The sequence below is a fragment of the Thioclava sp. F36-6 genome, from assembly GCF_002020305.1.
GTDB lineage: Bacteria > Pseudomonadota > Alphaproteobacteria > Rhodobacterales > Rhodobacteraceae > Thioclava > Thioclava sediminum.
The window spans coordinates 1,308,367-1,364,406 of record NZ_MPZX01000001.1; the positions used below are offsets into that span (position 1 = coordinate 1,308,367).

General features: G+C 66.1%; 53 protein-coding genes (2 of these 53 cut by a window edge). 27 read left to right on the forward strand and 26 right to left on the reverse strand.

Translation table 11 applies throughout. The annotated features are described in order from the left end of the window. The 3 genes in view from BMI88_RS06030 to BMI88_RS06040 are tightly spaced (at most 8 nt apart) and all read left to right on the forward strand, a layout consistent with a single transcriptional unit that may run on beyond the window. Positions 1 to 739, forward strand: the final stretch of a protein-coding gene (locus BMI88_RS06030) for a cbb3-type cytochrome c oxidase subunit I (protein ID WP_078539403.1). It extends 1,325 nt beyond the left edge of the window; 739 of the gene's 2,064 nt are visible here — the last part of the coding sequence; its start codon lies off the left edge, out of view; its stop codon occupies positions 737 to 739. A gap of 8 nt (positions 740 to 747) precedes the next feature. Then, a complete protein-coding gene (locus BMI88_RS06035; protein WP_165756923.1) occupies positions 748 to 1,362 on the forward strand; it encodes a cytochrome c oxidase subunit 3 in 615 nt (204 codons plus the stop codon). Further along, positions 1,362 to 1,715: a cytochrome C oxidase subunit IV family protein gene (locus BMI88_RS06040; protein ID WP_078546839.1), complete on the forward strand. Its 354-nt coding sequence runs from the start codon at positions 1,362 to 1,364 to the stop codon at positions 1,713 to 1,715. The genes BMI88_RS06035 and BMI88_RS06040 overlap by 1 nt, the downstream gene beginning before the upstream one ends. 100 nt (positions 1,716 to 1,815) lie before the next feature. Here BMI88_RS06040 and BMI88_RS06045 read toward each other — a convergent pair whose 3' ends face one another. Continuing rightward, positions 1,816 to 2,391, reverse strand: a complete 576-nt coding sequence (locus tag BMI88_RS06045) for a DsrE family protein (RefSeq protein WP_078546841.1) — start codon at positions 2,389 to 2,391, stop codon at positions 1,816 to 1,818. 262 nt (positions 2,392 to 2,653) lie between these two features. On the opposite strand from BMI88_RS06045, the gene BMI88_RS06050 reads away from it, so the two are divergent. Further along, entirely contained in the window at positions 2,654 to 4,375 is a 1,722-nt protein-coding gene (locus BMI88_RS06050) for a tetrathionate reductase family octaheme c-type cytochrome (protein ID WP_210401998.1), read from the forward strand. After that, positions 4,368 to 5,018, forward strand: a complete 651-nt coding sequence (locus BMI88_RS06055; protein WP_078546843.1) for a cytochrome b/b6 domain-containing protein — start codon at positions 4,368 to 4,370, stop codon at positions 5,016 to 5,018. The genes BMI88_RS06050 and BMI88_RS06055 overlap by 8 nt, the downstream gene beginning before the upstream one ends. A gap of 143 nt (positions 5,019 to 5,161) precedes the next feature. On the opposite strand, the gene BMI88_RS06060 is transcribed toward BMI88_RS06055, so the two are convergent. After that, positions 5,162 to 5,716, reverse strand: a complete 555-nt coding sequence (locus BMI88_RS06060) for a DUF882 domain-containing protein (protein WP_078546845.1) — start codon at positions 5,714 to 5,716, stop codon at positions 5,162 to 5,164. A 367-nt stretch (positions 5,717 to 6,083) separates the two neighbouring features. Here BMI88_RS06060 and BMI88_RS06065 point away from each other — a divergent pair, with 367 nt between their 5' ends. From BMI88_RS06065 to BMI88_RS06080, 4 genes are read left to right on the forward strand one after another with little or no spacing between them, the layout of a single operon-like run. Continuing rightward, a complete protein-coding gene (locus tag BMI88_RS06065) occupies positions 6,084 to 7,724 on the forward strand; it encodes a L,D-transpeptidase family protein (protein ID WP_078546847.1) in 1,641 nt (546 codons plus the stop codon). A 57-nt stretch (positions 7,725 to 7,781) separates the two neighbouring features. Beyond that, positions 7,782 to 8,882, forward strand: a complete 1,101-nt coding sequence (locus BMI88_RS06070) for a UDP-3-O-(3-hydroxymyristoyl)glucosamine N-acyltransferase (RefSeq protein WP_078546849.1) — start codon at positions 7,782 to 7,784, stop codon at positions 8,880 to 8,882. Between the two features lie 8 nt (positions 8,883 to 8,890). Further along, complete coding sequence (locus BMI88_RS06075) at positions 8,891 to 9,172, forward strand: acyl carrier protein (RefSeq protein ID WP_078546851.1); 282 nt, start codon at positions 8,891 to 8,893, stop codon at positions 9,170 to 9,172. Continuing rightward, positions 9,172 to 10,377 (forward strand): beta-ketoacyl-[acyl-carrier-protein] synthase family protein, encoded by a 1,206-nt coding sequence (locus BMI88_RS06080; RefSeq protein WP_078546853.1) that lies wholly within the window; start codon positions 9,172 to 9,174, stop codon positions 10,375 to 10,377. Before BMI88_RS06075 ends, BMI88_RS06080 begins: the two co-directional genes overlap by 1 nt. 72 nt (positions 10,378 to 10,449) lie before the next feature. Here BMI88_RS06080 and BMI88_RS06085 read toward each other — a convergent pair whose 3' ends face one another. Beyond that, entirely contained in the window at positions 10,450 to 11,193 is a 744-nt protein-coding gene (locus BMI88_RS06085) for an invasion associated locus B family protein (protein WP_146673482.1), read from the reverse strand. Positions 11,194 to 11,754: 561 nt separating this feature from the next. Here BMI88_RS06085 and BMI88_RS06090 point away from each other — a divergent pair. Continuing rightward, positions 11,755 to 13,338, forward strand: a complete 1,584-nt coding sequence (locus tag BMI88_RS06090) for a helicase HerA-like domain-containing protein (protein ID WP_078546855.1) — start codon at positions 11,755 to 11,757, stop codon at positions 13,336 to 13,338. Here BMI88_RS06090 and BMI88_RS06095 read toward each other — a convergent pair. Further along, positions 13,325 to 13,741, reverse strand: coding sequence for a DUF6477 family protein (locus BMI88_RS06095; protein ID WP_246831826.1), 417 nt, complete (start codon positions 13,739 to 13,741; stop codon positions 13,325 to 13,327). The two genes, BMI88_RS06090 and BMI88_RS06095, sit on opposite strands and share 14 nt — an antisense overlap. Before the next feature lie 215 nt (positions 13,742 to 13,956). On the opposite strand from BMI88_RS06095, the gene BMI88_RS06100 reads away from it, so the two are divergent. Next, entirely contained in the window at positions 13,957 to 15,081 is a 1,125-nt protein-coding gene (locus BMI88_RS06100; protein ID WP_078546856.1) for a DUF6456 domain-containing protein, read from the forward strand. 292 nt (positions 15,082 to 15,373) lie between these two features. After that, positions 15,374 to 16,267, forward strand: a complete 894-nt coding sequence (locus BMI88_RS06105; protein ID WP_078546858.1) for a hydrogen peroxide-inducible genes activator — start codon at positions 15,374 to 15,376, stop codon at positions 16,265 to 16,267. Positions 16,268 to 16,321: 54 nt separating this feature from the next. On the opposite strand, the gene BMI88_RS06110 is transcribed toward BMI88_RS06105, so the two are convergent. Continuing rightward, positions 16,322 to 16,870 carry a peroxiredoxin gene (locus tag BMI88_RS06110; protein ID WP_078546859.1) on the reverse strand — a complete coding sequence of 183 codons (549 nt, stop codon included), beginning with the start codon at positions 16,868 to 16,870 and terminating at the stop codon, positions 16,322 to 16,324. A gap of 264 nt (positions 16,871 to 17,134) precedes the next feature. Between BMI88_RS06110 and lipA the strand changes: the two genes are divergently transcribed. Beyond that, a complete protein-coding gene (gene lipA / locus BMI88_RS06115; RefSeq protein WP_078546861.1) occupies positions 17,135 to 18,085 on the forward strand; it encodes a lipoyl synthase in 951 nt (316 codons plus the stop codon). A 49-nt stretch (positions 18,086 to 18,134) separates the two neighbouring features. Here the strand turns inward: lipA and BMI88_RS06120 are convergent, their stop codons facing one another. From BMI88_RS06120 to BMI88_RS06165, 11 genes are all read right to left on the reverse strand, one after another. Further along, positions 18,135 to 20,108: an acyltransferase family protein gene (locus tag BMI88_RS06120; protein ID WP_078546863.1), complete on the reverse strand. Its 1,974-nt coding sequence runs from the start codon at positions 20,106 to 20,108 to the stop codon at positions 18,135 to 18,137. Next, positions 20,105 to 22,120 carry an HAD-IIIC family phosphatase gene (locus tag BMI88_RS06125; RefSeq protein WP_078546865.1) on the reverse strand — a complete coding sequence of 672 codons (2,016 nt, stop codon included), beginning with the start codon at positions 22,118 to 22,120 and terminating at the stop codon, positions 20,105 to 20,107. Before BMI88_RS06125 ends, BMI88_RS06120 begins: the two co-directional genes overlap by 4 nt. Next, positions 22,117 to 23,124, reverse strand: coding sequence for a glycosyltransferase family A protein (locus BMI88_RS06130; protein ID WP_168173950.1), 1,008 nt, complete (start codon positions 23,122 to 23,124; stop codon positions 22,117 to 22,119). Before BMI88_RS06130 ends, BMI88_RS06125 begins: the two co-directional genes overlap by 4 nt. Next, entirely contained in the window at positions 23,121 to 24,011 is an 891-nt protein-coding gene (locus tag BMI88_RS19480; protein WP_146673483.1) for a polysaccharide pyruvyl transferase family protein, read from the reverse strand. The genes BMI88_RS06130 and BMI88_RS19480 overlap by 4 nt, the downstream gene beginning before the upstream one ends. Beyond that, on the reverse strand, positions 24,008 to 25,225 hold the full coding sequence (locus BMI88_RS06135; protein WP_078546869.1) for a glycosyltransferase: 1,218 nt from the start codon (positions 25,223 to 25,225) through the stop codon (positions 24,008 to 24,010). Before BMI88_RS06135 ends, BMI88_RS19480 begins: the two co-directional genes overlap by 4 nt. Next, positions 25,206 to 26,360: a glycosyltransferase gene (locus BMI88_RS06140; protein WP_078546871.1), complete on the reverse strand. Its 1,155-nt coding sequence runs from the start codon at positions 26,358 to 26,360 to the stop codon at positions 25,206 to 25,208. The genes BMI88_RS06135 and BMI88_RS06140 overlap by 20 nt, the downstream gene beginning before the upstream one ends. Continuing rightward, positions 26,357 to 27,853, reverse strand: a complete 1,497-nt coding sequence (locus tag BMI88_RS06145; RefSeq protein ID WP_078546873.1) for a hypothetical protein — start codon at positions 27,851 to 27,853, stop codon at positions 26,357 to 26,359. Before BMI88_RS06145 ends, BMI88_RS06140 begins: the two co-directional genes overlap by 4 nt. A 65-nt stretch (positions 27,854 to 27,918) precedes the next feature. After that, complete coding sequence (locus tag BMI88_RS06150) at positions 27,919 to 28,536, reverse strand: colanic acid biosynthesis acetyltransferase WcaF (RefSeq protein WP_146673484.1); 618 nt, start codon at positions 28,534 to 28,536, stop codon at positions 27,919 to 27,921. After that, positions 28,529 to 29,845 carry an O-antigen ligase family protein gene (locus BMI88_RS06155; RefSeq protein ID WP_078546877.1) on the reverse strand — a complete coding sequence of 439 codons (1,317 nt, stop codon included), beginning with the start codon at positions 29,843 to 29,845 and terminating at the stop codon, positions 28,529 to 28,531. Before BMI88_RS06155 ends, BMI88_RS06150 begins: the two co-directional genes overlap by 8 nt. After that, a complete protein-coding gene (locus BMI88_RS06160) occupies positions 29,842 to 31,023 on the reverse strand; it encodes a glycosyltransferase (RefSeq protein WP_168173951.1) in 1,182 nt (393 codons plus the stop codon). The genes BMI88_RS06155 and BMI88_RS06160 overlap by 4 nt, the downstream gene beginning before the upstream one ends. After that, the gene (locus tag BMI88_RS06165; protein ID WP_078546881.1) at positions 31,013 to 32,254 is read right to left on the reverse strand and encodes a glycosyltransferase; all 1,242 of its coding nucleotides are present in this window, start codon (positions 32,252 to 32,254) and stop codon (positions 31,013 to 31,015) included. Before BMI88_RS06165 ends, BMI88_RS06160 begins: the two co-directional genes overlap by 11 nt. Before the next feature lie 303 nt (positions 32,255 to 32,557). On the opposite strand from BMI88_RS06165, the gene BMI88_RS06170 reads away from it, so the two are divergent. The 5 genes from BMI88_RS06170 to BMI88_RS06190 all read left to right on the forward strand — a co-directional run bounded on the left by BMI88_RS06170 (position 32,558) and on the right by BMI88_RS06190 (position 37,772). Further along, positions 32,558 to 33,235: a hypothetical protein gene (locus tag BMI88_RS06170; protein ID WP_078546883.1), complete on the forward strand. Its 678-nt coding sequence runs from the start codon at positions 32,558 to 32,560 to the stop codon at positions 33,233 to 33,235. Further along, positions 33,232 to 35,805, forward strand: coding sequence for an HWE histidine kinase domain-containing protein (locus BMI88_RS06175; protein WP_078546885.1), 2,574 nt, complete (start codon positions 33,232 to 33,234; stop codon positions 35,803 to 35,805). Before BMI88_RS06170 ends, BMI88_RS06175 begins: the two co-directional genes overlap by 4 nt. Positions 35,806 to 35,920: 115 nt before the next feature. Next, positions 35,921 to 36,175 carry a hypothetical protein gene (locus BMI88_RS06180; RefSeq protein ID WP_078519256.1) on the forward strand — a complete coding sequence of 85 codons (255 nt, stop codon included), beginning with the start codon at positions 35,921 to 35,923 and terminating at the stop codon, positions 36,173 to 36,175. A gap of 91 nt (positions 36,176 to 36,266) precedes the next feature. Beyond that, positions 36,267 to 36,914 carry a DUF3047 domain-containing protein gene (locus BMI88_RS06185; RefSeq protein ID WP_078546887.1) on the forward strand — a complete coding sequence of 216 codons (648 nt, stop codon included), beginning with the start codon at positions 36,267 to 36,269 and terminating at the stop codon, positions 36,912 to 36,914. Positions 36,915 to 37,010: 96 nt separating this feature from the next. Then, on the forward strand, positions 37,011 to 37,772 hold the full coding sequence (locus BMI88_RS06190) for a DeoR/GlpR family DNA-binding transcription regulator (RefSeq protein ID WP_078539379.1): 762 nt from the start codon (positions 37,011 to 37,013) through the stop codon (positions 37,770 to 37,772). A gap of 3 nt (positions 37,773 to 37,775) precedes the next feature. On the opposite strand, the gene BMI88_RS06195 is transcribed toward BMI88_RS06190, so the two are convergent. Further along, positions 37,776 to 38,537 (reverse strand): IclR family transcriptional regulator, encoded by a 762-nt coding sequence (locus BMI88_RS06195; protein WP_078546889.1) that lies wholly within the window; start codon positions 38,535 to 38,537, stop codon positions 37,776 to 37,778. A gap of 104 nt (positions 38,538 to 38,641) precedes the next feature. On the opposite strand from BMI88_RS06195, the gene BMI88_RS06200 reads away from it, so the two are divergent. Genes BMI88_RS06200 through pcaF form a run of 3 tightly spaced genes read left to right on the forward strand, consistent with a single transcriptional unit; the run spans position 38,642 to position 41,242 of the window. Continuing rightward, the gene (locus tag BMI88_RS06200) at positions 38,642 to 39,364 is read left to right on the forward strand and encodes a 3-oxoacid CoA-transferase subunit A (RefSeq protein ID WP_078546891.1); all 723 of its coding nucleotides are present in this window, start codon (positions 38,642 to 38,644) and stop codon (positions 39,362 to 39,364) included. After that, positions 39,361 to 40,044, forward strand: coding sequence for a CoA transferase subunit B (locus BMI88_RS06205; protein ID WP_078546893.1), 684 nt, complete (start codon positions 39,361 to 39,363; stop codon positions 40,042 to 40,044). Before BMI88_RS06200 ends, BMI88_RS06205 begins: the two co-directional genes overlap by 4 nt. After that, the gene (pcaF, locus tag BMI88_RS06210) at positions 40,037 to 41,242 is read left to right on the forward strand and encodes a 3-oxoadipyl-CoA thiolase (protein WP_078546895.1); all 1,206 of its coding nucleotides are present in this window, start codon (positions 40,037 to 40,039) and stop codon (positions 41,240 to 41,242) included. Before BMI88_RS06205 ends, pcaF begins: the two co-directional genes overlap by 8 nt. Before the next feature lie 176 nt (positions 41,243 to 41,418). On the opposite strand, the gene pcaD is transcribed toward pcaF, so the two are convergent. The 5 genes from pcaD to BMI88_RS06235 form a co-directional block, all read right to left on the reverse strand. Continuing rightward, positions 41,419 to 42,201, reverse strand: coding sequence for a 3-oxoadipate enol-lactonase (pcaD, locus tag BMI88_RS06215; RefSeq protein ID WP_078546897.1), 783 nt, complete (start codon positions 42,199 to 42,201; stop codon positions 41,419 to 41,421). Positions 42,202 to 42,540: 339 nt separating this feature from the next. Continuing rightward, positions 42,541 to 43,554, reverse strand: a complete 1,014-nt coding sequence (locus BMI88_RS06220) for a VOC family protein (protein ID WP_078546899.1) — start codon at positions 43,552 to 43,554, stop codon at positions 42,541 to 42,543. Between the two features lie 35 nt (positions 43,555 to 43,589). Continuing rightward, positions 43,590 to 43,949, reverse strand: a complete 360-nt coding sequence (locus BMI88_RS06225; RefSeq protein WP_256376228.1) for a 2-hydroxymuconate tautomerase — start codon at positions 43,947 to 43,949, stop codon at positions 43,590 to 43,592. Positions 43,950 to 44,081: 132 nt separating this feature from the next. Then, positions 44,082 to 44,969 (reverse strand): LysR family transcriptional regulator, encoded by an 888-nt coding sequence (locus tag BMI88_RS06230; protein WP_078546901.1) that lies wholly within the window; start codon positions 44,967 to 44,969, stop codon positions 44,082 to 44,084. Positions 44,970 to 45,058: 89 nt separating this feature from the next. Next, positions 45,059 to 46,525 (reverse strand): 2-hydroxymuconic semialdehyde dehydrogenase, encoded by a 1,467-nt coding sequence (locus BMI88_RS06235; protein WP_078546903.1) that lies wholly within the window; start codon positions 46,523 to 46,525, stop codon positions 45,059 to 45,061. A 249-nt stretch (positions 46,526 to 46,774) separates the two neighbouring features. On the opposite strand from BMI88_RS06235, the gene BMI88_RS06240 reads away from it, so the two are divergent. From BMI88_RS06240 to BMI88_RS06265, 6 genes are all read left to right on the forward strand, one after another. Next, on the forward strand, positions 46,775 to 47,575 hold the full coding sequence (locus BMI88_RS06240) for a fumarylacetoacetate hydrolase family protein (protein WP_281480153.1): 801 nt from the start codon (positions 46,775 to 46,777) through the stop codon (positions 47,573 to 47,575). Continuing rightward, a complete protein-coding gene (gene dmpH / locus BMI88_RS06245; protein WP_078546905.1) occupies positions 47,572 to 48,378 on the forward strand; it encodes a 2-oxo-3-hexenedioate decarboxylase in 807 nt (268 codons plus the stop codon). Before BMI88_RS06240 ends, dmpH begins: the two co-directional genes overlap by 4 nt. 22 nt (positions 48,379 to 48,400) lie before the next feature. Further along, complete coding sequence (locus BMI88_RS06250) at positions 48,401 to 49,318, forward strand: acetaldehyde dehydrogenase (acetylating) (protein ID WP_078546907.1); 918 nt, start codon at positions 48,401 to 48,403, stop codon at positions 49,316 to 49,318. Next, on the forward strand, positions 49,315 to 50,391 hold the full coding sequence (dmpG, locus tag BMI88_RS06255; protein WP_078546909.1) for a 4-hydroxy-2-oxovalerate aldolase: 1,077 nt from the start codon (positions 49,315 to 49,317) through the stop codon (positions 50,389 to 50,391). The genes BMI88_RS06250 and dmpG overlap by 4 nt, the downstream gene beginning before the upstream one ends. A gap of 115 nt (positions 50,392 to 50,506) precedes the next feature. Next, entirely contained in the window at positions 50,507 to 51,376 is an 870-nt protein-coding gene (locus tag BMI88_RS06260) for a transporter (protein WP_078546911.1), read from the forward strand. A 115-nt stretch (positions 51,377 to 51,491) separates the two neighbouring features. Continuing rightward, a complete protein-coding gene (locus BMI88_RS06265; protein WP_078519240.1) occupies positions 51,492 to 52,379 on the forward strand; it encodes a LysR family transcriptional regulator in 888 nt (295 codons plus the stop codon). Between the two features lie 27 nt (positions 52,380 to 52,406). On the opposite strand, the gene BMI88_RS06270 is transcribed toward BMI88_RS06265, so the two are convergent. From BMI88_RS06270 to BMI88_RS19485, 4 genes are all read right to left on the reverse strand, one after another. Further along, positions 52,407 to 53,042, reverse strand: a complete 636-nt coding sequence (locus BMI88_RS06270; protein WP_078546913.1) for a glutathione S-transferase family protein — start codon at positions 53,040 to 53,042, stop codon at positions 52,407 to 52,409. 4 nt (positions 53,043 to 53,046) lie between these two features. After that, positions 53,047 to 54,228: a muconate/chloromuconate family cycloisomerase gene (locus BMI88_RS06275; RefSeq protein ID WP_078546915.1), complete on the reverse strand. Its 1,182-nt coding sequence runs from the start codon at positions 54,226 to 54,228 to the stop codon at positions 53,047 to 53,049. A gap of 88 nt (positions 54,229 to 54,316) precedes the next feature. Further along, positions 54,317 to 55,186: a dioxygenase gene (locus tag BMI88_RS06280; RefSeq protein WP_078546917.1), complete on the reverse strand. Its 870-nt coding sequence runs from the start codon at positions 55,184 to 55,186 to the stop codon at positions 54,317 to 54,319. A 128-nt stretch (positions 55,187 to 55,314) separates the two neighbouring features. After that, a protein-coding gene (locus tag BMI88_RS19485) for an IclR family transcriptional regulator C-terminal domain-containing protein (RefSeq protein WP_168173952.1) crosses the window boundary here: on the reverse strand, positions 55,315 to 56,040 show its 3' portion. The gene runs 21 nt beyond the window's last position; only the last 726 of its 747 coding nucleotides appear in the window; its start codon lies beyond the right edge, outside the window — the gene reads right to left on this strand; its stop codon occupies positions 55,315 to 55,317.

The following is a 56,040-nucleotide window of genomic DNA, read 5'->3' on the forward strand; positions in this document are numbered from 1 at the left end:
GGCCGTGAACTACTGGTTCCCGCTTTGCTTCGGCTTCCGCCTGGACGAGAAATGGGGCCGTCGCAGCTTCTGGCTGTGGATGATCGGCTTCTACGGGGCCTTCATGCCGCTCTATGCGATCGGTCTGATGGGCGCACCGCGCCGCATGGCCTTCTTCACCGAGCCGGCCTACTTCCCGTGGCTGGTAATCGCGATGCTCGGCGCGCTGTGCGTGCTGGCGGGTCTGACCGCGCAGATCATTCAGGTCTGGGTCTCGGTCAAGAACCGTGAGAGCCTGATGGTGCCGGCGGGCGATCCCTGGGACGGTCGTGGTATCGAATGGTCGCTGGGCTGCCCGGTGCCGGAATACGACTTCTCCACCATCCCGGCGATGACCTCGCGCGAGCCGTGGGTCGATGCGAAGGAAGCGGGCAAGCGGGTCATGGATCCGACCGAGTTCGTCGACATCCACCTGCCGAAACCGACCGGCATGCCGTTCCTGGTGGGCCTCGTCGCGACCCTCTTCGCTTTCGCCATGATCTTCCAGATGTGGCTGATCGCTGCGGTGGGCTTCGTGGCCATGTGGGTGCTGGTGCTGATCCGCTCCTACGACACCGACTGGGAAGAAACCGTCACCGCGGAAGAACTGCGTGAGGGCTATGAAGCCCACAAGCGCCTCGTCGAAACCACGCCGCAAATCCGGCTCGACGATGAGTTCACCACCAAGAACCGCGGCCTGATCATGGAGACGCAGGTATGAGTGCAACTATGAGCAACACGGGGGCAGCGCACGCTGCCTCCCACGATCACGGCCATCACGACAAGACGGGCACGGTGATCTTCGGCTTCTGGATCTTCCTGATGTCGGACCTCATCGCCTTCTCGCTGATGATCGCCAACTACGCCGATGCCGAATGGCACGGCATCGCGAACGGGCCGAGCCCGCATGAGCTGTTCAGCCTCGGCCTGCCGACCATCGAGACGATGGCGCTGCTGATCTCCACCTTCACCTTCGGTATCTGCACGCTGGGAATGAAATACGGCGCGTCGATGAAGCGCACGGTGGGCTGGCTCGTCGTGACGCTGGCGCTTGGCGCGATCTTCCTCGGGATCGAACTCTACGAATTCCACGAGTTCTGGACCGAGGGCAACACGCCGCAAGTGTCGGGCTTCCTGACCGCCTATTACTCGCTGGTGGGTCTGCACGGTCTGCACGTCACCTCGGGTATCATCTGGGGCATCCTGCTGATGGTTCAGATGAAGACCTTCGGGATGAACGACCTGATCAAGTCGCGTCTCGTGCGTCTGGGCCTGTTCTGGCACATGCTGGACATCGTCTGGATCGCGCTCTTCACGAAAGTCTACCTGATGGGGGTGCTGTGATGGATTATATCAACTCCGACGTCGGCATGGACTCGGCTGAGTACAAGCACGACATGGCGCGCTATGTCTGGGGCTTCGCGCTCTCGGTGGTCTTGACGCTCGCAGGCGTCGTGATCGTCGCGGGTAGCGTGTTCTCGACGGGCCTCGCATGGTCGATCGTGGGCATCCTCGGCATCGCGCAGCTGATCATCCAGTTCTGGGCCTTCATGCACCTCGATTTCTCGAAAGAGGCGCGTCCGGACCTGTATCTGGTGCTCTTCACCTTCCTGCTCATCATCCTGATGGCTGCGGGCACCGTCTGGGTGCTGGCCGATCTGGCAAGCCGGATGGGTATGGGCGCCGGTAGCATGTAAGCCGAGGGGCAGGGGCCTTAGGGCCTCGCTCCGCCAAGCAAAAAGAAACGCGGGCAGCGCAAGCTGCCCGCGTTTTTTCTTGTCCACCTGAGAGGCGCGATTACATCGGGAAGAGCTGATAGCCTTGGCTCTCCAGCACCGGGACCGCCGCCAGTGCCGACAGCGCTACATCGACATTCGGCCCGACCTGATCTTCGGTGAAGCCGTGATCGGCCAGTGCCTGCCCGCAGACGTAAAGCGTGACGCCCGCATCCGCGAGTTCCTGCTTCAGCTTGGTGTCGGGATCGTCCTTGCCGAACTTATCCTTATACGCCTCGGGCGAAAGAGCGAGCGGGGTCGCCGAGCCATGCAGCACCACCGCGAATTTGCGATGCGCTTTGTCGACGCCCGCATTGCCGTAGATGTTGACCGCGCGCGCGACATGCCAGAGCGCTGCGTTCACGCCGCCGTCCATCGTCTTGTCGCCGCCCACGTCGAAGACGATCTTCCAGTCCTTGTTCGGATCGGGGCTGAGCGCGCCATCGGGCACGGGGTGCATCTTGCCGTAATCCTTCACGACCGGATTGATCCATTCGGTTTTCGAGCCGTCGTTGCTCGAGGAGGCGGCGAATGCCGCGCCCGAGCCGAGGGCAAGGGCGAGGGCGGCGGGAAGAACGAAGCGGGTTGCGCGCTGCATGAAACTCTCCTGTGAAATCGATTTGAGGGCCGGGACCGGGGATGTCCGCGCCCGGTGAGGCTCAGCGCGGGGCGGCAGCGCTTCGTTCCTCGCCGCGCCGCTCACGGCAGATCAGGGCTGCGTGATGCGTGCCGCGCCTCCGCGCGTGCCAAAACCGATGCGACAGTAAGTCACGCAAAACTCACGAAATGTCGCATCCCCGTGATCAACGCGATCGCGCTAAGCAATGTGAGTAACCAGTAGTGAGCCAGTCGGAGCATCGATGACACAGAGTGCATTGCGGATCACGGCGCTCGTCTCAGCCGTGATTTTGGGCCAGCTTCCCGCCTACGCGCAGGAGGCCGCCGGGGAGGAGACGCCCGCAATCGGCGCGCAATCGACACCCGTCGCACAAGGCGCGTCGAAGGCCGCCCATATGAGCGATCCGGTGAAAGAGCTCACCGCCGACCACTCGAAATTCGATCAGCTCAAAGGGCCGTTCGCGTCGGGCTCCGAGGTGACGGAAGCCTGCCTGTCGTGCCACACTGAAGCCTCCAATCAGGTGATGCATTCGGTTCACTGGACTTGGGAATACCAGAACGAGGCCACGGGCCAGACGCTCGGCAAAGCGCATGAGATGAATGCGTTTTGCGGCAATGTCGCCTCGAACGAGGTGCGCTGCACATCGTGCCACACGGGTTATGGCTGGACGGACGTGCGCGAGCCGATGCCCGACGATCCGACCAAGGTCGACTGCCTCGTCTGTCACGACAAATCCGGCCAATATACCAAACAGGATAACCTCGCGGGCGAGCCGCCGCTGGAACCGGTGGCCGCGGGCGCGAAGACGATCACCGGCGCGGCCGCCTGGCCCGTCGATCTGGCCGAGGCCGCGCAATCGGTGGGCGCACCGCCCGGTCGCGACAATTGCGGCAACTGCCACTTCTACGGCGGTGGCGGCGACAACGTGAAGCATGGCGATCTCAGCTCGGCACTGTTCAACCCGCCGCGCGACGTCGATGTCCATATGTCGCCCGACGGTCAGAACTTCACCTGCGAGACCTGCCACGTCTCGGACAAGCACGTCTTCGAGGGCTCGCGCTACGAGACCGACGTGATCGACCCGCATCCCGATCGCATGGCGGGCACCGCCCATGATGCGGCCGCCTGCCAGTCGTGCCACACCGACAGCCCGCATGAAGGGCCGAACCCGCTGATCGCGGCGAAGCTCAACGATCACACCGACACGGTGGCCTGCCAGACCTGCCACATCCCCAGCTTCGCGCGGGGCGGGGTGGCGACCAAGACCGTCTGGGACTGGTCCACGGCGGGCAAGCTCGACGAGAACGGCAAGCCGATCACCGAAGAGGGCTTCACCCAATCCGACGGCAAGCACCTGCACACCTACATGTCGAAGAAGGGCAATTTCGAATGGGGCGAGAACGTCACGCCCTATTACGCATGGTCCAACGGCGAGATGACCTTCACCCTGCCGGAGGAAGAGATCGACCCGACGCAGGTGGTCGAGATCAACAAGATCGGTGGCAATCCCGGTCAGCCCGACAGCCGCATCTTCCCCTTCAAGCGGATGGTCGGCACGCAGGCCTATGACACGCAGCGCAATGTGCTGGCCTATAACAACGTATATGGCCCCGGTAACGGCACGGCGCTCTGGTCCTATTACGACTGGGAGAAATCCCTCAAGGCGGGCATGGACTATGCCGGCGTGGAGTATTCGGGCGAGTTCGATTTCGTCCATACCTACATGTACTGGCCGATCACCCATATGGTCGCGCCCGCCGACGATGCGCTGCAATGCGAAAGCTGCCACACGCAGGGTGGTAGGATGGCCGATCTGGCGGGGATCTACGTTCCCGGCTCGGAAATCAATTTCGGCGGCAAGCTGGGGCTCGCGATGTTCCTGATGGCGCTTCTGGGGGCCTTGGGTCATGGCGCGCTGCGCCTGATTAACCGCGGCAAGAAGAATGGAGGCCACCATGGCTGAGCATTGCGTAAAGGTCTATTCGCGCTTCAACCGGCTCTGGCACTGGAGCCAGGTTGGCTCGATACTGCTGCTGTTCTTCACCGGCGCACGGCTTCTGGGGCTGCATCCGATCCTGCCCTTCGGGGCGGCGGTGCTGATCCATACGGTCGTCGCGCTGGCGCTCCTGCTGCTCTGGGCCTTCGCGACCTTCTGGCTGTTCACCACGGGCGGCTACAAGCAGTTCATCCCGCGCATGCAGGGCATGTGGGAGGTCGGCCGCTTCTACGCCTACGGTGTCTTCAAGGGCGAGAAACATCCCTATGTGAAAAGCTACGAGCGGCGGCACAACCCGCTGCAGGCGGCCGCCTATTTCGCGCTCAAGATGATGCTCTTCCCGGCGATCTGGATCTCGGGGCTGGCCTATCTCAGCTACGGGTTCTGGGATCACCTCGACGGCGGCTCGTTCTGGCTGGAGATCATCGCGAATTTCCACGTCCTCGCGGCATTCGCCATCGCGAGCTTCGTGGTGGTCCATGTCTACCTTCTCACCATCGGCCACGGCTTCCGCCAGCATGTGCGCCCCATGGTCTCGGGCTATGAGAAGGTCGATCTGACCCCCGAGGCAGAGGCCTATTTCCGCCAGCAGGGCCGGGTGCTCGACTGAGCGTCTCTACGCACGACTGATCGAGGCCCCCCATGCGGGGCCTTTTTCTGTCTGCGGTTTGGGGCAACCCCCGGCAGGGCAGGCAAAGAAAAACGCCGCTCGGGAAAGCGGCGTTCGGGTCGGTCAGACGAGGAGCGCGAGGCTCAGGAGCCCCAGTGCCGCACCGGGCCGCAATCCATGTGCACGAAGTTCGAGCGCGAGTATTTGCCAACGCCGCCGGCGTGGCAGGCGGCCGCCGCCTTGTACATCTGGCTGACCGAGCGCGACTTCAGCCGCAGGTCCATCGCCAGACCCTGCATGTGCAGCGAGTTCTTCGCGACGCCTTTCGAGCGGGAGCGCAGCATGGCGTTGGTCTTGGGCGAGCGGTAGCCCGACAGCAGCATGTAGGGTTCGCGCGAGTCCATCAGGTTGTGCGCTGCCGCCGCGATATCCACGGTGCGCGCGTCGATGTTTTTCAGCTGGTTGGTGCGCCAGTCGCGGGCGAAGTAGGTGATTTCCTTCAGCGCGTCGGGGATATACTCGCCTTCGATCCAGTAAACGGTGTCGAGCGTCTCGCCGGTACGACCGTTATACATCTTGATCCGTCGGATGTCCCCTGCGCCCTTGAGTAGACCGAAAGCGTTACTCATGGTGGGGGCTGCCGTCACCATGGTCGCAGCAAATGCGCCCAGAAGGCCGCGCCGGGAAATCGTCGTCATAGCAAGTTCCTGTGTTCGCCTGTCTCTCGATTTTCCCGCCCTGTTTCGGGCGGTTGAGGGATGGTAGACCCAAACTTCTTACTCCTTATGGCATAGACAGATTAATCGATAAAGAACGGAACTGATGCATCTTTGCCATGTTGGGGTATGTCGGCAAAATTTCGCCTGCCGGTAGTAAAAATACGCTCACGTCCTTGTGGGAGCGGTGTGCGTGCGGGGTGGGAGGCGGCGGAAAGGCGCTGTTGCGCCCCTGCATCGTTCCGGGCGGGTCCGCTCAGTTCGTTGCGCGCAGGCAACGCTTCGCTGGACAGATGCAGGTAAGTTTGGAACATCTGGAACGATGGGTCCGGGCAGGGGTTTAGACGCTATGACGTGCAATTTCCGTAAGATAGGGCTGGCCTTCGCGCTAGCTACGCTCGCCGCCGGCGCTCAGGCGCAAGGCACTGCCCAGATTGCTGCCCAAGGGGCCATGTCGCCGCTGGCTGGCGTCGAGCTTTCGGGCTTCACCCAGGCCGTGGCCGAGGCTGCCGCTGACAATCCCGCTCTGGCGGCCTTCTATGCCGCCCGCGATTACCGGCCGATCTGGACCGCCGCCGAGGATGCGGGCCGCCGCGCGGCTTTCATGCGCGCGCTCGATCTGTCGGCAATGCAGGGGCTGCCCACCGCGCATTACGACCCCGAGGGGCTGCGTGTCGCCTTCGCCGCCGTCCAGTCCGAGCGTCAGCGCGGTCTGCTCGAAGTGAAGATGAGCCAGATTTTCCTCGATTACGCCCATGACCTGTCGCATGGCGTGCTCGACCCGCATAGCGTCATCTCCGATATCAAGCGCGAACCCAAACGCGCCGATCCCGAAGCCCGGATGACGGCCTTCGCCGCCGCGACCAACCCGGCGCTGTTCCTGCGCGAGCTGGCGCCCCAGATGCCGCAATATGCGCAGCTGGTGAAGGCGCGCCTCGATCTGGAGCATCAGATCGAAGCGGGCGGCTGGGGGCCGACGGTGCCCGGCACCAAGCTCGAGCCCGGCGACAGCGGGCCGGACGTCGTGGCGCTGCGCGACCGGTTGCAGCGGATGGGCTATTTGGGCCGCTCTGCCAGCGCGACCTATGACGCCGAGATGCAGAAGGCCGTGCAGGCCTATCAGACCGATCAGGGGCTCGCGACCGATGGCGTGGCCGGGCCCAGCACGCTGGGCGAGATCAACAAGAGCCCCGAGGCGCGGATGAAAGCCATCCTCGTCGCGATGGAGCGTCTGCGCTGGATGAACGGCATCGATTTCTCGGGCCGTTACGTCTGGGTCAATATCACCGATTTCTCGGTCCGCGTCATCGACAATGGCAAGACCACGTTCCGCTCTGTGACGGTGGTCGGGCAGAACAGCTCGGACCGCCGCACGCCGGAGTTTTCCGACGAGATGGAGCGGATGGTGATCAACCCGGCCTGGCATGTGCCGCGCTCGATCGTGACCAAGGAATACCTGCCGCAGATGCAGCGCAATCCGAACGCGGCGAGCCAGTTGCAACTGATCGACAGCCGTGGCCGCGTCGTGCCGCGCTCTGCGGTGAATTTCGCCGCTTATAATGCGAGCAACTTCCCCTTCGCGATGAAGCAGCCGCCGTCGAACCGCAACGCGCTGGGGCTGGTGAAATTCCTGTTCCCGAACCGCTGGAACATCTACCTGCACGACACGCCCTCGAAATCGCTCTTCAAGAAAGAGACGCGGGCCTTCAGCCATGGCTGCGTGCGTGTCGGCGACCCCTTCGATCTGGCCTACACGCTTCTGGGCGCGCAAAGCGACAATCCCGAGGCTGAGTTCAAGCGCATCCTCAATTCGGGGCGCGAAACCGTCGTGCCGCTGGAAAAGCACGTCCCGGTCCATCTGACTTACTTCACCGCCTGGCCGACCGCGTCGGGGCAAGTCGAGTATCGCCGCGACGTATATGGGCGTGACGCGATCCTCTTCAACGCCTTGCAAAAGGCCGGGGTGGAATTGGGCACGCAGGATAGCTAAATCTCTGGCAAAGGGGGCGGTTAAGCGCGCCCCCAAACGACCATGAGAGGATCGGCCATGTCCCAGACAATCGAGCATATCGCGCAGGCGCTTAACGCCCGCGCCGAAGGCGACCTGTCGATCGAGGTGACCGGCGCGTCCGAGCCTGCGACGGCGGGTCCCGACCAGATCGCCCTCGCGATGAGCGAGAAATACGCCGAAGGGCTGCGCGAGGGTAAGGCCCGCGCGGCGCTTCTGTGGGAAGGCGCGGACTGGCGCGCGCTCGGGCTGGAGGCGGCGGTCTTCGTGACCCGCCCGCGTCTCGCCATGGCGGGGCTGTCGAAAGCCTTCGATCCCGGCCCCAATGTCGAGCCCGGCATCCACCCGACCTGTGTGATCGACCCGACCGCCATCATTGGCAAGGATGCGGCCATCGGCCCCTTCACCGTGATCGGCAAGGAGGTGAAGATCGGCCCGAACGCGCGGATCGTGGGGCAGGTGACCATCGCGGAGGGCGCGCAGATCGGCTCTGATGCGCTGATCTATCCCGGCGCACGGATCGGGGCGCGGGTGCTGATCGGCGACCGGCTAGTCTGTCAGCCCGGCGCGGTGATCGGCTCGGACGGGTTCTCCTTCGTGACGCCCGATCCTTCGGGGGTCGAGGAAATCCGCCACACGCTGGAGCAGCGCGAAGAGATCACCGAGCAGAAATGGTTCCGCATCCATTCGCTCGGCACGGTCGAGATCGGCGACGATGTCGAGATCGGCGCCAACGCCTGTATCGACCGCGGCACGGTGCGCGCAACCGCCATCGGCTCGGGCAGCAAGCTCGATAACATGGTCCATATCGGTCACAACGTGCAGGTGGGCGAGGATTGCCTGCTCTGCGGTCAGGTCGGTATCGCGGGCTCGACTCGGATCGGGCACCGCGTGGTGCTGGCAGGGCAATGCGGCGTCTCGGACAACATCACCGTGGGCGACGACGTCATCGCGGCGGGCGGCACCAATATCTATACCAACGTCCCCAAAGGCCGTACCATCTGGGGGAGCCCGGCGGTGAAGATGGAAACGCAACTCGAGATCAACAAATCTGTCCGCAGATTGCCGAGATTGTTTGCGCAAATGGCCGAGCTTCGAGAAACTGTTACGAAACTCACGCAAAAAGGCGGCACGGAGTAACCCCAGATATGAGGCCAGACGTGCAAGACCAGGTTTTCTCGATCATCGCCCGCGAAGCCCTTCGTGAGCCCTCCGAACTTTCGCCCGAGATGACGCTCGACGAATTGGGGCTCGATAGCCTCGGCCTCGTCGAAGTGATCTTCGCCATCGAAGAAGCCTTCGATGTTTCGGTGCCCTTCAATGCCAACGAACCCGCCGCCTCGCAATTCGACATGTCTTCGGTCGGCGCGATCGTCGGCGCGGTGGAGCGTCTCGTCTCGGGCGGCAAGCCTTCGACCGCCGTCGCCTGATGCGGCGCGTCGTCATCACGGGCGCAGGCACGATCAACGCGCTCGGCGAGGGCGTTGCGGCAACCAAGGCGGCCATGGCGGAGGGGCGCATCGGCATCGGCCCGCTCAGCTTCCAGGATGTAGAGCGGCTGAGCATCTGCATCGGCGGTCAGATCCGCGACTATGACGCATCTGCCCGCTTCACCTCGGCGCAGCTCGCGCAATACGACCCCTTCACCCAATACGCGCTGATCTCCGGCGCGGAGGCGATGGCGCAGGCGGGGCTGGAGACAGCCCCCGATCCCGCCCGCTGGGGCTGTATCATCGGGTCTGCAGGCGGTGGGCACACGACCGCGAATAACGCCTATCGCGCTGTTTTTGCAGATCAAAAGAACCGGGTGCATCCGCTCACGGTGCCCAAGCTGATGGCCAATGCCGCGCCCTCGCACCTCTCGATCCGCTACGGGCTGCAGGGGCCGAGCTTTGCCGTCGCCACTGCCTGCGCCAGCTCCAACCACGCCATCGGCCTCGCGTTCCAGATGGTGCGTTCGGGCATGGCCGAGGGGATGCTCGCGGGCGGCTCGGAAGCGATGCTCAATTTCGGCGGGCTGAAAGCATGGGAAGGGCTGCGAGTGATGTCGCCCGATGGCTGTCGGCCGTTCTCGGCAGATCGGAACGGCATGGTGCAGGGCGAGGGCGCGGGCGTCTTCGTGATCGAGACGCTGGAAAGCGCCGAGGCGCGTGGCGCGCAGCCCTTGGCCGAGATTGCGGGCTTCGCGATGAATTCCGATGCGAGCGACATCGTGATGCCGTCGCTTGAAGGTGCGAGCGCGGCGATCACCGGCGCGTTGAGCGACGCAGGTATGGCGCCTGAAGAGGTCGGCTACATCAACGCCCACGGCACCGGGACGGCGGCCAACGACCGGATCGAGACCGCTGCGATCCGCGCGGCGCTCGGCCCGGTGGCCGATCACGTCGCGGTCTCTTCGACCAAGGCGCTACACGGCCATTGCATCGGCGGCACGGGGGCGGTGGAGCTGATCGCCTGCCTCATGGCGCTTGGCGACGGGGTAATCGCGCCGACGGCGAACTACGCCACCTCCGATCCCGACTGCGATCTGGATTATGTGCCCAACACGGCCCGCAAGGCGCAGGTCGGCGCTGCGCTGACGAACGCCTTCGCTTTCGGCGGGCTCAACGCGGTTCTGGCCTTGCGTACGATATGAAAACGCCGCGCCCGGTTGGGGCGCGGCGTCTTTAATTTCAAACGGTTGCGAGCCGAAGCTCATCTATTCAGCTTACTGCTGAACGCCGTTTTCCTTGTTGGTTTTCACGGTTTCGTCGAAGGCTTTGGTGAAGCCCTTGAGCGAGATATCCGCTTTCACCTTCTGCTGCGGGTTGGCCAGCGGCGTGATCGTGATCGTCGCCTTGCTGCCCTTCTTGAGCGACTCGAGTTCGGCCTTGCCGACGCCGAAGCGCGCGAAGCAGCCCATCATGCGCGGGTCGCAGAAGGAATAGGGGTAGACCATTGCCTTGCCGCCATCGACCTGCATCACGAGGTTCTGCGACAGCAGGGTCTGCATCGGCACCATCACGGTCAGACCGGCTGCGGCCTGGCTGCCATCGGGCAGGCCGATCACCGAGATGTCGGCCACGTTGCCGCCATTCTGGTCCTTGATCACCTGATACATCTGGCAGGGATCCTTACCGTCGGGCGACTTGGCGCATTGCAGCTGCCAGTCTTCGTAGGTGGCCTTGATGTAGGTCTGCGGCTCCTGCGGCTTCTGGGCCTGCTGATCGGCGCCGGGCATCGTCGGCGTGGCGTCAGCACCGTTCGCGGTGGCGTCGGGCGCCTGATCGGTGCTGGTCGCGTCTGCGCCCGCATCCGCCGCCGGGGTCGCCGCGCCATCGGTGGTCGCGCCCGCGGTCGCATCCGCCGAAGGGGTCGTGGTCGTGTCGCTCGAGGTGGTATCTTGCGCCCACGCCCCGCTTGCAAGGCCGAGGGCCAGAGCGAGGGCGAGCGGTTTCGTCAGTTGAGACATATTACTCTTCTCCTGAAACGTATTGGGCGAAGGCTTAACACGGGGCTGCGCCCCTGTCAGTCGCGAATTCCGCAGCGGCGCTCACGGATCGGCGGCAAACTGCCACAGTTTCGTGAGCGGTTCGACGGCCTGCATAAGAGCCGGGCCAGGCGGGGGATTTCGCGGAAAGAGCGGGGGCGATTCAGTCGCGTCTCGCGCAGGCTGGATCGGGTGTTCCGGGGGCGCGAAAGCTGGGCTTTCCAAGCGAAAGGGGCCCGTTCAGGACCCCTTCCTTTTCCCCCTGTCGGACTGGCCGACTTCGTCATTGCCGGTACGCTAGGCCGTAATTTTTCACAGGTCAACAGGCAAAGTTGAGGAAGTGTGACAGGCGGTGAGGCGATGAACTCCGGAACGCAATCCCTTGGCACAGAAGAAAAAGACCGCGCCAAGCGTGGCGCGGCCAGTTCAACAGGGAGGAAGCGCCCCCATCCGCGCAAAAGCGCACTCCGGGGGCAGGATCACACTGGCGCAAAAGGGTTAAGGTAGTATTGTCGGAGCCGAAATTTGTTTGGCGAGGGCAAGATGACCGGTGTTCTGACCGAAGAGGGTGTGTTCGTTGGGGGCGGTGGGGAAGGCTACGCAAGCCCGCAGGAGTTGAAGCTTCAATACGGCAACCGTCACGGGCTGGTTGCGGGCGCGACCGGTACCGGCAAGACGGTGACGCTGCAGATCCTCGCGGAGGGCTTTTCGCAGGCGGGCGTGCCGGTCTTCATGGCCGATGTGAAGGGCGATCTGTCGGGCATCGCGGCGACTGGCTCGGCTGAGGCCAAGCTGCACAACGCCTTCATGGAGCGCTCGCAGACCATCGGTTTCGATCTGCAATACCGCGCCTATCCGACGGTCTTCTGGGACATGTTCGGCGAGAAGGGCCATCCGGTGCGCACGACCGTCTCCGAGATGGGGCCGCTGTTGCTGAGCCGTCTTCTGGGGCTGACCGAGGCGCAGGAAGGCGCGCTCAACATCGCCTTCCACATCGCCGACAGGGAGGGGCTGGCGCTGCTCGACCTCGACGACCTGCGCGCGATGCTGCGCCATATCGGCGAGCGCGCGGACGAGATCGCGCTCGAATACGGCAATGTCGGCACCTCGACGATCGGCGCGATCCAGCGCGACCTGCTGGTGCTGGAAAATCAGGGCGGGGCGCAATTCTTCGGTGAACCCGCGCTGGACCTCGCCGACCTGATCCAGATCGACGAAAACGGCATGGGCCAGATCAACATCCTCGCCGCCGACAAGCTGATGGGCAGCCCGCAGCTTTACGCGACCTTCCTGCTGTGGCTGCTCTCGGAACTGTTCGAGGAGCTGCCCGAGGTCGGCAATCCCGACAAGCCGAAGCTGGTCTTCTTCTTCGACGAGGCGCATCTGCTGTTCGACGACGCGCCCAAGGCGCTGGTCGACAAGGTGGAGCAGGTGGCGCGGCTGATCCGCTCGAAAGGGGTGGGGGTGTTCTTCATCACGCAGAACCCCGGCGACGTGCCCGATGGCATTCTCAGCCAGCTTGGCAACCGCGTGCAGCACGCGTTGCGCGCCTTCACCGCGAAGGATCAGCGCGACCTGCACCGCGCCGCCGAGAACTACCGCGCCAATCCGAGCTTCGACACCGAGATCGCGATCAAGGAGGTCGGCACCGGCGAAGCGGTGACCTCCTTCCTCGAAAAGAAGGGCGTGCCGGGTATGGTCGAGCGCACGTTGATCCGCCCGCCGCAGTCGCGCCTCGGCCCGCTCAGCGATACCGAGCGCGCCGCGGTGATCGCTTCAAGCGGTCTGGGCGACAAATACGACACGCCCGTGGATCGCGAGTCGGCGCAGGAGATTCTCGCCAAGCGTGCCGAACTGGCCGCGCGCGAGGCCGCGGAGGCCGAGGCGCGCGAGAAAGCGGCCAAGACCGCTGCGGGCCGCTCCGAGCTCGATGAAGGCTTCGACAATTTCAACAATGCAAGGCGCTACGATCCGACGGCGAAGTCGAAACCAGCGCGCAAAACGTCCTCGCGCCGGTCCGATACGATCCTCGAGACCTTCGGCAAGAGCCTTGCGCGTCAGCTAGGCACCAAGACGGGCCAGACGATCGTGCGCGGGGTTCTCGGCTCGCTCTTCAAGTCGCGCTGAGCGACGGGGCACCCGCGCGCTCCTCAGAGGGCTGCGGCGCCAGCCGCGCCTCCGCCAGAAGCGCGATCAGCAGCTCGATATGGCGGGCGACCGAATAGGTCGCCTCGCCCGCGCGCCGCGCCTGATCGAGCGCCGCTTCCTCGGCCATCAACGCGCGCAGGGCCGTTCCCGGACGCGGTAGCTCGCTCATTCGCAGCACCCGCTTGAGGTCGCGCTTGCGGCTGTAATCGCTCAGCCCGTGCCGGGCCGCGCGGATCAACAGGCGCGGGCGGCGCAGTTTCGCCACGGCGGTGACAGGATCGGGATCAGGGGCGACGCTGTCGGCTTCGGTCGGATCGACGAGGCGCAAGGGCGACGGGGCGTGGACGTCGGGCGTGGGCTTTTGGCGAAATGCGAAGGTCATCGGAAACTCCCTTGAGGTGAGATCCCGAGCGTTACCCAGCCTCAGGCGGTGTTGCGCAAATTCGCCCTCAAGCGCGCGCCCCGCAAAGCTTTGTTTAGGAAGTTTAAGGAATTCTTGCTGGCGTCCCGTTTATTAACGAACGGGTAACCAAAGCAACTCACGGTTGTTACCGGACGGACTCGTCGCGCGTTTCGCGGCGCAATCTGGGGGACAATATGACTTCGATCGCACCGGCCCCGGCGGAGCTTCCCGCCTGGCTGCCCGAACATGCCCGACTCTATCTGCGCCATGTCGAAGAAGGCGTTCCGATACGGGCACTGGCACGGGCGGAAGGGTGCGCGGCCTCGACCATCCTGCGCCGTGTGCGCCGGATCGAGGCGCGGCGGGAGGATCCGCTGGTCGATGAGGCGCTCGAACGTCTTGGCCGCGCGGCCGGACCGGGCGCTGCCAATTATCCCGAGGCTCCGATGACGACCGTGCTCCAAAAGGACACGCCCATGACCGCTGCTTTCCGCCCCTCTGAGACGCCCGCCGATGAAGACCAGCTGCGCCGCGAGACGCGCCGCATTCTGCGCCGCCTGGCCGAGCCGGGTGCGCTCCTGATCGTGGGGCGCGAGATGGACAAGGCCGTGGTGCTGCGCGGCACGGTGCGCACGGCCGTGCTGGAGCGCGCGGTGGCGCAGGCTTTCGCGCTCAAGGACTGGATCGAGGTCGCCCATGCGGGCCGCGTCACCAGCTACGAGATCACGCAGGCGGGGCGCGCGGCGCTGAAACGCGTGCTGGAGGAAGAGGCCGCAGCACGCGGCGAGACCGCCGCCAATCCCTTCGCCGCCCAGCATGGCGAGTTCATCCACGAGACGCGTGCCGACGCGGACGGGCATCAGCGCCGGGTGCGCGCCAATCTGGCGGAAAGCCCGCTCGCGGTGCTGGCGCGGCGGCGTGACAAACAGGGGCGGCCGTTCCTCGGCGCCGATCTCGTCGCCGCAGGGGAGCGTCTGCGCGAGGATTTCGAGCTGGCGCAGATGGGCCCGCGCGTGGGGCAGAACTGGGAACGGTTCCTGACCGGCGGCGGCGGGCGCGGGCAGTATCGCCCCGAGCTGGCGATGGGCGGCGGCTCCGACACCGCGCGCGAGCGGGTGGCGCTGGCGCTGCGCGATCTGGGGCCGGGACTGGGCGACATGGCGCTGCGCTGCTGCTGCTTCCTCGAAGGGCTGGAGACCGCGGAGAAGCGGCTGGGCTGGTCGGCGCGCTCGGGCAAGATCGTCCTGCGCATCGCGCTGCAACGTCTCAAGCGGCATTACGACGACACCTATGGCGGGGCCAGTCCGATGATTGGGTGAGCTTCGGTCCGGGCGTTCTGCTAGAGCGATCCGGACGCTCTCACGCGGCCAAATCCTCAATGCCTAACAGTCCGTTAAAGTTAAGGTGTTACCTTAGCTTTGCTTCGCAAGACTCTGATAAAATGCAAGAAAGGGCGTGAAATTTTCTCGCGCCCTTTCCTTTTGTCGCTGGTCCGCGTCCCGCCGGGCATGGCGCGCACTCTCAAGAGTTCTCTTCTTGGCATGAGCGACCCATGCGAAAATGATATAATACAAAGTTGTATATTTTTTCGCGTGGCGATAATCGAAAATTATGAACATCACGCTTCGCCAACTCACCTATCTGCGGGCGCTCGGTCAGGCGCGCTCTTTCTCGCGCGCCGCTGAGATCGTCCATGTCAGCCAGCCCGCGCTCTCGGTGCAAATCCGTGAGCTTGAGGAGCAGGTGGGCCAGCCGCTGGTCGAGCGCCGCCCGCGCGATGTGCGGCTGACGCGAGCCGGGCGGCGGGTGCTGGAGACCGCCGAGCGGGTCGCGGGCGAGTTGCGCGATCTGCAGTCCGAGGCGCGGCGTGGGCTGGGGCAGGTCAATCTCGGTGTGATCCCGACCATCGCGCCCTATCTGCTGCCTGCGTCCCTCGCGGGGCTGCGCGCGCAAGGGGGGCTGCGGCTGCGCGAGGCCACGACCGAGTCGCTGCTGGCCGAGATCGCCGAGGGGCGCCTCGATGCTGCGATCATCGCGACGCCCGCGCCCGAACTGTTCGAGACACCGCTGTTCGAGGATCGCTTCCTGCTGGCCGGGACGCCGGATCAGTTGACCATGGTGCGCGGCCTCAGCCCGCAGGCGATCGACCCGGATCAGCTCTTGCTGCTCGATGAGGGGCATTGCCTTGCCGATCAGGCGCTGGCGCTGTGTGGGCTGACGCGGGCGGCGCAGCGCATCGATCTGGGGGCGTCCTCGCTGACCACGCTTTGCGCGCTGGCCGGACAGGCGATGGGGCTGACGCTGGTACCCGAGATCGCGAGTCTGCAGGAAACTCGCGCGTTCCCGACGCTCGCGCTCAGCCGGTTCGACGAGGAGCCGGCACGGACCGTAAGGCTGGTCCGTGCCCGCGAAGTTTCCGATGCCGAGGCGTGGTTCGACCCGCTCGCGCAGGTCTTGCAAAAAGCGGGCGAGGGGCTGGTCGCGCAGGCGCGCAGACGCTTCTGATCGCCGTGCGCCCCGATCCGTTGGTAGCCGGCCCGATTACGGGCCGGCATAGGATCACGCCGCCGCTTCGGCCTTGGCGTCAACCAGCCAGTTCATGACGGTCTCGGGCGAGGACACGCCATAGGGATCCGCGCCGTGGTTGTCTTCAAGGCCGGGCTCCTCGAACCAGGCTTCGACCACGCCGTCATTGACGACGGCCGCATAGCGCCACGACCGCAGACCGAAGCCCAGATTGTCCTTGCGCACGAGCATGCCGACGCGGCGGGTGAACTCGCCCGAACCATCGGGGATCACCTTGACGTTCTCGAGGCCCTGCGCCTTGGCCCACTGGTTCATCACGAAGGCGTCGTTGACCGACAGGCAGTAGATCTCGTCGATTCCCTGCTCGGCGAAATCGTCGAATCCCTTCTCGAAACCGGGCAGTTGGTAGGTCGAGCAGGTGGGGGTGAAGGCGCCGGGCAGTGCAAACAGCACCACGCGCTTGCCCGCGAAGTAATCCGAGGTGGTCTTGTCCTCCCAACGGAAGGGGTTCGGCCCCTCGATGCTGTCATCGCGCACGCGGGTGTGGAAGGTCACTTCGGGCAGTTTCGAACCGGGAAGCATGGGAGGTCTCCTTTGTCGGTTGGGGAGGTTGCGTTTTGGAGAATGTCCTGACTAGCGGATGTCCCTTTCGGTCACAATCGCTGACTTTGCAGATGCAGCATCCGCCGCGCGACTTTGCAGTCTTTGTCTTGATGGTGATCCTGACCGCCGCTTACGCGCAGGTCAGCCGCGCGCGATGTGCAAGGCTGCCTTCGGGCTTGCGCATTTGCATCCGACACGCAATCGGCTTATGTGACGATCAACCGCACTCCGAAAGGATGGATCATGCGCGATCTCAAGATGCCCGGTGAACGCCACCCCGAAAAGGCGCATCGCGCCGACAATGCCCAGCCCAAGAAACCCGATTGGATCCGCGTGAAAGCGCCGGTCTCGGAAGGTTACAAGAAGACGCGCGACATTCTGAAGACCAACAAGCTGGTCACCGTCTGCGAAGAGGCAGGCTGCCCGAATGTCGGCGAATGCTGGAGCCAGGGTCACGCCACCATGATGATCATGGGCGAGATCTGTACCCGTGGCTGTTCCTTCTGCAACGTGGCCACCGGTCGCCCGGACGCGCTCGACGTGTTCGAGCCGGGCCGCGTCGCCCATGCGGTCGAGACGCTGGGCCTGAACCACGTCGTGATCACCTCGGTCGACCGCGACGATCTGGACGATGGCGGGGCGGAGCATTTCGCCCAGACGATCCGCGCGATCCGCCACCGCTCGCCCGACACCACGATCGAGATCCTGACGCCGGACTTTCTCAAATGCGAACCCGCCGCGCTGGAGAAAGTCGTCGAGGCGCGCCCCGATGTGTTCAACCACAATCTCGAAACCGTGCCGGGCCTCTATCCCGGTGTGCGCCCCGGCGCGCGCTACTTCCACTCGCTGCGTCTGCTGCAGCGCGTGAAAGAGCTGGACCCGTCGATGTTCACCAAATCGGGCATCATGGTGGGTCTGGGCGAAGAGGCCCCGCAGGTCCGTCAGGTGATGGATGACATGCGCTCGGCCGATGTCGATTTCCTGACCATCGGTCAGTATCTGCAGCCGACGCCGAAGCACCACGCGGTGATGCGTTTCGTGACCCCGGACGAGTTCCGCGATTACGAGAAAGCGGCTTACGGCAAGGGCTTCCTGATGGTGTCCGCCACGCCGCTGACCCGCTCGAGCTATCACGCGGGCGATGATTTCGCCCGGCTGCGCGAGAACCGGCTGAAGAAGCTCGGCCTGAGCTGAGCGCGCCCATCGCGATCTGAACGAACCCGGCCCTGTGTGGCCGGGTTTTTCATTTCTCCAGCCGCGTGAGTTTTTCGTCCAGACCGAACAGCGTGCGAAATCCCAACGCGTCGCGTGCGCCCAAGGCCCGCGCGCCTTGGATGCTCAGATGGCCCGCATCGCGGTAAAGCGGCGTGCCGGCTTCCTCTAACGGGCAGGTATCATCCGGGCAGAGAATGCCGATCAGGTCCAGAACCCTGACCCCCGCAATCGCCTCCAGCCCGTCGAGCGCCGCGAAGGCCTGCGCGCGATAGGCCCGTGCCTCCGTCTGCCGCATCTCGCAACGCGCGCGGGGGCCAAAGCTGAGAAGCCCGCTCTCCGCCCGTTCGCGACAAGCGAAAAAATTCGTGCCGACGGACGGGGGCGGGCTGACCACGACGATCTGACGGTCGGGGCGGGCGATGGCCTGCACAGCCGCGTGCAAGGCGGCGCGGCCTCGGGGGAAACTCATCGCCACGGGGATGATCCGACCGCGCTCCATCGCGAGGCCCTGCGGTTCAGAGCCGAGGATCTGTGCGACGGGGCTGGAGATGACGACGCGGGTGATCTCGGGATGGGCTTGCAGATAGGCGATGATTGCGGCGTTCGAGCGGATGCAGCCTTCGCCCCAGATGGCATCCTGACCGACCTCCGGCTGTATCTGGGACAGTCCGAGCACCGGCGCGCAGGCGGATTTCGTGGCCTGCGCGATGGGGCCGATCTCGGGCGGCAGGGTCGCGGCCAGCTGCATCGCGTAGCTGTCGCCCCATAGGAACGTGGTCGGGTGCGGGCCTGTCGTGCACAGCGCCTCCGACTCGAACGCCCCGGTGAAGTCGCAGCCCGGCGCGATCCCGGTATTCGCGGCCCCGAGGGCGAGGTAGTCGCGCGGAGGCGTGCGCAAGCCGGGCAGGGCGAGGGCTATCAGCCACAGCGCCGCCGTCCCGCCAAGCGCCAGCCCCGCCGCGCGCGGCCAAGAGGGCAGCGGCGCGCGATGCAGCGGCCGTTCGATCCCGAAATGCAGGAGATGAGCGAGCCCCAGCGAGAGCACGATCAGACTCAGCCGCAGCCAGAGCGGCAAAGGCGCATCCAGCCACGCGTTGCGCGTCAGCGCGAAAAGCGGCCAATGCACGAGGTAGAGCGCATAGGAAATCCCGCCGAGCCACAGCAGCGGTCGCATCACCCAATGGCCGCCATTCATCCAGGCGGGCCGCGCCGCGATCACAAGCGCCGTGGCCCCGACCACGATCACCGCGTCCAGCCCCGGATGTACCGAGCCCCAGCCCGCACCCGGCGCGACAGTGCAGACCGCCAGCAATACGGCCAGCGCCACGGGGCTGAGCAGGCGCAGCCAGTGTCCGGCACGCTTTGCGATCTGCGGCTCGAACAGCATCACCACTGCCCCGGCCATCAGCTCCCACGCCCGCGTCGGCAACAGGAAAAAGCTCGCAACCGGGCTGCGCGGGGCCAAGACGAGGCAGGCGGCGAGGCTGACCGTCAGTGCGCCGATCAGCAGCTTCGGCCAATGCCTGCGCGGCGTAATCAGCATGGCGAGGGGCGTGACGAGGTAGAACTGCTCCTCCAGCGACAGCGACCAGCTATGCAGAAGCGGGTTCAGCTGCGCGCCTGCGGTGAAGTAATTCACGCTCCGCCATAGCGCGATATTCGAGATGAAGCTCAACGCCGCCCCGAGCGTGTCGAGGAACCGCGCCATCTCGGCTTGCGACAGCAGCCAGAGCGCGGCCACAGCGGTTGCGAGATAGACGGCAAAGGCCGCAGGCAGCAGGCGTTTGGCGCGCGACAGGTAGAATGTGCGCAAGGAAAACCGCCCCTCCGCCAGCGCGCGCGCGATCATCCCGGTGATCAGGTAGCCCGAGATCACAAAGAAGATGTCGACCCCGAGATAGCCGCCCGCGAGGGGAAGGTCCGCGTGATAGAGCACCACCATCCCCACGGCGAGCGCGCGCAGCACCTGAATGTCGCGCCGATAGGGCAGACCCGCGCTCATGCCGAGGCCTGTGCGGGGATCGCGCGCAGGTCGGGCGCGATGTCGAGGGTCAGCCAATCGGGGATCAGATCGGGCCGTGGCTCCTCCGCCGTCCAGATCCCGTCCTGCAGCTTGAAGCCGTTCGCGGCATAGACGTCGCGGCAGGGCGCATTGAGGGGGCTCTCGTTGATCCGTCCGTGCAAGGGACGGCGTCCCGGGCGTGCCGCCAGCGCGGTCTGCAACAGCGCCGTCTCGATCCCGTAGTCGAAGGCCCGGCAACTGAGAACGAACTGGGTGATTTCACTCGCCTCGGCTCCATCCGCGATCACGAGCGCGCTCACGATCCCCATCGACCCGAACCTGTCACGCGCTTCGGCGATCAGAACGCGGCGGGAAGGATGGGATAGCTCCTTGGCCGAGATCGGAACCTGCGTCGTGTTGAACTGATTGGTGCGCGCGATCAACTCACCCACCCGGGGCAGATCGCGCCGTTTGGCGGTGCGGATCGCGACCCGCAGTCCAAGCTGGCGATAGGCGGCACCGGGGTCTTCGGAAGGCGTGGCGACATAGGCCTGCCGCGCCGCCCGCGCCTGATAGAGCGTGGTGCGGTCGGAACCCGCAAACGCGGCGCGCTGAACGGCCCAGTCGTCCAACAGTTGCCACGTCTCCGGCGCGTTCGGGTCAAGCGCCAGCAGCCCCGGACACCCGGCTTCGGCCAGCGCACGCTCATCGGCGCGATCGTCGAGAAAGACGAAGCTCTCGGGCGCGAGGTTCAGCCGCGCCGCGATCTTCGCGATATTGCCCGCCTTCGGCGCCCAGTCGATCTCGCACGCGACGAAATCGGAGGCCCGCAGTGCGGCACCCCGCCAACTGACATTCGCCGGATCGTTCTTCGAGGCCACCGCAAGCAGTACCCCGCGCGCTTTCAAACGCATCAGCAGGGCCTGACGGTCGTGGTGATGGGTGATCGGACCCTCGCCGATCTCACCGGCCCAGAGCGTGTTGTCGAGATCGCTCACCACCAGCTTGCGCCGCGACAGCTGATGCGCCGCACGGCAGGCGCGCAGATAGGGGCCGGATGCAAGAGAGGCCGCAAGCGCCGTCGGGTGCAGATCGCCCGCCTCGAAGAGAACGCGCCCCGCCGCCGCTCCCAGACGATGCGCCTCTGCAGCCTCCGGGATGCGCAGAACCGGGCGCGCCGCCCGCTGCGCCAGCGCGTCGAGCCTTGCGTTCAGCCACGCCGCCACGCGGGCCCGCCTCCGCGCGCCGATGCGATCCGTCACCGCACCGCGCCAACCCGAAGCCTGCCGCGTGCCCGAGACGTCGTGCAGGTAAATCGGGGCATCGGTCCCAGCGAGGAGGTGGGATAGCGTCATCTCCACCTCATCCAATGCGGCGCGCAAGCCGGGCAGGTCGCGCGCCATCGGGCGCAGGAGGGCACTGGGCGCAAGGGCGCGCGTATAGCTTTGCGCGAAGCCGAAACCGAAGGGTGCGTAGAAGAGCAGATCGACCGGGCCAGCCCGCTCCAGCGCGCGGCGCAATTCTGCCCCGTCGCGCTGGGCGCAGAGATGCGGCGTGATCGCGATGCCCTCCGCCGCCGCCGCGATCTGGAGCTGGGTCGCGATGTCCCAGATCAGGCAATCCCCGATGAACAGCACCCGCAGCGCATGACCGGGCGGTCGGGCCAGCGTCTCGGTCAGGTGTGCCAAGCCTTGCATGAGCGTGGTGCTGGCTGCTTCGGACAGCACCGGGCTGAGCCTGTCATGCCAGCGTGCGGCGAGCGTCGTGTCGCAGCCCGCCGCTGTCTCGGACAGCCGCGCGGCACCATATGTCAGCTTCAGCCATCCCGCCAAAGCCGTGAAGCCCTGCGCGGCCTCTCCCTGCGCGAGGTGATGCGCGAGCAAGGCGCAGCCCGTGCGCGCCTGCTGCAGGGCCGCAGGGCCCGGCGCCTCCGCCAGCACCTGCAAATCTCCGGCAAGGGCGTCGACTTGCGCGAGGATCGCACGGGACAGCTCCAGCTCCCCCCCGTTCATCGCGCAGCCCTCCGAGGTTTCAGTCGCAACCACGCGGTCAGCAGCCAAGGCGCAAGCGTGATCACCAGCGCCTTCGTCCAGAGCGCTTTCGGCGCGACCTGCCAATCCACCTGCGCCAGCCGCGCGAGTGCCAAGTCCCGATGGCCCGCATTCGCCTGCCAGATCACCGCATGCAGGCAGGAATAGGCGTGAAACCGCGCCGCGCTCCGCCGTCGCGGCAAAGCGATACGTCCGCGCGCGATCCAGTCCGCGAAGGTCTGATGCCAATGCGGCACCTCGCCTTGATGCGCGCGCCAGCCGCTCGCGCCGTCTTCGATGTGGTAGCGGGCGACGGCGGCGGGGAGATAGGCAAACCGCGCCTCGCAGCCCAGCCGAAACCACGTGTCGCTGTCCTCGCCGACCGTGACGCCTTCGGGAAATCCGCCCGCGCGGATAAGCGCGCCGCGGCGGATCATCACCGAGGAGGCGGTAACCTCTGGCCCGCCCCGAACCAGATGCGCGAAGTAATCGCTCAGGAAAAGCACCGGGGCCTCGGCAAGCTCAGGCGCGGACAGACTATCTAGCCCCGCATGGCACACCTCGCCAAAAATCACCTCCGCCCCCGGGATCGCCCGCCTCGCGCGCTCGAACGCGTCCAGAGCACCGGGCAGATAGGTGTCATCGGCATCGAGAAAGGCGATCCAGTCGCGCCGAGCCGCCCGCATCCCTGCATTGCGCGCGGCACTCACACCGCGATTGTCCTGCCGGATCAACCGAATGGTAAGCGGCGAACGCGCGGCGATCCGCTCCACGAGTGCGGCGCCCTCGTCGCTGGAGCCGTCGTCGATCACCACCACTTCGGCGGGCGCAGGCCTTTGCGCCTCGATCGAGGCGAGCGTGCGCGCGATGAAGGGCGCCTTGTCATGCAGCGGGATCACCACGCTCAGATCGGCGCAGCGGTCGGGCCCGGCGCTGGGCGTACAGAGGCGGGGCGTGCGGTCCATCCTTGGCGAAAGCGCGGTCATGCGAAGGCGACCTCCTCGGCGAATTGGGTAAAGGCGCGGGCCAGTCCGGCGATCGCGCCGTCGATAGCATCTTGCGGGGCGCAGCTCGCGAGGGCGCACAGATCGGCGAGGCTTTCCGAGCCTGTAAGCGCGACGGGGGTCCAGACGTGCCGGGCCACCGCGCTGGCGTAATCGTCGAATTTGAACCGCCCGCCGATCAGCCCCGGCGCAGCCAGCCAGATTGCGGGCAGGCCAAGCGCATCCGCCGCGATCAGCCCGTGCAGCGAGGCCGAGGCGATGCGTTCGCATGTGGCGATCTGCGCGATCACCTGCGCCGGCGGCGCGGCGGGCGAGATCACCCGGATCGCCGCCCCGTGCCGCGCTTTCAACGCTGCGAATTCCGGCGCGTCGAGATGGGCGTGATGGGCCACAAACCCGAAGGCATGGGTCGGCGCGGGCAGGGCGGGCCGTTTCTCGGTCCCTCCAACGAGAAGCCGCGTCGCGTAAAGTCCGGGATCGCCGAGGGTCACGCTATGGCCCAGCCCTTCGACCCGGTCCCGGCTCAGCGCGCCGCGCAGCCCCACGATCCGCGCCCCGGTGAAGCGCCGTCTGCTGCGCGCATCGATGAACCCGGAGCCGAGGATCGTGCCGCGATAGGTCTCGCTGAGATGTTCGAGCACCGATCCGGTCGCGGTCAACTGGGCGCGGTCGGGATAGGCATGGACCGGGGTGAAACCGTGATGGCGCAGGATCGCGGGCGTCAGCAGATCGCCGAAATTCAGCGTCTCGCGAAACCAATAGGCGTTGAGCCCGTTGCCCCGTGCCAGCGCAAGGCCCTGCTGGGGTAGCCGTTCGGCGAGGTGATAGCTCATCAGCCGGTCGATCCGGTGGCGCAGCATTAGGCTCATTCGCCCGCCCTCCCGATGAGGCTGGCGATACGCTTGGGGTCTTGCGGCGCTGCTGCGCGGGTGTTTCGTGCAGCCTCCGCATGCAGGGCCGCGGCCTGCCTATAAAGCGCCGCCATCTGCGCCCCGACCTGCGGCCAGAGATAGGCCCGGGCCACAAGCGCCCGCCCGCGCGCGCCCATCGCTGCGCGCTCGGCCGCGGTGGTGGCGCCAAGCGCCGCAATCGCGCCGCCCAAGCCCGCCAGATCAGGCGCGACCCACCAGCCGCAGCCCGCCTCGGCCAGTTCCGCCCATGGGCTTCCGGTCGTGGCGATCACGGGACGTGCGGCGGCCAGCGCTTCGGCCACCACAGTGCCGAAATTCTCTGTATGGCTCGGCAGGATCAGCGCATCTGCCGCAGCGATTTCCGCCTGTTTCGCAGCACCCCAGACCGGCCCTGCGAGGGTGATGCGTTCTGCTGCACCCCGCTCGGCGGTGCGCGCGCTAAGCGCCGGGGTCAGGCCGTCCTCGTCGGGGCCTGCGATCCGCAGCTCCCAATCGCGCGGCGCGCAGGCGGCGAAGGCGCGGATCAGCGTGTCGAGGTTCTTCACCCGGTGCAGCCGCCCGAGAAACAGGAGGCGTTTGCGCCCATTCGGGCTGCGCGTCCGGGTCGGTGTACCCTCCGGTGGCAAGGCGATCCCCAGCGGAATCTGCGCGATCTGTGCGCCGCGGCAGTGGCTTGCGACCGCCTCCGCCTCGGCCTGTGAAGTGACGTGCAACAGCTCGACCCGCGCCAGATCGCGGCGCTGATACAGGTGCCACGCGAGGTCTTTCTTGCGCCGCTTATGCGCCCGCGCCCATGGCAGCAGCATCCCGTGCGGGCTGACGATCCGGCCCAGCCCCAGATCGGACGCGAGGCGCAGCCCCGCATGGTTCAGCGGGTCCCACAGTCCATGGCTATGCACCACGAACCGCGCGCCGGCCCGCACTTGCGCGCGCATCCCGGCCATCGCCCGCGCGAGCTGCGCGACGTTCGGACCTTGCGTGGGCGCGACGCGCAGGCAGCGCTCGGCGATCTCCGCGTCCGGGTCGAAGGCACGGGTCAGAAAGCGGCTCGCGATGCCCTGCGCCGCAAGCGCCTCCGCCAGAGCGGGCGCATTGGCGGCGATTCCACCGGCACTGCGGCGCAGGTCCGGCACGACATGCAGAACGGTGATCTCAGGCGGGGGAGAAGTCATGGGAGAACTCCGGTTGGGGCGTCGGGTCGGCAGAGAGATGGTCCGCAGCCGCGGTCGCGAGGGCGGCGGTGAACCGGGCAGGGGCGAAGCGCGCGACGTCGGCCTGCACGGCGGCGCTGAGCCGGGATTGCAGGTCCGGGTCGCGCGACAGGGCCAGCAGGCGGCGCGCAGCCTCTGCCTCGTCCGAGAAGCGGCAGTCCGGGGCGGAGACGATCTCGTCCTGCCCGGTTCCGCGCGGCACCAGAGGGATCATCCCGCTCGCGGCCATCTCGGCGGTGGCGATGCCGAAGGCCTCCACCTCGCAGCAATTCAGCCCGTAGCGCAGCGATCCCAAAAGCGCGGCTTTCGCGGCACCGCTCTGAGGGGGCAGCCGTTCGATCCAATTTTGCCCTGCGATCAGCGCGCGGATCCGGGCCGTGTAATCGGGCGGCCCGTCGGGCCCGGCGATCACGAGCCTGCCGCGAAACCCTTGGGCACGAGCGCGCGCGACGATGGCGATGGCCCGCTCGATCCGTTTTTCCGGTGCGATCCGCCCGAAGACGAGCACATCCTCCCGCCGCGCCGCCCAGTCGCGGATTGGGCCGGGGACGGCGGCCAGCGCCACCGGCGGGGCGATCACGCGGACCCGGCCGGGGCAAAGCGGGGCACTCGCCGCCGCCAGCCAATGCGAATTGGCGATCACGGTGTCATCGGGGCGCGGGCGCAGGGCGGGGCCGTCGATCACGCGGCGCAGGAGCTGCGCGCGCGCGCCCGTTTGCCCTGCCAGCGCGGGATGCCAGTCGCGGGCAGAGAGCAGATGCAGCGCGGGCGCATTCCAGCGGCGGGTGCCAGACAGCGAGACCCGTAGATCGTAGTCCCGCCCGAGCGCTGTCAGCGCCCGGTTGAACCGCGCGGCCTCAAGCGTGCCGATGCGGCTTCGCGCGGGAAGGGTGAGCACCCGTAGGTCGCCGGGAGAGAGATCGGTGCCCGCCAGCGCGTTGAGCGCGTCGCAATCGAAGCCGCCACGCGTGACGAGGGTCAGATCGAACCGCTCGCGCAGCGCCACGAGGGCCCAGGCGGCCGCGGCCTCCGCTCCGCCGCGCCCCCAGATCGCATGGGCGAGCACGGCGCGCGGTTTTTTTGGTGGCACGCTCATGTCAGACCCTCCGCCGGGCGGCGTCGCAGCAGGGCGGTCAGCCGCGCGCGTTCCGGCGCGCTCAGCCCCAGCCGCCAGCTTGCCCCGAGCCAGAGTGCCGCGCAGAGCCCGAGGCTTAGCGCCAGCCGCGCCGCACCTTCGGGCAACAGTCCCTGCACCAGCGCCGCGCCAAGCGCCACGGGCAGCGCGCTCGCCAGCACCGGGATCAGGGTCTCGTGCGCCCAGCGTGTGGCGGTGCCGGGGGAGAGGCGAGTCAGAAGCATAATCCGTAGCGCGGCGATCGCCGCAGTGACGGCGAGGGCGACCCAGAGGGCTGCGCCGATTTCGCCACTCGTCCGACCGGCGATGAAGGCGGCGGGCAGGCTCATCACCGCCAGCGCCGCGCCCCAGCCCTGCATCCACGCGATGCGACCGCGCGCGAGAAAGGCCAGGCCCAAGCCCGCGCTCAGCTGATCGAGCGCGAGTGCCGCCAGCATCAGCCGCACCACCAGCACCATCTCGGGGCTGCTGCGCCCCAGCCAGAGCGTCAGCAGCGCCGGGGCGTTCACCGCCATCGGGATCGCCGCCCCGAACGCGATCAGCGCAGCGATCCGGCTGGCGACCAGCGCGCCGGTAATGCTGCCGTCAGAGCCTCTTGCGGCATGATTGGCATAGATGCGCGGGGCCAGAACCTGACGCGTGGCTTCGGCGAATTGGCGTAAAGCGGCGGGGAGTTGGTTGCCCAGCCCATAGGCCGCACTCGCGACGGGACCGCCCAGCGCCGCCATCAGAAGAACCATGCCCTGCGCCCGCGCACTCGCCGCCAACCCGCCGAGAACCGACCACGACAGGAGCGCGGCCTGACCGCGCGCAGGGCGGATGTTCAGGATCCAGCGCAGATGCAGCTGCGTCTCGGGCAGGGATTGGCGCGCCCGCCACGCCCCGGCAAGCGTGGCGCTCAGGCTCAGCCCGGCGGAAAGCGCGGCGAAAGCGGCAAGTGGCGGCGTAGTCTGCCCGATCAGAAGATAGGCCACCGGGATCAGCGCCACCGCCCGCGCCAGATCGAGCGCTGCGAACAGCCCGAAGCGCTCGTGTGCCTGCAATGCGGCCTCATAGGGCGCAAGCGCGATCGCGGCGACGCTCGCCGCCAGAACGCAGAAGAAGGCGACCTGGGCCTGATCCGCCAGCGCGGGGGGCAGATCGAACAGCCCCGACAGCGCGTGCGGACCAAGAAGCGCACCGATTCCCGCCACGCCGAGCGCGATGCGCAGATGCAGCCCGATCAGCGCGTTGAAGAGACGCGGGCGCTGAGCCAGCGGCGCAAGGGAGAGCGCCCGCAGCGTCGTGCTTTGCAGGGCGCCGGTCACAATGCTCGCGATCAGAGCCAGGGCAAGAGCTGCGAGATAGGCGCCCATCGCTTCGATCCCCAAAGCGGTGAGCGCAAAGCGGGTGCTCAGAAACCGCGCGACCAGCCCGCCTGCGATCTGTCCCCATGCGATAGCCCCATTGCGCATCGCACGCGACGGAGGTGTTTGTGGTGAGGAGGAGGGCAAAGACCGGGGGGACAATACGGAGACGCTCATCGGACAGCTCCTTCCGACGATACGCCATCCGATGCCGCGCGCGGGCCGCGCCCGTCTCCGGCGCTGACATCGCCCAAAACGACGACACGCGGCGGCACGATGGCGCCGGGGCGCAGGACGCGATGCGCCGTGACCCATGCGCTGTCGCCGATCTCGATGGGCCGCGCGAAGAAGCGGAAATCGCCGCGCGCCCAGTCATGGCTGCCGGTGACGATGCGCACCCCTTGGCTGATGCAGACATGTGCGCCGATCCGCACCGGGCCGGGGTTGTCGATCCACACGCGCTCGCCCAACCAGACATGCGCGCCGATCTCCAGTAGCCACGGGTATTTGATCGTGACGCGTGGCTTGCAGACGAGGCCGGGGCCCACTTTCGCCCCGAACCCGCGCAGGATCGCCGCTTTCGCCCGCGAGGGGATCAGGGCGAGAAGCGCCGATTGGAAGAAGAGCGCATTGACCAGATACCACGCCACACGCCAGCCAAAGCCGCGATTGCCCGCGATCACCGGGCGGGGGAAGCGAGACAGGTCCTGCGTGGCGATCGGCCGGAAGGGACCTTGCCGGGAGGAGGGGCCCGGTTGCGGCGGGACGGAGAAGGGCATGGCATCAGGCATTGGAGCGCACCGCAGCTTGGGGGAAGCGTACCCGGACGGCTTCGATCGCGCCTGCCACGCTCGGGCTGAGCCGCGCGGGCTTGAGCCGGGTGCGAATGCGTTTGGCCAGCGCGGTCGTCATCCCCAGCGCAGTCCAGAAGGCGGGGGTGGCGGCGCCTCCGGGCGAGAGCAGCCATGCCTCGAACTGCGCATGGGTGAAGAGTGCCGCGAGATAGCCCAGCAATAGCGCCATCAGCACCCGGTCGCTGCGGCGGCGCGCATGCCGGGCCGCGAGAACCGCGCCGCGCGTGATCAGGAGCAGCATTCCGGTGAAGAGCGCCGCCCCCGCAAGCCCGACCTCTTCGATCAGCGCCAGCGCCGAATTGGTCTTCTCGCGCCCATAGTGCGACGCACTCGCCGACAGCGCGTAGTCGTCGAACCCGTCGGAGACGCCGAAGCCCAGCCCGAACATTCCGCCCGCGCGCGCACCCTCGAGCGTGGCGGCCCATGTCTCGGCGCGCGAGGCGATCAGGGTCTCGGTCTGTGCGGAGGCCTTGAAGAGATAGCGCTGTGTCAGCGTCTCCGCCCGGTCCGGGAAATAGAGCCACAGAAGCGACAGCACTGCCCCGAGCGTTGCCGCCGCAATCGCCAGCCGCTTGAAGCCGCGTCCCAGAAGAAAAGCCGCGATGAGTGCCGTGAGCGACAGCAGGCTCGCCCGCGACAGGCTCATCAGCACCAGCACCGTCAGGATCAGTGCCACGGCCCGCCAGAACAGCCGTCTCTGTCGCCCGATCCGGCGCTGGGCGAGCCGCCACAGCGGCAGTGGCGCGACGGTCACGATCATCAGGGCGAGGAAGTTGGAATTGGCGCTCAGCCCCCGATAGAGCGAGATATCCGCGTTCATCTCGACCGTGCCGAAGCCCGAACGCAGCCCCCCGATGCCGGCGAACAGCACCAGCGCCAGCAGCGGCCAGAGGATCGCAAAGAGATCGCGCCGCCGCGTGTGCTGTGCCCAGGCAGCGCCCGCCGAGGCGAAGGCCAGCGCGGTCAACGCGTAGGTCGCGGCTTTCGGCCCGCTCAGATGCGGAACGCTCGACCACAGCGCAGACAGCGCCGCCAAGCCCAGCAGCGCCAGCCGGAAATACATCCCGTCGCCCGGTATCTTGCGCCACAACCGCCCATTGAGCAGAAGCGCGAGGACCAGCCCCCCCATCACCGCCCAACGCGCGCCGGGTCCGAAGATCATGTTGACATAGATGACGCTCGGCGCGGCGGTTGCGGCGATGCCGAGGCCCAGCAACAGGCCGCGTTTGCGGATCGCGAGCCTCATGCGCGTTCCGCCTTGCGGTTGGGCGCGGGCGCGGAGCTGGCCTCGCGCACGGTTTTCGGGGCGTCGTGCGTCACCCGCTCGGCCAGCGTGCAGAGCTGGCTTGCCCAATCCGCGCTCGACCAGCCTGCGATGGCCGCAGGCGCATCGGCCCGCATCCGGGCGCGCAGATAGGGATCGGCGCAGACGCGGGCCAGCGCGGCGTGCAATGCGCCGGCGTCGCCCGGCGGCACGATCAGCCCGGCCTCGCGCCCGCCCAGCAGGTCGGGCACCGCGCCGCAGGCCCCGCTTGCCACGACACCGCAGCCCGCAGCGAGCGCCTCGCCGATCACCAGCCCGAACGGTTCGGCGCGGCTCGGCAGGACAAGGCAATCCGCGGCGGCGAGGTGATCGCGCAGCGCCGCCCCTTCGAGCCGCCCGCGCCACAGGATACGGGGATCGCGTGCGGCCGCCTTCGCCAGTGTCTCGCCAAGCGGCCCGTCGCCCGCCACGATCAAACGCGCCTGAACGGCGTTGAGCTGCGCGAAAGCGTCCAGCAGCAGGTCCAGCCCTTTCTCTGAGGCGAGCCTTCCGAGGAACATCAGAACCGGCGCATCGGCTGCGATCCCGAGCCGCGCGCGCATCTTCTGCCGCCCGTCAGGGCCGAGGGTGCGAACGTGGCGCGCGATGGCGGCGGTGTCCGAACTCATCCGTCCGGGTAAGATCTTCTCGGGCGGCACGCCTTGGTCGCGAAGATAGTCGGCAGCGCGCTGGCCTGCCGGGCAGAACCCGTCGATCATCGCGAGGATTCGACGCTTGAGCACCGCGCGCACCCCGCGGGCGGGGCTGATCCATGTGTCGCTCAGCGCGATGATCCGCGCGCCAGAGAGTTTGCCTAGGACGATCGCGGCCAGCACGGGGATTTGTGCCCAACCGGCGACGAAAATGACGTCGGGTCGCGTGCTGCGGATCTCGCGCCAGAGCGTGACGAGGGCAGAAAGACGCTTCGCGGGCAGGACGGTTTCGGGCGCTATGTTCGCCCAGCTCTGCGTGGCCGCCGCCGAGACATAGCGAACGGTCAGGCCCGCAGGCCAGCGCGCTGCCAGCGCGGCGGTCATCGCGACCATGTAGGGCGCGGGCTCGATCAGCACCGCGAGTGCGGGGCCGGGACGGGCTTCGGGGCGGGCAGGTTCAACCAACAAGGCGGGCCTCCTGCGGGTAAGGGGCGACGCGGGCGCATGCGGTGTGCAGCACTTCGGACAGTGCGCGCGCATGGGCGTCCCAGCTGGTATGATCGCGGGCGAACCGGGTGCCGGCGCGCGCGATCTGGCGCCACTCGGCACGCGGTCCGGTCACCAGGGGGCGCAGCGTCTCGACCAGCGCCCCGACCGAGCGCGGCGCGACCAGAAAACCGGTCTCGCCGTGGCGCAGGAATTGCGCCGGGCCTTGGCCCTCGACGCCGATGCAGAGCGCGCCAGCGGCCATCGCCTCGAGATAAACGATCCCGAACGCCTCCCGCCACGACGGCAATACGAAAATGTCGCTTTGTCTGAGGCTTGCGAGCACATCTTCATGTGGTTTCCGACCGGCGAGGGTGACCCGATCCGCAAGCCTCTGCCGCGCGATCTGGGCAGCGAGATTGGCACGCTCGGGCCCGTCGCCGATGATCGTCAGATGCCATCGTGCGTCCCCCTCGCGCGCAAACCGTCCGAGCGCCGCGATCAGCAGGTTCACCCCCTTTGCGGGATGCAGATTGGCGACGCTCACCAGCCGCAGGGGAGCCTCGTCCGGTAGCTGCGGGGGCGGACGGTCGGGCGCGGGATCGACCCCGTTCCAGACCACCTCGATATGATCCCCACGCCCGGACAGATCGGTCGCGAAGCGGCGCAGCGGTTCGCCCACCACCACAAGCCGGTCGAGCCCGCCCAAGGCGTCCCGAAACCGCTCGGCCTGCCCATTGGTCCAAAGATACCGCCAATTGCTGTTCTCGCCGTGCAGCACGCCGACCACAGGCAGTCCCAGCCGCGCGGCCAGCGACTGCGCGGCTGGTGCGAGGGTCTCTGTCTGTACCAGGATCACATCGGGACGGCGCGCGGCGATCATCTCGTCCGCCAGCGCCGTGAGCGCCCGGTCGAGCGTACGATTGGTCAGCTTGCGCATGAGCCCGCCCGGCAAGGTCGGGTAGCGCGCGAGCCGGATCTCCTCGATCTCGGGGAAGCGCGCCGCCTCGATCTCGCCGCGATGCTCGGGCGATGCGAGCCGCGCCGTGCCCGCAGGCGTCCGCCCACGCAACACGCCGACCCGGACGCGGAGACCCTGCCGCGCGAGCGCCCGCGCGCTGTCGGCGACGAAGCGGCTCGGCCAGCCGTCGGGACGGTTCGGAAACCACGGGGTCAGCATCAGAATGTCGAGCGATGCGCCGCTGATGATCACAATCCCACTCCTTCACTCGGTTCGCGAGGTCGGGAGGCGACGGGGCGCGCGCTTGGTTGACCTCGCGTTAACCGTCGCGCAAGCGAGGTTAATTTGAGGTTAATGGTCGAAAGCATTGCCTGCGGGGGGCGGCCAGAAGGGCGGAGAGGGCGCATCGGAGAGCGGACCGCGTGGCCCTGCGCACTGCGAATTCCCGCGCGCGCGAACCGGAATCTGCTATTCTGGTTCCCATAAAGAAACCTTTGCCGAGGTCCGGCGTTAAAGATATTCCAGTTTCTACGACACGCCGCAGACGGGTTTGTAATGACCAAGATTCACAGGCCCGCGCCTTCGCATGCGGTGTCCTTCCGACAAATCCTGAGACACGAGACCGCCGCCGCGCATGAGGCGGGGGAGGCGCAATTCTCCAGGTTCTTCGCGGCCCCGGAGCAGAAGCTGGGTTGGTTTCTCGCAGCGCAGGCCGAAGGGCTTGGCGTCTTGGCGCGCCATGCGGCTCCCGGCGCGCTCTGCGCGGGATTGCTGAGCGATTTGCTCGACCGGCTCGACCGGGATCTGGCGCGGCTGGGCCGTCCTGTGCGCCCGGTGCCGGACATGATTTCCAGGCAGGGCCTGCTTGACCCGCTGGCGGTCGACTATCTCGTGCTGGGCTCGCGGCTCGGGACGCAGGTGATCGACCGCAAACTCTTCGCCGAGACCCCGACCGAGGCCAAACCGCTTTATTTTCAGGCCCCCGCCGCCGGGGCGCTGTGGAAACGGCATTGCGCGACGCTCGATGCGCTGAGCCCCGCAGACCCGCGCGCAGCCCGTGTCGTCGCCGATGCGACGCGGGGTTTTTATCTTTTCGCGCAGGCCGTGCAGGCGCAGGGTGCGGGCACAAAGTCCGACGCTCTCGCACCGGCGCTTGCCTCCAATTCCATTGACCATCCGCGGCCCGGCAGGATCGCGACAGCCACCGATTTGACGCCCAAGGAGCCGACGTGACGTCCGATACCAGCCCAGCACCGAGCCAGCGCCCCGTCGATTTGACCGATTGCGACCGCGAGCCGATCCACCAACTGGGCCGGGTCCAGAGCTACGGCGCGCTTCTGGCGCTCTCGAGCGACTGGATCGTGCAGCATGCCTCGACCAATCTCGAGGAGATCCTCGGCATGTCCTATGAGGAGGCGCTTGGCCGCCCGCTGGCCGATCTGATCGTCTCGGACGGGTTCGACCGGATCCGCGCGAGCCTGCGCACGGCAGAGGGCGGCGAGACGGCGGTGCGGCTGTTCGGTGTGGTGCTGAAAGCAAATGGGAAGAGTTTCGACGTCTCGCTCCATGCCTCGGGGCCGTATCTGGTCGTCGAATTCGAGCCGAAGCTGGAAACGCGCGGGCGCGATGTGATGACCGATGTGTATCCGCAGATCGCGCGCCTGCGCCGCGACCGGGGGCTGGAGCGGCTTGCGCGTGATGCGGCGATGGGGCTGCAGGCGCTCTCGGGCTTCGACAGCGTGATGATCTACCAGTTCCAGCCCGATCAGTCGGGCAAGGTCATCGCCGAGACCCGAAAGGACCAGCAGCGCCTCTATGACGGGTTGCGCTTCCCTGCCAGCGATATCCCGGTGCAGGCGCGGGCGCTGTATAAACGCGCGCTTCTGCGGCTGATCGCGGATGTGGACGATCCCGGTGCGCCGGTGCTGCCGGGCGTCGATCTGAACGGGCAGCCGCTCGATATGTCTCTGGCGGTGACGCGGGCGGTCTCGCCGATCCATATCGAATACCTGCGCAACATGGGCGTCGGCGCGTCGATGTCGGTCTCGATCATGCGCGACGGCGAGCTGTGGGGGCTGTTCGCATGCCACCATAGTCAACCGCGCTACATCGACTACGAGCTGCGCACCGCGATCGAAATGTATGCCCATATGTTTTCCTATGAACTCAGCAAGTTCGAGGATGACGAGCGCAAGAAGGCGCAATCCGATACGGCCAGCCTGCAGCGCACGCTGATGGGGCATATGGCCGATGGCAAGGCGCTGTCGGAAAGCCTGATGGCCGTCTCCGACGAAATCCGTCTGGTGATCCCGCATGACGGGCTCGTCCTTTATGAGAACGAGGAATTCAGCGCGACCGGGACGACGCCGACCAAGGAGGAATTCGCGGGGATCGCGCGCATGCTGGACCGGTCGATCGGGTCTTCGACCTTCGCGACCGATCAGCTGGGGCGCGCCCACGAACCGGCCCGCGATTTTCCCGAACGGGCCGCAGGGCTGCTCGCCATTCCGATCTCGAAACGGCCGCGCGACTATCTCGTGCTGTTCCGCCGCCAGATCGCGGACACGGTCGAATGGGCGGGCGATCCCACGAAACCCGCGCAGCTTGGCCCGAACGGCGTGCGGCTCACCCCACGCAAGAGCTTCGAGGTCTGGCGCGAGACGGTCACCGGGCGCTCGGCCCCCTGGACGAACCAGCAATGCCACGCAGCGGAGCTTCTGCGCACGGTGCTGCTGGAGATCTTCCTCAAGATCACCGACGCGACCTCGGCCGAGCGCAAGCGCGCGCAGGAGCATCAGGAACTGCTGATCTCGGAGCTGAACCACCGGGTGCGCAATATCCTCAACCTGATGCGCGGGCTGCTGGCGCAGTCGCGCAGCTCGGCGCGCTCGCTCGAAGAGTTCACCGACAATCTCGACGGGCGCATTCAGGCGCTGGCGCGGGCGCATGACCAGCTTACCGCCGAGCATTGGGAGCCTGCCTCGCTGCATGGGCTGATTTCGTGTGAATTCGCGGCCTATGCCGATCGCAAGGCCGAGCGCGTCATCATCACCGGGCCCGATGCGCTGATCTCGCCACAGGCCTATACGACGCTCGCGCTCGTGCTGCACGAGATGGCGACGAATTCGATCAAATATGGCGGGCTGTGCGACAGCGGCGGGCGCGTCGAGATCGCGCTCTCCACCGATCACAGCGGGGGGCTGCTGATCGACTGGAAAGAGCGCGGCGGTCCGCCCGTCACCCCGCCGAAACGGCGCGGCTTCGGGTCGATCATCATCGAGAACTCGATCCCGCACGAGCTGCGCGGCGATGCCGAGATTTCCTACAAGATGACCGGGGTGGAGGCGCAATTCCGCATCCCGCCGACCACGATCGCGGAGCTGATCGATCAGCCTGGCACGGAGGGAGACGTTGCGGCCGCACCCGCCGCGCAGACCGGCGGCGCCTTCCGCCTGTCGGGGCAGGGGCTGGTGCTGGAAGACACGCTCATCATCGCGATGGATGCCGCCGGCGTGCTGGAGGATCTGGGCGCGCGCGACGTCAAGATCACCTCCTCGGTGGAAGGCGCGCTGACATGGCTGGAGGGCGCGCGACCCGATTTCGCAGTGCTCGACGTCAATCTCGGGGACGAGCAATCCGTGCCGGTTGCCGAACGATTGCACAAGATGGGCGTGCCCTTCGTGCTGGCCACGGGCTACGGGTCTGCGCCTGACCTGCTGGCAATCTACCCGCCCTGCACGGTCGTCCAGAAACCCTTCTCCTCCGACTCGCTCAGAGAGGCTTTGCAAAACGCAATTGCGTGACCCTACGCACAGAACTTCGATCATATCTGACGGTCCAATAACGATTTGACGTATCTGACATGTAAGTTTCCGTGATAATTCTGACCCCGCGGGACTGGGCAAAACGGGGGTCGCCATGAATGTGAGTGCCAACACGGTCGGCGGCAGCCGGGCCGATTTCACCGAGGACGAAATCGCGAAACTCCGCGCGGCGCTGCACACGCTCGGGAATGTCGCCAGTGTCTGCGCCTCCAGCGCCCGCCTCCTGCCGCGATTTTGCGAGGATCAGGCGGCACTCGGGATTTGCGATGGGCTGAGCGAGAATGCCGACATCGTCCGCGCCACGATGGAGGATCTGAAAGCGGTGCTGCGCCTCGACAGCCTTCAGTGACGGTCGTGGGTCTGAGCGCGCGACCCGAGCCGAGTGATCCGGCGCGGCGGTCCTTTGCGTAGCCCTGTCACCCAAGCAAGAGGAGAGTGCCATGCGCCGTCTGTCGATCGCCTTTCTCGTATCAAGCCTTTGCGCTGCGCTGATGCCGAGCCTCGCCCCGGCCTCGATTTTCGGCGGCTGGACCGAGCAGAGGTTTTCGCTGTTCTCCTCGAATGATTGGCAGCAATCGGCTAATGGCGTCGCGATGCGCTCGGACGGCTCGGTGTCGCTGATCTGGCGGGCGTTGCCGCAGTCCGATTGGGGCACGCGCAAGGCCGCGTGGCAGTGGTCGGTCAGCCAGAGCGTTCCGCCGACGCCGCTCGACCGCAAGGGCGGGGATGATCGAGACCTGTCACTTTATTTCGTCTTCATGCCCGAGGCCGTCGCCCGCGCCAATGAAGGGGCCAGCATCCGCAAGCTTCTGGCGGTGAAGGAAGCGCGCGTTCTGATGTATGTCTGGGGCGGCAAGCATGGGCGCGGGGCGCTGCTGCCCTCGCCCTATCTCGGCGCGCGCGGCAAGACGGTGGTGCTACGCCCGGCGGGAACCGGATCGCATTCCGAGAGCGTCGATCTGGCGCGCGACTACCAGCGCGCTTTCGGAGGCCAGCCGACGCAGCTTGTGGGGCTGGCGCTGTCGGGCGACAGCGACGATACCGACAGCGCGATCCGTGCCCGGATCGAGAGGCTGAGCCTGAACTGACCGCGCCACAGCGTCCCCGGTGATTTCACACAAAAACACTGCCAAGACATGACTTTGTCGGTAACCTGTGTCAGCAAGGCCCAAAAGGGGGGCAGGATGGCGCTCAATTTCCGACAGTCCGAAATTCTCGAGATCGCGCGCGACGAGGGCCGCGTCGTGGTCGAAGCCTTGGCCGAACGCTTCAATGTCTCGGTCCAGACGATCCGGCGCGACCTGACGGAGCTCTCCGAAGCGGGCCATCTGGAGCGCGTGCATGGCGGCGCGGTGATCCGCACCGGCGTGGTGAATTTCGCCTATGAAGAACGCCGCCGGATGAACGAGGCGGCAAAGGCGGCGATCGGGCGGGCCTGCGCGCAGGCGATCCCGGATAACAGCTCCATCGTGCTGACGCTGGGCACCACGACCGAGGCGGTGGCGCGCGAGCTTCTGCATCACCGCAACATCACCGTGGTCACGAATAACATCAACGTCGCCAATATCCTGCTGGCCAACGAGAGCTGCGATATCCTCGTCGCGGGCGGCAACCTACGCCGCTCGGATGGCGGGCTGGTGGGCGACCTGACGGCGGATTTCATGGGCGAGTTCAAAGCCGATTTCGCGGTGATCGGGACCTCCGCGCTCGATGCCGACGGCGACATGCTCGATTACGATCTGGCCGAAGTGCGCGTGAGCCGCCGGATCCTGCGGCAGGCGCGGCAGAGCTTTCTGGTGACCGACGCGTCGAAGCTGGAACGCTCCGCCCCGGTGCGGCTCGCCTCGCTCTCCGATATCGACCGGGTTTTCATCGATAAGCCCTTGCCGGATGCGCTCATGGCGCTCTGCGCGCAATGGGACACCGAGATCACCGTGGCGGGGTGAGGCTCAGCGCAGCACCCGCCGTAGCCCCGTCTGTACCCGCGTGAGTTCCGGCAGATAGGTCTCGATCAGCGTCTCCGCCGGATCGGCGCTCGCCGCCATCCCGGTATTGAGCGCGGCCACGACCCGCCCATGCATGTCGTAAAGCGGCACCGCGATGGAGCGCAGCCCGATCTCCACCTCCTGATCGATCACCGCATAGCCGTCGCGGCGCACCTGATCTATGCGCGCGAGGATCTCGCCCGGATCGGTGAGGCTATAGGCCGTGCGCGGCGTCAGGTCCGAGGCCTCCACGGCGGCGCGGGCCTCCTCCGGGGGCAGGGCGGCCAGCAACACGCGTCCCATCGAGGTGCAATGCGCGGGCAGCCGCGACCCCGGCATCAGCCCGATCGACATCACCCGCCGCTGGGCGGCCCGCGCGAGATAGACGATCTCGGTGCCGTCGAGGATCGAGACCGAGCAGCTTTGCCCGATCCGATCCGTCAGCTGATCGAGCCACGGCTGCACGATCTGCGGCAGCGGCAGCGAGGCCAGCGCCCCCATCCCGAGCCGCAAGACCTTCGGCGTCAGCGTGAAGAACTTGCCGTCATATTCCGCGTAGCCCTCCGCGTTCAGCGTCAGCAGGCAGCGCCGCGCGGTGGCCCGGTCGAAGCCGGTGGCCTGCGCCACCTCGGCAATCGAGAGCCGCGGCGTCTCGGCCCCGAAACATTCGATGACGCGCAGGCCTTTCGCGAAAGAGGCGATGAAATCGGTCGGTTTGTTCAACATGCGAACAGGTTTTCGCGCGATGCGAACAAATGTCAAGATGCGCACGAAATCCATGGAAAGCCGTCCCACGCAGGTCTAAATCCGAGGCCTCAGGAGGACCGCAAATGGACAAGAGACTTTCCTCGCTGACCGAGGCCGTGGCCGATATTCAAGACGGCGCCACGGTTATGATCGGCGGCTTTGGCGGCTCGGGGGCCCCGATCGAACTGATCCACGCCCTGATCGACCGCTTTCTCGAAACCGGATCGCCCAAGGGGCTGACTGTGATTAACAACAACGCGGGCAATGGCCATGTCGGTATCGCCGCGATGATCGAGCAGGGTATGGTCAAGAAGATGATCTGCTCCTTCCCGCGCTCGGCCGATCCGACGGTGTTCACCGAACGCTATCTGGCGGGTGAGATCGAGCTGGAACTGGTGCCCCAAGGCACGCTGGCCGAACGTATCCGCGCAGGCGGCGCGGGCATTCCGGGCTTCTTCACGCCGACTTCCGTTGGCACCGATCTGGCCGAGGGCAAGCCGGTGCAGCAATTCGATGGCCGCGACTACGTGATGGAGCGCTGGCTCAAGGCCGATCACGCGCTGATCAAGGCCGAGCAGGGTGACGCGCTTGGCAACCTGACCTACCGGATGGCCGCGCGCAACTTCTCGCCGCTGATGGCGACGGCGGCAGAAAAGGTCGTCGTTCAGGTGACCAAGGCAGTTGAGCCGGGCGAGATCGACCCGGAAGTCATCGTCACCCCGGGCATCTTCGTGGATGCGATCGTCGAGGTCGCCAACCCCGCCCAGGAAGAAGAGTTGAACCGCGCCGGAGCCCATCACCCATGACCCAGAAACTGAGCAATGCACAGATCGCCTGGCGCGCCGCCCAGGACATCGAGGACGGCGCCTATGTGAACCTCGGGATCGGCTTTCCCGAGATGGTCGCGCGCTTCCAGCCCGAGGGCCGCGAGGCGATCTTTCACACGGAAAACGGCGTGCTCGGCTTCGGCCGCGCGCCCGAGCCCGGTCAGGAGGACTGGGACCTGATCAATGCCGGGAAAAAGGCGATCACGCTGAAACCCGGCACCGCGTTTTTCCACCATGCCGACAGCTTCGCGATGGTGCGCGGCGGGCATCTCGACGTGGCGATACTCGGCGCTTACCAAGTCGCCGAAAGCGGCGATCTGGCGAACTGGTCGACCGGGCCGAAAGGCGTGCCGGCTGTGGGCGGGGCGATGGACCTCGTGCATGGCGCCAAGCGCGTGGCTGTCATCACCGATCACGTCACCAAGAAGGGCCAGCCGAAGCTGGTCGAGAGCTGCACCTTCCCGCTGACCGGTGTGGGCTGCGTGACCCGCGTCTATACGTCGCTCGCCGTGGTGGACGTCGTGGATGGCCGCTTCGTCCTACGCGAAAAGCTCCCCGCGATCTCGATGGAGGAGCTGCAATCCGTCACCGGTGCGACCCTCCATGTCGAGGGCGAGGTGGGTGATCTGATCTGTCCCGAGGAGTTGGCCGATGCGTGACGCTTATATCTGCGACTATATCCGAACCCCGATCGGCCGTTTCGGCGGCGCGCTGGCGCCTGTCCGTGCCGACGATCTGGGGGCGATCCCGCTGAAAGCCCTGATGGCGCGCAACACGGGCGTCGATTGGGAAGCGGTCGAGGATGTGATCTTCGGCTGCGCCAATCAGGCGGGCGAAGACAACCGCAACGTGGCCCGCATGTCGGCGCTGCTCGCGGGTCTGCCGGTGAATGTGCCGGGGACGACGATCAACCGGCTCTGCGGCTCTGGGATGGATGCCATCGTCACTGCCGCGCGCGCGATCAAGGCGGGCGAGGCCGATCTGATGATCGCGGGCGGCGTCGAGAGCATGTCGCGCGCGCCCTTCGTGATGCCCAAGGCCGAGGCCGCCTATAGCCGCGCCAATGCGGTCTATGACACGACCATCGGCTGGCGCTTCGTGAACAAGCTGATGAAAGACGCTCATGGCGTCGACTCGATGCCCGAGACGGCGGAGAACGTGGCCGATGATTTCGGCGTGAGCCGCGAAGATCAGGACGCCTTCGCGCTGCGCTCGCAAGCAAGTGCCGCGAAGGCGATGGAAGAGGGCCGTCTGGCCGAGGAAATCACCCCGGTCACGATCCCGCAGCGCAAGGGCGAGCCGGTCGTGGTCGACACTGACGAACATCCGCGCCCCGGCACCACGCTGGACGCGCTGACCAAGCTGCGGCCCATCGTGCGGCCTGACGGCACGGTCACGGCAGGCAATGCGTCCGGCGTGAATGATGGCGCGGCGGCGCTGATCATCGCCTCCGAGGATGCCGTGCGCAAACACGGGCTGACGCCGCTGGTGAAGATCTCCGGCGGGGCCGCAGCTGGCGTGCCGCCGCGGATCATGGGCTTCGGGCCCGCGCCTGCGTCGAAGAAGCTGATGGCGCGGCTGGGGCTGACGCAGGACGCCTTCGACGTGATCGAGCTGAACGAGGCCTTTGCGAGCCAAGGTCTCGCCACGCTACGCGATCTCGGCATTGCGGATGACGATGCCCGCGTGAACCCCAATGGCGGCGCGATCGCGCTTGGCCATCCCTTGGGCATGTCGGGCGCGCGGATCACCGGCACGGCAGCGCTGGAACTGGTGCGCCGCAAGGGCCAACGGGCACTTGCCACGATGTGCATCGGCGTGGGTCAAGGCATCGCCGTGGCGCTGGAGGCGGTGTAGAGAGCTGCGCCCGGTACGCGCCGAAGGCGCAGGGCGCGCGCCGGTCCGTTCCGACGGGCTGGCGCATCTGCAGCCGGGCGCGCCGCCTCAATGATGGAGGGGCGTGGCTGGCATCAATCGCTAAAGCGGAAAAGTCGCGCGCGCCATCCCACGGACCGGCGCGCGCCCTGCTTGGCTCAGGTCTTGTGCAAGAAATCCTTCAGCAGCGCCGCGACCGCCTCGGGCTGCTCGTAACAGGGCAGGTGGCCCGCATTCGCGATCTCGTGGAACGCGGCGCCGCACAGCTCTGCCGTGGCGCGCACCAGATCGGGCGGGGTCGAGGCGTCATCCGCACCCGTCATCGCCATCACCGGCAGTGTCAGCGCCCGTGTCGCCTCGGTCTGATCGGCCCCGGCAATCGCCGCGCAGCAGCCCGCATAGCCCTCGTCGGGCCCACGTTCGAGCATGTTGCGGCAGAGCGCGAACTCCGCCGGGTGGGCCTCGGCGAAACCGGGCGCGAACCAGCGTGCGAGGATCGCGTCGGAGATGCTCGCGATCCCGTCGCGGCGCACATTGGCGATCCGCTCGTTCCACATCTCGGGCGTGCCGATCTTGGCGGCGGTGTCCATCAGGACGAGCGCGCGCAGAAGATCAGGACGTCGCGCGGCGAGGCTCTGCCCGATCAGCCCGCCGATCGAGAGGCCGATAAAGGTCACATCCCGAAGCCCGAGCGCATCGCAGATCGCGGCGGCATCGCCCGAGAGGTCCTCGATGCTGTAGGGGCCGGGCGGGCAATCGCTCAGCCCATGCCCGCGCTTGTCGAAGCGGATCAGCCGCAGTCCCTCGGGCAGATGCGGGATCAGCGCCTCCCAGAGCCGCAGATCGCTGCCGAGCGAATTGCCGAACATCACCACGCGCCCGTCGCGCGGGCCTTCGTCGAGAATGTGGAGCGTCACCCCGTCATGGGTCAGTGCGTGCATGAAAGCCTCCTCTTTGCGGGAGGTTGTAGCGCGCGGGACGGGGGAAGGAAAACATACCGCGGAGGTATCGGGGATTACCCGGGTGATACCTGATGCGGAGGTGGCGCCGGGATCTACTGGCGCGGGGCGACCAGCCCCGGGCCGCGCCCGACCTCCCCCCGGGAGGGCGCATTGGCGAAGGCGTCGCGGGTATAACCGGTCTACGGGCTTGCGAGATAAAGCGCCAAGCCTCAGAGCGCGTACAGCGCCCACCCGAGGTCGGGCGCGGCCCTTTCCGCACCAAAAACCAAAAAGGCCACCCCCGAGGGGATGGCCAGTCTCCGAAATCGCGGAGAGGTATTACTCGGCCGGCTCGGCCACTTCGTCCTTGGTCTCCGCGTCGGCCATCGCGGCCTCGACGATGGGCGTGCCATAGACGAAGAAGTCCTGCGGAAGCTCGCCGCCGAACCAGACGCCGCCGCCGTTGAAGAAGTTGCTCTCGTCCCAGGTCAGCGTCTTCCAGTCCGGATCGAAGATCAGGTAGCCGGTGTCGCCGAACAGCTCGATGCGGTTGCCGCCGGGCTCGTAGACATACATGAAATAGGCCTGAGAGACGCCGTGCTTGGCCGGGCCCGCTTCGATCGTGACATCGTATTCCTGCAAGATATCGGCAAGGTCGAGCATCTGACCCTGATTGCCATACCAGAAGGCGACATGGTGCAGACGGTTGCCGGGGCCAGCCTGATCCTTGGTGAAGGCGACCTCGTGCACGAGCGGGCTGACCGAGAACCACGCCGCCAGCTCGTCCGAGCCACCGAAGACCACGTTCTCACGCTTGAGGAAGCCGAGATTGTCCTGCAGGAACTTACCGTTCTTGGTCACGTCCGAGCAGAGCAGGTTGACGTGGTCGAGACGACGCACCGGCACCCCGCGCAGCGGGCGTTTCTGGGCGCGCGAGAGCAGCTTCGATTTCAGCTCTGCCGGGGCCTCGTAATACTCGACCTCCCAGAACAGGTGCTGCTTGTGACCGTCCGGCGTGGTGAATTCATAGGCGCGGCCGTAGCCCTTGTGGCCCTCGACCCATTTCCCCGGATTGTCGGAGGCCTCTAGCACGGCCACGCGACGCTCCAGCGCCTGCGGCGAGGAGGCGCGCCAACCGACCATGCCGATCCCGGCCTTGTCCGAGCGCGTCAGCTTCAGCGAGTGGTGATAGCGGTCCTCGTAGCCGCGCAGGTAGCAGGATTTGCCGTCATCCTCGGTGGGGGTCATGCCCAGAACATCGTGGAAGAACCAGAAGCTTTCCTCGAATTTGGGGGTGAAGAGTTCGATGCAGGCAAGCTGCGCGATATCGTGGATCTGTTCCTGAAAGCTCATGGTGTCCTCCCTAAAGCTCGATAAGGTGAATGCGGTCAGTTTGCGGGGGCCTTCTCGTGGCCGTTGGTCGGGGCTGTGCCGTTCGAGGCGGCGGCGGGTTGCTCGCTCGCTTCGGCATATTTCGGCTCGCCCGCGACCGCGTAATGGCCCGAGCGCAGCTCGTTGAGCATGATCCGAACGGCCTGCGGCTTGACGCCCAGCGTCTCGACCGCCGCGCGCGTGACCTCGCGCATCAGCGCTTCTTTCTGCGCCTCGGTGCGGCCTTCCATAAGGTTGATCTGGATTACCGGCATGACTGCTCCTCTATCCCGGGACGCGCCCTCATTCCCCGCGTGTCGGGGCCTCCTCGGCGTGTCCGTGGAACGAGATTGGGGCAGAAACGGCGATACGATCAAATACCATTTAGTCCGGGTTTCGATACCGAAGGCGCATCGCTCCGGGTAAGAGCAAACCCGTCAAATGGCATGATGCAGTACCCGGATCGCGTCCGGTCTGTCGCATGAAGAACGTTTTTCAAGTGGCGGAATTTATTGACTTAAACTGCGTGCGACTTCTAGGAAGTTCGCGACGATCGGGGACGTGTCACCCTCTCGCGAGATGCAGGAGATATCGACCCGCGCGGTCTCGCTCACATCACTGATCGGCAGGCATTTCACGCCCTCCATGATGACCGATGTGATCGATTGCGGGACGACCGAGACGCCGAACCCCGCCGCCACCAGCGCCATCGCGGTGAAGCCGTCGCCCACGACCTGCGCGACATTGGGCGCGAAGCCTGCCTCGTGGCACAGCCCGGTGACCTTTTCGACGAACCCCTGCGCGCGGCTGGCGGGAAACAGCATCATCGGTTCGCGCGCCAGTTCCGACAGCGCGACGCTCTCGCGATCCGCGAAAGGCCCCGGATCGGGCACGACGATATAGAGTGGCTCCGAGGCCAGCTCCTCGATCACAAGTCCCGGCACCGGCGTCAGCATCCGGTTGAAGCCCAGATCGATCGAGCGGTTCTGCAGCCCCTCGATCTGCGCCAGCTTGTCGAGCGCATGCATCACCACTTTCACATCCGGGTAGCGGCGTTTGAATTCGAGAATGATGCGCGGGATGAAGCTGAGGATCGCGGTGCCGAAGATCGCGATGTCGATCCGGCCAAGCCCGCCCTCGGACGCCCGGTGCACCCGGTCCGCCGCCTGATCGAGCAACGCCGCGATGTTGCGCGCCTCATCGAGAAACAGCGCGCCCGCCTGCGTCAGCTCCACGCCGCGCGGCGTGCGGTTGAAGAGCTGCGCGCCGAGCTGTTCCTCAAGTGCCTGAATCTGGCGGGTGATCGGGGGCTGGGAGACATGCAGCCGTTCGGCCGCGCGACCGAAATGCAGCTCCTCGGCCACGGCGATGAAATAGCGAAGCTGGCGCAGGTTCATGGCAATCCCTTTCCGCGTCCACAGTTACGCGAACGCGCGCCCCGGGCAAGCCGGGACGCGCGCACAAGCCTTGAGACGAGGGAGGACGCTCACAGCTTGAGGCAGAGGTTCGTCCGCTCGGTGTAGAATTCGAGCGAATGCACCCCGCCTTCGCGCCCGATCCCGGAGGATTTCGAGCCTCCGAAGGCCGTGCGCAGATCACGAAGGAACCACGAATTGACCCAGACGAGACCGGCCTCCATCTGCCCGCCGACGCGATGCGCGCGGCTGAGGTTTTCGGTGAGGATCGTGGCCGACAGCCCGTAATTGGTGTCATTGGCCATCGCGATCACCTCGTCTTCGCTGTCGAAGGGCTGGATGTGGCAGCAGGGGCCGAAGATTTCCTCGCGCACGATGGGGCTGTCCTCGGGCAGACCGGTCCAGATCGTGGGCTCGACGAAGAAGCCCCCGTTGCGATAGTCGCCTTCGGGGAAGTCGGGAACGCCGCCGCCGGTGATGATCTGAGCGCCCAGATCGGCGGCGTTTTTGTAATAGCTCAGCACCTTTTCGCGATGCTCGGCCGAGATCAGCGGGCCGATGGTCGCGCCGTCGGTGTCCGGGCCGCCCTGGATCAGAGCTTCCGCGCCCGCTTTCAGACGGCTGACGAATTCCTCGAAGACGGGGCGTTCGACATAAATCCGCTCGGTGCCCAGACAGACCTGCCCGGTATTGGCGAAACACGAGCGCATCGTGACCTCGATCGCCTTGTCCATATCCGCATCGGCAAAGACGATAGCAGGGTTCTTGCCGCCCAGCTCGAACGACACATCGCGCAGCCCCACCGCGGCCTGTTTCATGATCGCCTCGCCGGTGCGGGTCTCGCCGGTGAAGGTGATGCCGTTGACGCCCGGATGCTGGGTCAACAACTCGCCCGCGCTTTCCGGCCCGAAGCCGTGGATCACGTTATAGACGCCTTTCGGGATGCCCACCTCGTTCATCACCTCGCCCAGCAGGGTCGCGGTGGCGGGGCTTTCCTCGGAGGGTTTCACGACGACCGTATTGCCACAAGCCAGCGCCGGACCGACTTTCCACGTCATCAGCAGGAACGGCGCGTTCCAGGGCGAGATCACCCCGATAACCCCTTTCGGGCGATGCAGTTCGAGATTGGCCGCGCCCGTGCCGTCGGGCGTATCCATGTGGAAATACTCGCCGCCCGTGTTCTTCAGCATCTCCGCGAAGATCCGGAAGTTCGCCGCGCCGCGCGGGATCTCGACCTTCTCGGCGAAACCGCGGGTGTGGCCGGTGTCCTGTACTTCCGCTTCCATGAAATCGGCCTTGCGCGCGTCGATCGCGTCGGCGAGCTTCATCAACAGATCGCAGCGCTGCGCCTTCGGCATCTTGCCCCAGGGGCCTTTCAGCGCCGCCTGTGCCGCCTCCACCGCGTCATTCACATCCTCGGCCAGTGCCTCATGCACATCGGCGATCTTCTTGCCGGTCGAGGGGGAAATCTTATCGAAGGTCTTGCCCGATTGCGCGGCGCGGTATTCGCCGTCGATGAAGAGCTTATGCGTGGTCATATCGTCCTCCCGTGAGCCACCTCTTGGGCGACAAGCTAGGCAACCCGGCCGATACGCTCCAATGCTTTTGCATCCCGCACGCGATACCGTTTTTGCATGATGCCGCATCGGGGCGCGATGCAAAACCCGTATCAAGCCCGGCCCGTCAAAGTATTGGAGCGTATCGCGCCGCCGTCTTAGCCTTGATCCGGAGGCAGCCCGTATCGGTTCCACGAGACCGACGCAGATGAGGGCCGCGACGGAGGACATATGCTGGACAGCACCAAGATCGAGAGCTTGGGCGATGCGCTGTATGACGCGCTGCGCTCGGGCCGACCGACCCAGAAAATCAGCGCGCTCGAACCCGAGAGCGACATCGAGGACGCCTATCGCATCCAGTTGCGGATGCTGGAGCGGCGTCTGGAGGCGGGCGACGCGGTCGTCGGCAAGAAGATCGGCCTGACGAGCCGCGCCATTCAGGACGCGCTTGGCGTCTATCAGCCCGATTTCGGGCAGGTGACGAAGCGGATGCTGTTTGAGGATGGCGCGGCGATCGACCTCAGCAAGCTGATGCAGCCGCGTTTGGAGGGCGAGCTGGCCTTCCGCCTGAAGGAAGACCTGATCGGGCCGGGCGTGACCGTGACGGATGTGATCCGCGCCACCGAGTATGTGACGCCCTGTTTCGAGATCGTCGACACGCGCTTCGAGGATTGGCAGATCAAGATTCAGGACACCGTGGCGGACAATGCGTCCTGCGGCGTGTTCGTGCTGGGCGAGGCCAAGGCCGATCCGCGCGATCTGGACCTGAGCCTCGCGGGCATGGTGATCGAGAAGAACGGCGAAGTCGTCGCCACCGGGGCCGGGGCTGCGGTGCAGGGCTCGCCGGTGATGGCGGTCGCGTGGCTTGCCAACACTCTGGGCCGTCTGGGGATCCCGCTGAAGGCCGGTGAGATCATCCTGTCGGGCGCGCAGGCGCCGCTGCTGGCCGTCACGGATGGCGATCATTTCACTTGCGAGATCGCGGGCATCGGCTCGTGCGAGATGCGTTTTGCCGGGAGGGCGATGGTATGAGCCTCGATCAACCGAAAACCGTCGATGAGGAAACGATCATCCGCATGGCCGAGCGCGTCGAGACCGCGCAGCGCTACGCGGTGCCGATCCGCAAGCTGACCGAGGATTACCCCGATCTGAGCATCGCCGACGCTTACCGCGTCCAGACCGCGCTGCGGCGCAATCTGGAGAAGAAGGGCGAGCGCGTGATCGGCTGGAAAGCGGGCCTGACCTCGAAGCCGAAGATGGCGCAGATGGGGGTCTCGACCCCCGGCGTGGGCTTTCTGACCGATGCGATGGAGCGTCCGGCGAACTCGAAGATTACCGTCAGTGACATGATCCACCCGCGGGTCGAGGCCGAGATCGCCTTTGTCACCAACAAGGAGCTGTCGGGCAAGGTCACGCGCGACGAGGTGCTGGCCGCCACCGATTACGTCCAGCCCGCGCTGGAGGTCATCGACTCGCGCTTCACCGGGTTCAAGTTCGACCTGGAATCGGTGCTGGCCGACAATTCCAGCTCGGCGCGCTTCGTGCCGGGCGGGCGGATGATCCGCCCCGATGCGCTCGATCTGCGGACCGTGGGCGTGGTGCTCGAACATAACGGCGAGATCGCCCAGATCGGTGCGGGCGCCGAGGTGCTGGGCCACCCGGCCGAGGCGATCGCGATGCTGGTCGGCGTTCTCGATGACATGGGCGAGGTTCTACCTTCGGGCAGCTTCGTGATGGCCGGCGCGATCACCGCCGCCGTGGCCGTCAAACCCGGCGATTCCATCACCGCGAGATTTTACGAGATGGGCTCGATCACGGTGAGTTTCACCGAGTGATCCCGAGCCAAGGAGGTTCAAGATGAACAAGATCAAATGTGCCCTGATCGGGTCGGGCAATATCGGCACTGACCTGATGTTCAAGCTGCTGCGCTCGGACGTGTTGGAGCCGGTCTGGATGGTGGGCATCGACCCCAATTCCGACGGGCTCAAGCGCGCGAAGGAGAAGGGGTTGAAGGTCACCCATGAAGGCGTCGACGGGCTGCTGCCCCATGTCGAGGCAGACGGTATCCAGATCGCTTTTGACGCGACCTCGGCCTATGTCCATGCGGAAAACTCGCGCAAGCTCAATGAGCTGGGCGTGTTCATGGTCGACCTGACGCCTGCCGCGATCGGCCCCTTATGCGTGCCGCCGGTGAACCTCGGCGATCTGGCGAAAGCGACGCCGATGAACGTCAACATGATCTCCTGCGCGGGTCAGGCGACGATCCCGATCGTTTCCGCCGTGGGCGCGGTGCAGACGGTCGAATATGCCGAGATCATCGCCTCGCTCAGCTCGAAATCCATCGGGCCGGGCACGCGGGCGAACCTTGATGAATTCACCTTCACCACCTCGAACGCGATCGAGAAGGTGGGCGGTGCGAAGAAGGGCAAGGCGCTCGCGATCATCAACCCCGCCGACCCGCCGATGATCATGCGCAACACGATCTATTGCGAAGTCGATGGCGAGCCGGACAGGGAGGCGATCACCAAATCCGTCAAGGAGATGATCGCGCAGGTCCAGAAATACGTCCCCGGCTACAAGCTGGTGAACGGCCCCGATTTCGACGGCAATCGCGTCGCGGTCTTCATGGAGGTCGCAGGGCTTGGCGACTACCTGCCGACCTATGCGGGCAATCTCGACATCATGACGGCGGCGGCGGCACGCACCGCCGAGATGTTCGCCGAGCGGATCCTCGACGGGTCGATGGAACTCAAGAAACTGGAGCCGGCACAATGACCTCAGAGAGCGTGATCCAACAGAAAGTGAAATCCGGCCTCGAGGGCCGCAAGGTCAAGCTGCACGACATGTCCCTGCGCGACGGGATGCATGCCAAGCGCGAGCAGATCCCGGTCGAGATGATGGTGAAGATCGCCAAGGGTCTCGATGCGGCGGGCGTGCCTTACATGCAGGTCACCCATGGCGCGGGTCTGGGTGGCAACTCGATCCAGCATGGCCGCGCGCTGGCGTCCAACGCGCAATATATCTCGGCGGTCGCCGAGGTGGTGAAGCAGGCGGTAATTTCGGTGCTGCTGATCCCCGGTCTCGGCACGATGAAAGAGCTGGAAGAGGCCTATCAGTGCGGCGCGCGTTCGGTCCATGTCGCGACCCATTGCACCGAGGCCGACACCTCGCCGCAGCATATCGCCTTCGCGCGCAAGCTCGGGATGGATGCGTCGGGCTTTTTGATGATGTCGCATCTGAATTCGGCCGAAGGGCTGACCGAACAGGCGCTCCTGATGGAGAGCTATGGCGCCAACACCGTCTATGTCACGGACTCGGCGGGCGCGATGCTGACGCATGAGGTCACCCATGCGATCGCGATGATGCGCGATGCGCTGAAATCGGAAACCGAGATCGGCTTCCACGGTCACCACAATCTCGGTCTCGGTATCGCGAACTCCATCGCCGCCATCGGTGCGGGCGCGACGCGGATCGACGCCTCGCTGGCGGGGCTGGGCGCGGGCGCCGGCAATGCGCCGATCGAGGTGCTGGCCGCAGTCTGTGACCGGATGGAGATCGAGACCGGCTCCGACACCTTCGCGCTGATGGATTTGGCCGAGGATGTCGTGGTCCCGTTCATGGATCACGTTGTCCGCGCCGACCGCGAGGCGCTGACGCTGGGCTTTGCCGGGGTCTATTCGACCTTCCTGCTGCCCGCGAAACGCGCAGGCGAGCGCTTCGGCATCCCGGCGCGCGATATCCTTGTCGAACTGGGCCGCAAGAAGATGATCGGCGGTCAGGAAGACATGATCCAGGACACCGCAATGACCATGGCGCGCGAACGCGGCCTGCTGAAGGAGAGCGCCTGACAGATCCTTTCCGCGCGTCGGTCCCAACGGCGCGCGGAAAGCCGGACCGGGTAGGGGAAGAGGAGCCCTTACGCCCGGAGCGACCGGACCAGAGAAACGCGAAGGGAGGAAATCCATGAAACTGAAACGCGCCGCGCTCGCTTTGAGCGCGCTGATGTCGCTTGCCGCATTGCCGGCCCATGCCATCGACGTGGCCCCGGGGGATTACAACATCCTGCCGCCCGGCACGAATATCGGGCTGCTCTATCTGCAGCACCAGAGCGCCGATACGTTCGAGCTTGGCGGGACGAAGGTGCCCGACAGCAAGGCCAAGGTGAATGTGATGGTCCTGCGCGGGCTGCATTATTCCGAAGCCTTCGGGATGCCTGCGCTCTATCAGGCGGTGTTGCCGATCGTGAATTTCGACACCGCGCGGATCGGCGGTGGAGACATGCCGACCAAATCGGGCGTGGGCGATCTGACGCTGGGCTTCTCGGTCTGGCCGGTACAGCCGGCGAACCCCGAGACCGGAACCACGCTGGGCGTGACCGCCTTCGTGACCGCGCCCACGGGGCGGTATGACGCGGCGAAGGTCAGCGCGGGCTCGGGGACGTGGACGCTGACGCCGCAGATCGGGTTCATTCAGGGGCTCGGGCAGGGGCTCTATTTCGACGCGATGGCCGATGTGGCGGTCACGATGGACCACACGGAGAGCGGCCAGAAGATCGAGCGCAGCCCCGCCACGCAGGTTCAGGCCTATCTGCGCAAGCAATTCGGGCAGAAAACCTCCGTGTCCTTCGGTCTGTCCTCGCAGCGCGGCGGCAAGATCAAGGTGGGCGGCACCGATACCGGCCAGCGCACCGAGCGCGATCAGATCCGCCTCTACGCCAATACTTTCGTCACCCCGACCGTCCAGGTGCAGGGGATGCTGGCGAAGGACGTGAACAGCGATGGCGGGTTCCGCAACGACGTGGTCGCGGAGCTGCGTTTCCTGAAGGTCTTCTGATCCTCCCCGGCCGGGCGCGAGCCCTCATTCGTGCCCGGCATTATCCAATACCTTTTGCGATAGTGAGGAGGGTTCCGTTATGACCTATATGGTATCAACGGGAGGAGGCGTGTGAATGGACTTCAAGCGGCTCAAATATTTCCTCGCGGTGGCCGAGGAATTGCATTTCGGACGCGCGGCGAACCGGCTCGATATCGCGCAGCCGCCGCTGTCGCGCCAGATCGCGGCGCTGGAGGCCGAGCTGGAGGTGCAGCTCTTCGACCGCTCGCGCAGCCAGATCCGGCTGACGCAGGCGGGCGAGGTGTTGCAGGATCACGCGCGGCAATTGCTCGAACGGCTGGATGCGGCCTATCGCGAGACGAAGATGGTGGGTTCCGGTGCGGGCGGGCGGCTGCGGATCGCCTTTGTCGGATCGGCCTCGCATGGGGTGCTGCCGACGCTGATCAAATCCTACCGATCCTTCTACCCGGAGGTCGAGCTGCAGCTCTCGGCGATGAACAATGCCGAGCTGCACACTGCGCTTGTGAGCCGCGAGATCGACATTGCGGTGGCGCGGCCGATCCTCGATGACGAGGAGTTCCGCCGCGAGCCGCTCTGCACCGAGCCGCTGATCCTCGCGCTGCCCGACAATTCCGACCTCGGCACCCGCGCCGAGATCCATTTCGCCGACCTCGCAGATAAGACCTTCGTGCTCTATCCGCGCAAGCCCCGGCCCAGCTATGCCGATGTCGTGCTGGATATCTGCGCGCGGGAAGGGTTCAAGCCGAAGGCCGTCGATCTCGCGCAGGATTTCCAGTCCGCGATCAGCCTCGTCTCGGTCGGCGTGGGGATCGCGGTGGTGCCGCAATCTGTTTCGCGTACGCAGCGCCCCGGCGTGATCTTCCGGCCCTATAAGGGCTATAATCCGGGGACCGGGCTGACCGTGCATGCGCGGCTCGACAATCGCGCGCCGCAGGTGATGCACTTTCTGGAAGTCACGCGGAAATTCGCGCGCAAACAGTAGGTTGTGGCGCGAAGTTGAAGTGATACGTTAAGTCGGGCGCGGGTCGTCGCGGAAGGTCGTGGCCTGCACCGACGGGCGTTCGGCAAAGCGTGCGTGCCACTGCGCCAGCGCCGGACGGCCCTCGCGCCAGCCCTCACCCTCGAAGCGGAAATCGAGATAGCACAACGCGACGCCGATGCTCAGATGACCGATGTCGAAGGGCCGCTCGGTCAGGCGCGGGGCGTGGTCTTCGAGCCAATCCGCAACCCGGTTCATCTTGGTCCGGTAGACGGCGAGCATCTGCTCGGACCGCTGTTCCTCGGGCCGCATCTTCAGCTCCACAAGCCATGGCAGCGCCACATCCAAGAGCCCTGTTCCCTGCGCCTCGTCGCGCTCGGCCTCGAGCCGCGCGGCGGGATCGGCGGGGAAAAGCTGCGGGCCGTCCGCGCTTTCCAGATCGGCCCATTCGCAGACCACATGGCTGTCGAACAGCACGCGGCCGTCCTCCAGCTCCAGCGTCGGGATCTTCGACAGCGGGTTGATCGCCATCAGCCCCTCATGCGGGATCATCGGATCGGCATGGGTGCGCACGGTCTCGACTTGATCGGCCAGACCTTTCTCATGCAGCGCGACCATCGCTTTGCGGACGTAAGGCGAGCGCGGGGACCAGTGCAGGATCGGCATCGGTTTAGCCCTTCCGCGCGACGGAGGCCAGCACGTCCTCGTTCACCGTGATCCCGAGGCCGGGGCCGGTTGGGCAATGGACGTGGAAATCTGCGAAGCGGATCTCGCCGCCGGTGAGGTCCGTTTTCAGGATCTTCGGGCCGAAATGCTCGCAGCCCCATTCGAGCCGGGGCAGGGTGGAGAACACGGCAAGATGCGCCGCGGCGCCGATGCCGCTCTCGATCAGGCAGCCGCCATACAGCTCCATCCCGCAAGCCTGCGCGATCCCGGCGGCGCGCTTGATTTCATTCAGACCACCCGATTTCACAAGTTTCAGCGAATAGACGGAACCGGCTGCAGCGATGCCGTTGGCGATAATATCGGGGCCGGTGAAAGCGGCTTCGTCCACCATGATCGGGATCGCGGCGCGCGCGGCCACGCGGGCAGTCGCGGCGATCAGACCGGGGCGGAGCGGCTGTTCGATCAACGACACGCCCATCTCGGCCAGCTGCGGCAGGTAGCGGATCGCGACTGCCTCGGTCCAGCCCTGATTGACGTCGACGATGATCTCGGTGGCTTTGCCCTCCAGCGCCGAGACGATCTTGCGTAGGCGGATCATGTCCTGATCGGGTGTGTTGAAGCCCAGCTTGATCTTGAAGCGGCGATGCTCGCGCGCGTCGAACTTGCGGTTGGCTTCCTCAATCTCCTGATCGGCATCGCCCGAGGCCAGCGCCCAGATCACCTCGATCTTGTCGCGCACCGCACCCCCCATCAGGACCGCGACCGGCAGGTCGAGCGAGTGCCCGGCGGCATCGTAGAGCGCGGCATCCACCGCGGCGCGCGCGGCGTTGTTACGGCTCGCGGCCTTGGCCATCTTGGCGGCATTCAGCTCGAAATCGAGCGCATTCGCACCCGCCAGCGCCGGGGCCAGATACGTGTCGATATTGGCCTTCATCGCCTCGACGCTCTCTTCGGCCCAGCGGGGGCCGCCCAGCGTCGAAGCCTCGCCCCAACCGACCGATCCGTCGGCCAGTTCGGCACGCACGATCACATAGGACTGGAAGTTGATTTCCGTGTTGGACAGCTTGTGACGCCGGGTCGTCGGGCAATCGACGATCATCGTCTCGATCTTCGCGATCTGGCGACCCGCATGGGCGTCCGCGCCCTGAAAATGATCTGCGAGTTTCGCAACGCCGGGCGTAGTCATCGGCTCTGTCCTTCGAAATATGTCATTGGTCTTCAAGGTAAATCCGGCGCCGCGCGTGCGGCGCCGGGAACTCTTTACGCCACTCGGATCATTCCGCGGCCATCGCCTGAGCCTGATTGCCCAGCGTGAAGTCGAAGCGCAGGACCAGATCGGTGTCCGAACCTTCGGGCGCCTTCTCGAACTTGCCGATCAGGTCCTCTTTCACGGCGAAGACCGAGTCGCTGTCGAGATAGTCGCTATCGGCGTCGTAGATCTGCGAGATCAGCGGGCGGTAGCCCTCGCGCGTGACCATCATGTGGATATGGCCCGGACGCATGCAGTGGTGGCCCATGTAGCGGATCAGCTCGCCCGCGGTCTCGTCGCCGGGGATCGGGTAGGGCACGGGGCGGATCGCGACGAAGGCGTAATGCCCGTTCTCGTCGCTCTCGAAGCGGCCGCGCAGGTTGTATTCGGGCTGATCGGGGTCGTGGTTCTCGTAAAGACCGTTCGGCGCGTCTTCCCAGACGTCGATGATCGCGCCGGGGATCGGGTTGCCCTTGTTGTCGCGGATATAGCCCTCGACATAGACGGTTTCCTGACCCTCGAAGTTCTTCTGAACGGTCGAGGCGCCTTTCGGCATCACCGGAGCGTTCTCGCGGAAGAACGGCCCGAGCACGGTCGAGACGGTCTCGTCGCCCGAGATCGGGTTCGAGAGCATGTCGACCAGAACTTCGACGCCGAGAATGTCGCCCAGCAGGATGAATTCCTGACGCTTGTCCGAGCACAGCGCACCGGCGCGGCCCAGATAGTCGCAGGCATAGAGAAATTCGTCATGGGTCAGGTTCACGTCTTTGCAGAACCCGTGCAGATGCTTGATCAGGCTTTCCATGATCTCGCGCTGGCGCGGCTCGAGCGTGGCGTGCTGGCCCAGCGAGTCGATGACCACATCGGTCACATTATCCACGGTTACGTTGCGCATAAGTCTCCTCCTCGGATGCGGCGGGCGGCCCTCCTCCGGGCGGCGCCTTCAATTCGATAAGGGAGATTTGCATGGCGCACGCGGCTTGGGCCAGACGGGTGCGCGGTATCCTGTAATACCTCAAAGGTTCAGTTTGGCCGAAGTTCATACCCCAGGCGTTCGGAAATCGTCCGCGCGGCGCCCAGGGCGATATTGCGGAAGGCGCGCGGCTGCACCTCGTGGCGCGAGCGGGGGACCGAGATGACCAGCACGGCTACGGGCTGGCCGATGTGGTCGCGGATCAGCGCCGAGACGCAGATCACATCCGCCTCGTCCTTCGGCGCGCCCGCGTTGAACCCGTCGCGTGCGAGCGCGTCCAGCTCCGCGCGCAAGCGTGCGCGATCCTCCAGCCGCGAGCCGGGCCGCGTGTGCCGGTCGAGATATTCATCAAGCTGGGCCGGGGAGAACTGCGCCAGATGCAGCATCCCCGGCGGGCTGTCATGCAGCGCGATCCACGACCCCAGCGCCTCGCGCGAGACCCGCAGCGCTTGCGTGCCTTCCAGCGCGTCGAGCACCAGAAGCCGTCCGTGATCGTGCAGGGTCAGGTGCAGCGTCTCGCCATAGTCGCGCCAGAGCGCCGCCAGCACGGGCCGCGCGGCCTCCGTCAGCGCGGAGCTATCCTCCAGCGCGCGGTTCAGCGTCGCGACCAGCGGACCCAGCCGATAGCGCCCGCGTTCGACCTTTCGCAGCAATCCGATTCGGGCCAGACCGTTCACGAGATCATGCGTGCCGCTCACGGAATTGCCGATCGCGCGCGACAGATCCGTGACCGAATGCTCCGGCTGAGCGGCGGTGAACTGGCGCAAAAGCTCCCC

Coding starts and splice junctions, on each gene's coding strand:
- BMI88_RS06040 (WP_078546839.1), top strand. CDS start 1,362: ATGGATTATATCAACTCCGACGTCGGCATGGACTCGGCTGAGTACAAG.
- BMI88_RS06265 (WP_078519240.1), top strand. CDS start 51,492: ATGGACTTCAAGCGGCTCAAATATTTCCTCGCGGTGGCCGAGGAATTG.
- BMI88_RS06060 (WP_078546845.1), bottom strand. CDS start 5,716: ATGACGACGATTTCCCGGCGCGGCCTTCTGGGCGCATTTGCTGCGACC.
- BMI88_RS06140 (WP_078546871.1), bottom strand. CDS start 26,360: ATGAGCGTGCCACCAAAAAAACCGCGCGCCGTGCTCGCCCATGCGATC.
- BMI88_RS06090 (WP_078546855.1), top strand. CDS start 11,755: ATGACCGGTGTTCTGACCGAAGAGGGTGTGTTCGTTGGGGGCGGTGGG.
- BMI88_RS06080 (WP_078546853.1), top strand. CDS start 9,172: ATGCGGCGCGTCGTCATCACGGGCGCAGGCACGATCAACGCGCTCGGC.
- BMI88_RS06200 (WP_078546891.1), top strand. CDS start 38,642: ATGGACAAGAGACTTTCCTCGCTGACCGAGGCCGTGGCCGATATTCAA.
- BMI88_RS06280 (WP_078546917.1), bottom strand. CDS start 55,186: ATGCGCAACGTAACCGTGGATAATGTGACCGATGTGGTCATCGACTCG.
- pcaF (WP_078546895.1), top strand. CDS start 40,037: ATGCGTGACGCTTATATCTGCGACTATATCCGAACCCCGATCGGCCGT.
- lipA (WP_078546861.1), top strand. CDS start 17,135: ATGCGCGATCTCAAGATGCCCGGTGAACGCCACCCCGAAAAGGCGCAT.
- BMI88_RS06190 (WP_078539379.1), top strand. CDS start 37,011: ATGGCGCTCAATTTCCGACAGTCCGAAATTCTCGAGATCGCGCGCGAC.
- BMI88_RS06105 (WP_078546858.1), top strand. CDS start 15,374: ATGAACATCACGCTTCGCCAACTCACCTATCTGCGGGCGCTCGGTCAG.
- BMI88_RS06185 (WP_078546887.1), top strand. CDS start 36,267: ATGCGCCGTCTGTCGATCGCCTTTCTCGTATCAAGCCTTTGCGCTGCG.
- BMI88_RS06270 (WP_078546913.1), bottom strand. CDS start 53,042: ATGCCGATCCTGCACTGGTCCCCGCGCTCGCCTTACGTCCGCAAAGCG.
- BMI88_RS06275 (WP_078546915.1), bottom strand. CDS start 54,228: ATGACTACGCCCGGCGTTGCGAAACTCGCAGATCATTTTCAGGGCGCG.
- BMI88_RS06130 (WP_168173950.1), bottom strand. CDS start 23,124: ATGACCGCGCTTTCGCCAAGGATGGACCGCACGCCCCGCCTCTGTACG.
- BMI88_RS06120 (WP_078546863.1), bottom strand. CDS start 20,108: ATGAGCGCGGGTCTGCCCTATCGGCGCGACATTCAGGTGCTGCGCGCG.
- BMI88_RS06240 (WP_281480153.1), top strand. CDS start 46,775: ATGCTGGACAGCACCAAGATCGAGAGCTTGGGCGATGCGCTGTATGAC.
- BMI88_RS06235 (WP_078546903.1), bottom strand. CDS start 46,525: ATGACCACGCATAAGCTCTTCATCGACGGCGAATACCGCGCCGCGCAA.
- BMI88_RS06250 (WP_078546907.1), top strand. CDS start 48,401: ATGAACAAGATCAAATGTGCCCTGATCGGGTCGGGCAATATCGGCACT.
- BMI88_RS06110 (WP_078546859.1), bottom strand. CDS start 16,870: ATGCTTCCCGGTTCGAAACTGCCCGAAGTGACCTTCCACACCCGCGTG.
- BMI88_RS06155 (WP_078546877.1), bottom strand. CDS start 29,845: ATGAGGCTCGCGATCCGCAAACGCGGCCTGTTGCTGGGCCTCGGCATC.
- BMI88_RS06180 (WP_078519256.1), top strand. CDS start 35,921: ATGAATGTGAGTGCCAACACGGTCGGCGGCAGCCGGGCCGATTTCACC.
- BMI88_RS06035 (WP_165756923.1), top strand. CDS start 748: ATGAGCAACACGGGGGCAGCGCACGCTGCCTCCCACGATCACGGCCAT.
- BMI88_RS06100 (WP_078546856.1), top strand. CDS start 13,957: ATGACTTCGATCGCACCGGCCCCGGCGGAGCTTCCCGCCTGGCTGCCC.
- BMI88_RS06045 (WP_078546841.1), bottom strand. CDS start 2,391: ATGCAGCGCGCAACCCGCTTCGTTCTTCCCGCCGCCCTCGCCCTTGCC.
- BMI88_RS06195 (WP_078546889.1), bottom strand. CDS start 38,537: ATGTTGAACAAACCGACCGATTTCATCGCCTCTTTCGCGAAAGGCCTG.
- BMI88_RS06095 (WP_246831826.1), bottom strand. CDS start 13,741: ATGACCTTCGCATTTCGCCAAAAGCCCACGCCCGACGTCCACGCCCCG.
- BMI88_RS06220 (WP_078546899.1), bottom strand. CDS start 43,554: ATGAGCTTTCAGGAACAGATCCACGATATCGCGCAGCTTGCCTGCATC.
- BMI88_RS06125 (WP_078546865.1), bottom strand. CDS start 22,120: ATGAACGGGGGGGAGCTGGAGCTGTCCCGTGCGATCCTCGCGCAAGTC.
- pcaD (WP_078546897.1), bottom strand. CDS start 42,201: ATGCACGCACTGACCCATGACGGGGTGACGCTCCACATTCTCGACGAA.
- BMI88_RS06070 (WP_078546849.1), top strand. CDS start 7,782: ATGTCCCAGACAATCGAGCATATCGCGCAGGCGCTTAACGCCCGCGCC.
- BMI88_RS06260 (WP_078546911.1), top strand. CDS start 50,507: ATGAAACTGAAACGCGCCGCGCTCGCTTTGAGCGCGCTGATGTCGCTT.
- BMI88_RS06075 (WP_078546851.1), top strand. CDS start 8,891: ATGAGGCCAGACGTGCAAGACCAGGTTTTCTCGATCATCGCCCGCGAA.
- BMI88_RS06085 (WP_146673482.1), bottom strand. CDS start 11,193: ATGTCTCAACTGACGAAACCGCTCGCCCTCGCTCTGGCCCTCGGCCTT.
- BMI88_RS06205 (WP_078546893.1), top strand. CDS start 39,361: ATGACCCAGAAACTGAGCAATGCACAGATCGCCTGGCGCGCCGCCCAG.
- BMI88_RS06145 (WP_078546873.1), bottom strand. CDS start 27,853: ATGCGCAATGGGGCTATCGCATGGGGACAGATCGCAGGCGGGCTGGTC.
- BMI88_RS06170 (WP_078546883.1), top strand. CDS start 32,558: ATGACCAAGATTCACAGGCCCGCGCCTTCGCATGCGGTGTCCTTCCGA.
- BMI88_RS06230 (WP_078546901.1), bottom strand. CDS start 44,969: ATGAACCTGCGCCAGCTTCGCTATTTCATCGCCGTGGCCGAGGAGCTG.
- BMI88_RS06055 (WP_078546843.1), top strand. CDS start 4,368: ATGGCTGAGCATTGCGTAAAGGTCTATTCGCGCTTCAACCGGCTCTGG.
- BMI88_RS19480 (WP_146673483.1), bottom strand. CDS start 24,011: ATGAGCCTAATGCTGCGCCACCGGATCGACCGGCTGATGAGCTATCAC.
- dmpH (WP_078546905.1), top strand. CDS start 47,572: ATGAGCCTCGATCAACCGAAAACCGTCGATGAGGAAACGATCATCCGC.
- dmpG (WP_078546909.1), top strand. CDS start 49,315: ATGACCTCAGAGAGCGTGATCCAACAGAAAGTGAAATCCGGCCTCGAG.
- BMI88_RS06065 (WP_078546847.1), top strand. CDS start 6,084: ATGACGTGCAATTTCCGTAAGATAGGGCTGGCCTTCGCGCTAGCTACG.
- BMI88_RS06135 (WP_078546869.1), bottom strand. CDS start 25,225: ATGACTTCTCCCCCGCCTGAGATCACCGTTCTGCATGTCGTGCCGGAC.
- BMI88_RS06150 (WP_146673484.1), bottom strand. CDS start 28,536: ATGCCTGATGCCATGCCCTTCTCCGTCCCGCCGCAACCGGGCCCCTCC.
- BMI88_RS06050 (WP_210401998.1), top strand. CDS start 2,654: ATGACACAGAGTGCATTGCGGATCACGGCGCTCGTCTCAGCCGTGATT.